At 71.9% G+C, this 55,613-nt stretch carries 55 protein-coding genes (1 of these 55 cut by a window edge); 22 read left to right on the forward strand and 33 right to left on the reverse strand.

Annotation, left to right across the window (positions count from 1 at the left end):
- The 21 genes from repSA to K7396_RS21615 all read right to left on the reverse strand — a co-directional run.
- Positions 1-831, reverse strand: partial view of a replication initiator protein RepSA gene (gene repSA, locus K7396_RS21510; RefSeq protein ID WP_086717558.1) — the 5' portion only. Its footprint begins 570 nt before the window's first position; 831 of the gene's 1,401 nt are visible here — the first part of the coding sequence; its start codon is at positions 829-831; its stop codon lies off the left edge, out of view.
- A 199-nt stretch (positions 832-1,030) separates the two neighbouring features.
- Positions 1,031-1,222: a hypothetical protein gene (locus tag K7396_RS21520; RefSeq protein ID WP_086717557.1), complete on the reverse strand. Its 192-nt coding sequence runs from the start codon at positions 1,220-1,222 to the stop codon at positions 1,031-1,033.
- Positions 1,223-1,314: 92 nt separating this feature from the next.
- A complete protein-coding gene (locus K7396_RS21525; protein ID WP_107421176.1) occupies positions 1,315-1,632 on the reverse strand; it encodes a SpdD protein in 318 nt (105 codons plus the stop codon).
- A 15-nt stretch (positions 1,633-1,647) separates the two neighbouring features.
- Positions 1,648-1,836: a mobile element transfer protein gene (locus K7396_RS21530; protein ID WP_086717556.1), complete on the reverse strand. Its 189-nt coding sequence runs from the start codon at positions 1,834-1,836 to the stop codon at positions 1,648-1,650.
- A 3-nt stretch (positions 1,837-1,839) separates the two neighbouring features.
- Positions 1,840-2,019, reverse strand: a complete 180-nt coding sequence (locus K7396_RS21535) for a hypothetical protein (protein WP_086717555.1) — start codon at positions 2,017-2,019, stop codon at positions 1,840-1,842.
- 15 nt (positions 2,020-2,034) lie between these two features.
- The gene (locus K7396_RS21540) at positions 2,035-2,757 is read right to left on the reverse strand and encodes a DUF2637 domain-containing protein (RefSeq protein WP_086717554.1); all 723 of its coding nucleotides are present in this window, start codon (positions 2,755-2,757) and stop codon (positions 2,035-2,037) included.
- 84 nt (positions 2,758-2,841) lie between these two features.
- Positions 2,842-4,185 carry an FtsK/SpoIIIE domain-containing protein gene (locus K7396_RS21545; protein WP_086717564.1) on the reverse strand — a complete coding sequence of 448 codons (1,344 nt, stop codon included), beginning with the start codon at positions 4,183-4,185 and terminating at the stop codon, positions 2,842-2,844.
- Positions 4,186-4,187: 2 nt separating this feature from the next.
- Complete coding sequence (locus tag K7396_RS21550) at positions 4,188-4,517, reverse strand: SCO3933 family regulatory protein (RefSeq protein ID WP_086717563.1); 330 nt, start codon at positions 4,515-4,517, stop codon at positions 4,188-4,190.
- Positions 4,518-4,689: 172 nt separating this feature from the next.
- Positions 4,690-5,454 (reverse strand): GntR family transcriptional regulator, encoded by a 765-nt coding sequence (locus K7396_RS21555; RefSeq protein ID WP_086717562.1) that lies wholly within the window; start codon positions 5,452-5,454, stop codon positions 4,690-4,692.
- 54 nt (positions 5,455-5,508) lie between these two features.
- Entirely contained in the window at positions 5,509-5,925 is a 417-nt protein-coding gene (locus K7396_RS21560) for a TIGR03668 family PPOX class F420-dependent oxidoreductase (protein ID WP_086717561.1), read from the reverse strand.
- A gap of 80 nt (positions 5,926-6,005) precedes the next feature.
- Positions 6,006-6,770, reverse strand: a complete 765-nt coding sequence (locus K7396_RS21565) for a nuclease-related domain-containing protein (RefSeq protein ID WP_223660152.1) — start codon at positions 6,768-6,770, stop codon at positions 6,006-6,008.
- A 1,235-nt stretch (positions 6,771-8,005) separates the two neighbouring features.
- Positions 8,006-8,908, reverse strand: coding sequence for a DUF5677 domain-containing protein (locus K7396_RS21570; protein WP_143589084.1), 903 nt, complete (start codon positions 8,906-8,908; stop codon positions 8,006-8,008).
- A 1,064-nt stretch (positions 8,909-9,972) separates the two neighbouring features.
- On the reverse strand, positions 9,973-10,812 hold the full coding sequence (locus K7396_RS21575; RefSeq protein WP_086721950.1) for an alpha/beta fold hydrolase: 840 nt from the start codon (positions 10,810-10,812) through the stop codon (positions 9,973-9,975).
- On the reverse strand, positions 10,809-11,237 hold the full coding sequence (locus K7396_RS21580; RefSeq protein ID WP_086721951.1) for a helix-turn-helix domain-containing protein: 429 nt from the start codon (positions 11,235-11,237) through the stop codon (positions 10,809-10,811). The genes K7396_RS21575 and K7396_RS21580 overlap by 4 nt, the downstream gene beginning before the upstream one ends.
- An 89-nt stretch (positions 11,238-11,326) precedes the next feature.
- Complete coding sequence (locus K7396_RS21585) at positions 11,327-11,875, reverse strand: M23 family metallopeptidase (RefSeq protein WP_152104898.1); 549 nt, start codon at positions 11,873-11,875, stop codon at positions 11,327-11,329.
- 246 nt (positions 11,876-12,121) lie between these two features.
- Positions 12,122-13,381 carry a glycosyltransferase gene (locus K7396_RS21590; protein ID WP_152104897.1) on the reverse strand — a complete coding sequence of 420 codons (1,260 nt, stop codon included), beginning with the start codon at positions 13,379-13,381 and terminating at the stop codon, positions 12,122-12,124.
- A 217-nt stretch (positions 13,382-13,598) separates the two neighbouring features.
- The gene (locus K7396_RS21595) at positions 13,599-14,387 is read right to left on the reverse strand and encodes a MerR family transcriptional regulator (protein WP_086721474.1); all 789 of its coding nucleotides are present in this window, start codon (positions 14,385-14,387) and stop codon (positions 13,599-13,601) included.
- Between the two features lie 206 nt (positions 14,388-14,593).
- A complete protein-coding gene (locus tag K7396_RS21600) occupies positions 14,594-14,989 on the reverse strand; it encodes a GntR family transcriptional regulator (RefSeq protein ID WP_086721473.1) in 396 nt (131 codons plus the stop codon).
- Between the two features lie 169 nt (positions 14,990-15,158).
- Positions 15,159-16,169, reverse strand: a complete 1,011-nt coding sequence (locus K7396_RS21605; RefSeq protein ID WP_086721472.1) for an ABC transporter permease subunit — start codon at positions 16,167-16,169, stop codon at positions 15,159-15,161.
- On the reverse strand, positions 16,166-17,095 hold the full coding sequence (locus K7396_RS21610) for an ABC transporter ATP-binding protein (protein ID WP_086721471.1): 930 nt from the start codon (positions 17,093-17,095) through the stop codon (positions 16,166-16,168). Before K7396_RS21610 ends, K7396_RS21605 begins: the two co-directional genes overlap by 4 nt.
- Positions 17,096-17,231: 136 nt before the next feature.
- Positions 17,232-17,717: a GNAT family N-acetyltransferase gene (locus tag K7396_RS21615; protein ID WP_086721470.1), complete on the reverse strand. Its 486-nt coding sequence runs from the start codon at positions 17,715-17,717 to the stop codon at positions 17,232-17,234.
- A gap of 66 nt (positions 17,718-17,783) precedes the next feature.
- Here K7396_RS21615 and K7396_RS21620 point away from each other — a divergent pair, with 66 nt between their 5' ends.
- Complete coding sequence (locus K7396_RS21620; RefSeq protein WP_086721469.1) at positions 17,784-18,587, forward strand: exodeoxyribonuclease III; 804 nt, start codon at positions 17,784-17,786, stop codon at positions 18,585-18,587.
- Here the strand turns inward: K7396_RS21620 and K7396_RS21625 are convergent.
- From K7396_RS21625 to K7396_RS21635, 3 genes are all read right to left on the reverse strand, one after another.
- The gene (locus tag K7396_RS21625) at positions 18,575-18,859 is read right to left on the reverse strand and encodes a hypothetical protein (RefSeq protein WP_223660153.1); all 285 of its coding nucleotides are present in this window, start codon (positions 18,857-18,859) and stop codon (positions 18,575-18,577) included. The genes K7396_RS21620 and K7396_RS21625 overlap by 13 nt on opposite strands.
- A gap of 311 nt (positions 18,860-19,170) precedes the next feature.
- Complete coding sequence (locus tag K7396_RS21630) at positions 19,171-20,412, reverse strand: helix-turn-helix transcriptional regulator (RefSeq protein WP_086721468.1); 1,242 nt, start codon at positions 20,410-20,412, stop codon at positions 19,171-19,173.
- Positions 20,413-20,580: 168 nt separating this feature from the next.
- Positions 20,581-21,387, reverse strand: a complete 807-nt coding sequence (locus K7396_RS21635; protein WP_373866955.1) for a MerR family transcriptional regulator — start codon at positions 21,385-21,387, stop codon at positions 20,581-20,583.
- 210 nt (positions 21,388-21,597) lie between these two features.
- On the opposite strand from K7396_RS21635, the gene K7396_RS21640 reads away from it, so the two are divergent.
- From K7396_RS21640 to K7396_RS21655, 4 genes are all read left to right on the forward strand, one after another.
- The gene (locus K7396_RS21640; protein ID WP_086718861.1) at positions 21,598-23,127 is read left to right on the forward strand and encodes a flavin-containing monooxygenase; all 1,530 of its coding nucleotides are present in this window, start codon (positions 21,598-21,600) and stop codon (positions 23,125-23,127) included.
- Positions 23,124-24,125, forward strand: a complete 1,002-nt coding sequence (locus tag K7396_RS21645) for an alpha/beta fold hydrolase (protein ID WP_086718859.1) — start codon at positions 23,124-23,126, stop codon at positions 24,123-24,125. Before K7396_RS21640 ends, K7396_RS21645 begins: the two co-directional genes overlap by 4 nt.
- The gene (locus K7396_RS21650; protein ID WP_086718857.1) at positions 24,122-25,003 is read left to right on the forward strand and encodes an SDR family oxidoreductase; all 882 of its coding nucleotides are present in this window, start codon (positions 24,122-24,124) and stop codon (positions 25,001-25,003) included. The genes K7396_RS21645 and K7396_RS21650 overlap by 4 nt, the downstream gene beginning before the upstream one ends.
- Before the next feature lie 196 nt (positions 25,004-25,199).
- A complete protein-coding gene (locus tag K7396_RS21655) occupies positions 25,200-25,451 on the forward strand; it encodes a hypothetical protein (protein WP_086718855.1) in 252 nt (83 codons plus the stop codon).
- 168 nt (positions 25,452-25,619) lie between these two features.
- On the opposite strand, the gene K7396_RS21660 is transcribed toward K7396_RS21655, so the two are convergent.
- Positions 25,620-28,973: a S41 family peptidase gene (locus K7396_RS21660; protein WP_086718863.1), complete on the reverse strand. Its 3,354-nt coding sequence runs from the start codon at positions 28,971-28,973 to the stop codon at positions 25,620-25,622.
- A 565-nt stretch (positions 28,974-29,538) separates the two neighbouring features.
- On the opposite strand from K7396_RS21660, the gene K7396_RS21665 reads away from it, so the two are divergent.
- A complete protein-coding gene (locus tag K7396_RS21665; protein ID WP_158101143.1) occupies positions 29,539-30,774 on the forward strand; it encodes an SGNH/GDSL hydrolase family protein in 1,236 nt (411 codons plus the stop codon).
- 114 nt (positions 30,775-30,888) lie between these two features.
- On the opposite strand, the gene K7396_RS21670 is transcribed toward K7396_RS21665, so the two are convergent.
- The 3 genes from K7396_RS21670 to K7396_RS21680 form a co-directional block, all read right to left on the reverse strand.
- On the reverse strand, positions 30,889-31,479 hold the full coding sequence (locus tag K7396_RS21670) for a hypothetical protein (RefSeq protein ID WP_223660154.1): 591 nt from the start codon (positions 31,477-31,479) through the stop codon (positions 30,889-30,891).
- A gap of 392 nt (positions 31,480-31,871) precedes the next feature.
- Positions 31,872-32,102, reverse strand: a complete 231-nt coding sequence (locus tag K7396_RS21675) for a DUF397 domain-containing protein (protein ID WP_086718852.1) — start codon at positions 32,100-32,102, stop codon at positions 31,872-31,874.
- Positions 32,095-32,997 (reverse strand): helix-turn-helix domain-containing protein, encoded by a 903-nt coding sequence (locus tag K7396_RS21680; protein WP_223660155.1) that lies wholly within the window; start codon positions 32,995-32,997, stop codon positions 32,095-32,097. Before K7396_RS21680 ends, K7396_RS21675 begins: the two co-directional genes overlap by 8 nt.
- A 310-nt stretch (positions 32,998-33,307) precedes the next feature.
- On the opposite strand from K7396_RS21680, the gene K7396_RS21685 reads away from it, so the two are divergent.
- The 10 genes from K7396_RS21685 (at position 33,308) to K7396_RS21730 (ending at position 43,882) form a co-directional block, all read left to right on the forward strand.
- Positions 33,308-33,490, forward strand: a complete 183-nt coding sequence (locus K7396_RS21685) for a hypothetical protein (RefSeq protein WP_158101142.1) — start codon at positions 33,308-33,310, stop codon at positions 33,488-33,490.
- Positions 33,487-34,143 (forward strand): ATP-binding protein, encoded by a 657-nt coding sequence (locus tag K7396_RS21690; protein WP_158101141.1) that lies wholly within the window; start codon positions 33,487-33,489, stop codon positions 34,141-34,143. Before K7396_RS21685 ends, K7396_RS21690 begins: the two co-directional genes overlap by 4 nt.
- A 141-nt stretch (positions 34,144-34,284) precedes the next feature.
- Positions 34,285-34,860, forward strand: a complete 576-nt coding sequence (locus K7396_RS21695) for a TetR/AcrR family transcriptional regulator (RefSeq protein ID WP_086718848.1) — start codon at positions 34,285-34,287, stop codon at positions 34,858-34,860.
- A gap of 116 nt (positions 34,861-34,976) precedes the next feature.
- Positions 34,977-37,238, forward strand: a complete 2,262-nt coding sequence (locus tag K7396_RS21700) for an MMPL family transporter (protein ID WP_086718847.1) — start codon at positions 34,977-34,979, stop codon at positions 37,236-37,238.
- Positions 37,239-37,583: 345 nt separating this feature from the next.
- Positions 37,584-38,702, forward strand: a complete 1,119-nt coding sequence (locus K7396_RS21705) for an energy-coupling factor ABC transporter permease (protein WP_152104895.1) — start codon at positions 37,584-37,586, stop codon at positions 38,700-38,702.
- A 1-nt stretch (position 38,703) separates the two neighbouring features.
- Positions 38,704-39,465 carry a cobalt ECF transporter T component CbiQ gene (gene cbiQ, locus K7396_RS21710; RefSeq protein WP_086716824.1) on the forward strand — a complete coding sequence of 254 codons (762 nt, stop codon included), beginning with the start codon at positions 38,704-38,706 and terminating at the stop codon, positions 39,463-39,465.
- A complete protein-coding gene (locus K7396_RS21715; RefSeq protein ID WP_223660156.1) occupies positions 39,453-40,226 on the forward strand; it encodes an energy-coupling factor ABC transporter ATP-binding protein in 774 nt (257 codons plus the stop codon). Before cbiQ ends, K7396_RS21715 begins: the two co-directional genes overlap by 13 nt.
- A gap of 123 nt (positions 40,227-40,349) precedes the next feature.
- Complete coding sequence (locus tag K7396_RS21720; RefSeq protein WP_086716822.1) at positions 40,350-41,558, forward strand: serine hydrolase domain-containing protein; 1,209 nt, start codon at positions 40,350-40,352, stop codon at positions 41,556-41,558.
- Positions 41,559-42,008: 450 nt separating this feature from the next.
- Entirely contained in the window at positions 42,009-42,791 is a 783-nt protein-coding gene (locus K7396_RS21725) for an SDR family NAD(P)-dependent oxidoreductase (protein WP_152104894.1), read from the forward strand.
- Between the two features lie 140 nt (positions 42,792-42,931).
- Positions 42,932-43,882 (forward strand): epimerase, encoded by a 951-nt coding sequence (locus K7396_RS21730; RefSeq protein WP_086721213.1) that lies wholly within the window; start codon positions 42,932-42,934, stop codon positions 43,880-43,882.
- A gap of 19 nt (positions 43,883-43,901) precedes the next feature.
- Here K7396_RS21730 and K7396_RS21735 read toward each other — a convergent pair whose 3' ends face one another.
- The 4 genes from K7396_RS21735 to K7396_RS21750 all read right to left on the reverse strand — a co-directional run bounded on the left by K7396_RS21735 (position 43,902) and on the right by K7396_RS21750 (position 48,927).
- Entirely contained in the window at positions 43,902-44,753 is an 852-nt protein-coding gene (locus tag K7396_RS21735) for an EamA family transporter (protein WP_086721214.1), read from the reverse strand.
- Positions 44,750-45,265, reverse strand: a complete 516-nt coding sequence (locus K7396_RS21740) for a YbaK/EbsC family protein (RefSeq protein WP_223660157.1) — start codon at positions 45,263-45,265, stop codon at positions 44,750-44,752. The genes K7396_RS21735 and K7396_RS21740 overlap by 4 nt, the downstream gene beginning before the upstream one ends.
- Positions 45,266-45,354: 89 nt before the next feature.
- Positions 45,355-47,007, reverse strand: a complete 1,653-nt coding sequence (locus K7396_RS21745) for a penicillin-binding transpeptidase domain-containing protein (protein ID WP_086721216.1) — start codon at positions 47,005-47,007, stop codon at positions 45,355-45,357.
- Positions 47,008-47,196: 189 nt separating this feature from the next.
- Positions 47,197-48,927: a dolichyl-phosphate-mannose--protein mannosyltransferase gene (locus K7396_RS21750; protein WP_174886971.1), complete on the reverse strand. Its 1,731-nt coding sequence runs from the start codon at positions 48,925-48,927 to the stop codon at positions 47,197-47,199.
- Positions 48,928-49,024: 97 nt separating this feature from the next.
- Here K7396_RS21750 and rsmI point away from each other — a divergent pair, with 97 nt between their 5' ends.
- From rsmI to K7396_RS21780, 6 genes are all read left to right on the forward strand, one after another.
- Positions 49,025-49,912, forward strand: a complete 888-nt coding sequence (gene rsmI / locus K7396_RS21755) for a 16S rRNA (cytidine(1402)-2'-O)-methyltransferase (RefSeq protein WP_086721218.1) — start codon at positions 49,025-49,027, stop codon at positions 49,910-49,912.
- A gap of 238 nt (positions 49,913-50,150) precedes the next feature.
- Positions 50,151-50,594 (forward strand): hypothetical protein, encoded by a 444-nt coding sequence (locus K7396_RS21760; protein ID WP_086721219.1) that lies wholly within the window; start codon positions 50,151-50,153, stop codon positions 50,592-50,594.
- A 33-nt stretch (positions 50,595-50,627) separates the two neighbouring features.
- On the forward strand, positions 50,628-51,503 hold the full coding sequence (locus K7396_RS21765) for a TatD family hydrolase (RefSeq protein WP_152104893.1): 876 nt from the start codon (positions 50,628-50,630) through the stop codon (positions 51,501-51,503).
- Positions 51,504-51,694: 191 nt separating this feature from the next.
- Positions 51,695-52,849, forward strand: coding sequence for a resuscitation-promoting factor (locus tag K7396_RS21770; RefSeq protein ID WP_152104892.1), 1,155 nt, complete (start codon positions 51,695-51,697; stop codon positions 52,847-52,849).
- Positions 52,850-52,871: 22 nt separating this feature from the next.
- Positions 52,872-53,786 (forward strand): 16S rRNA (adenine(1518)-N(6)/adenine(1519)-N(6))-dimethyltransferase RsmA, encoded by a 915-nt coding sequence (rsmA, locus tag K7396_RS21775; RefSeq protein ID WP_086719550.1) that lies wholly within the window; start codon positions 52,872-52,874, stop codon positions 53,784-53,786.
- Complete coding sequence (locus tag K7396_RS21780) at positions 53,783-54,694, forward strand: 4-(cytidine 5'-diphospho)-2-C-methyl-D-erythritol kinase (RefSeq protein WP_223660158.1); 912 nt, start codon at positions 53,783-53,785, stop codon at positions 54,692-54,694. Before rsmA ends, K7396_RS21780 begins: the two co-directional genes overlap by 4 nt.
- Before the next feature lie 15 nt (positions 54,695-54,709).
- On the opposite strand, the gene K7396_RS21785 is transcribed toward K7396_RS21780, so the two are convergent.
- Positions 54,710-55,531: an aminoglycoside phosphotransferase gene (locus K7396_RS21785; RefSeq protein WP_086719548.1), complete on the reverse strand. Its 822-nt coding sequence runs from the start codon at positions 55,529-55,531 to the stop codon at positions 54,710-54,712.
- Between the last annotated feature and the right edge of the window lie 82 nt (positions 55,532-55,613).

Consider the following 55,613-nt stretch of genomic DNA (forward strand, 5'->3'; position numbering starts at 1 on the left):
CAGAGTGCGGGCGGGCTGGTCGCCGACCGCGGGAAGGGTTACTTCGGCCCGTGCGGCGGCGGCGCGTAAGGCGTCGGTGAGCAGGTCGAGCGTCGCCCAGGACGGTGGTTCGGTGTCGGGACCCTCGGGCCCGTCGAAGCGGATGACGGCGTGGAAGTGGATGGCGCCGCGCTTCTGGTACTCGGCGACCTTGCCGTACGAGACGCGGAGTTGTTGGCGCAGGGCGCGTTGGGTGATGCCGGCCCGCTTGGCCAGCTCGCGCGGGAGGTAGATCGTCACGTAGCGCCAGAGGTGGCCTGCGTGGTTGTTCCACAGGACGGCGCCAGCGTAGTCGTAGGTTTCGGGGTCGAGCGCAGTGCCCAACTCGGCTGCTTCTTCGCTGTGGTGGGTGCCGCAGCGGCAGGGGCGGTGGCCGGGGCGGTTGTGGACGGGGCCGAAGGAGGGGGCAGTGAGGGTGGCGAAGACCCGCGGATGGTCCCGGACCGTGGTGGGGGTGCCTTTGGCCTCGTCGCCGGTCAGTCCGGCGCGGATGAGGTGGTAGGTGTCGCCGGCGTAGGTCCAGGCGCAGGAGGGGCAGCGGGAGGCGCGACGGTTGCCGCAGGCCACCCGGAGCCGCCCGCCGGGTTCGGTGTCGGTGGAGTAGGCGTGCAGGACGGTGCCGGTCGTGCGGTCGACGGTCTTCGTGGCCCCGGTGAGATGGATTGGGTCGGAGCAGCCGCCTGTGCGGCGGATCTGTTCTTCCCAGCGGTCGAAGCCGGGGGACCCGGTCACCCGGAGGAGATCCCCCAGGGTGGTCGGGTCCAGGCCCGCCAGGGTGGCGGCGTCACTCACGCGGATTCCTTTCGCCCGGAGCAGGCGGATCGGTGATCGGTCCAAGCGGCGACGAGTTCACGGGCCTGGTCATCCCCCTGAGCCTGGCGGGTCTTGCCACAGCCGCAGGCGTAGGAGGCGGTAGCCGGGCGGTAGGGGGAGGGCTTGGAGACGTGGACGCCGGGGCTGGCCGGCGTCGGGGTCAGGTCAGCCATGGTGATCACCGGCCCGAAGACGTCGCGGTGACGGCAGAGTGACGGGGCACGGTGCCGGTGCCCTGGCAGGTGCGGCAGGTGACGGTGAGGGTCTTACGCGTTCCGTCGGGGTTGGTCTGGCCGGTGGTGATGGCGACGGACGGGAAGTCGTCGCAGTCAGGACAGCGGCGACTGCGGGCAGGGGTGATCTCGGGCATGATGAGGAGTCCCTTTCGGGTCGGAGGATCTTGAAGGGGTCAGGCGCCCGGGGCGGCGGAAGTTTGGCGACCGAGGCCGCCCCGGGGGCCGCTCAGCGACCGGTCTGGTGGCTGTTCAGCAGCGAGCGGATGACGAGGGCGCAGACCGTCACGGAGACGGCTGTGATGGCAACGGCCAGGAGCATGGAGACCAGGACCGTGCCGACGACCAGGACCACCGCGGTCCCTCCCCCCACAGCGGCGACGAGCGTGCCGGGGGTGAGCTGTACCGAGGGCCGAGCGGTCGGAGCGGGCGTTGGAGTCTGGGACGGCGGAGCCGGGGTGACGGTGACCAGCTCATGCGCGGGCGAGACTCCCTGGCCCCTCACGATCGAGGCGGTGTCGGGGGCCGGGTACTTGGGCGTAAGCATCGCGGTGTCCTCCTGTCAGGGGTTGCAGTGGTGGGTGCGGGCGGCGAGTTCAGCGGCGGAGCGGTCGCGGTAGTCGGCGGAGAATCCACAGCCGGGGGCGGTGCAAGCGGCGGTGTGCTTGGTGCGTCCGTGGCCGTCGTAGTGGGAGCCGACCTGGACGGGGCCGATGCGGATCACGTCGTAGAAGCGGTTCGGGCGCGGCATCTATTAGCCCTCCCGGCCGACGAAGTCGTCGTTGTGGTCAGCAAGCCACTGCTGGATCTCGGGGTGTTCGTCGTCGGTGGCCTGGTTGATCGCAGACTCTCCGAGGCGCATGGCCTCAACGAGCTGATTGGCGCGGGTGAGTTCGGCGGCGCGTTCCAGCGCAGCGCGAGTGGAAGGGCGCATGAGCAGATCTCCTTGTCAGGTGAGTTGGGCGGTGATGGCGTCAGCCAGGAGGGGCGGGATGCCGAGGCGGGCGCGTAGGGTGTCGCGGTCGATCGGTGAGCCGGTGGTTGTCTGGTGGGTGTCGGCGATCTTCCTGGCGTGATCGAGCAGCGCCGGAGGAACCGCGGGAACCGAAGGGGCGGCAGGCTCAAATGCCGGAGCAACCGGTGCGGGCTCGGCAGGCAGCGCGGCGTCGGCCACCGCGGGCGCTGATTCCGGTGCGGCCGGAGCCGCGGGCGGGAGCGGTGCCGAAGCGGTCTCGGGTGTGCGGTCCAGCCTGGTCTCATCGACGGGGGTGTCGGCGGGTTCGGCTTCTGCCGGCGTTGTGGTGGGTGTGTGGGCGAGGAGGGTGCCGCCAAGGAAGGCCAGCGCGGGCCATCCAGCGACGAGGATGCGTAGCCAGGCCGGCACGGCGTTCAGGTCGAGGAGCCCGGCGGTGGCGATGTTCGCCCCCAGGGACGCGGCCAGCGCAATGACGAACCAGGTCCAAGCAGCACGTGCTGCCTGGTCGTTGGCGCGCAGGGAGCGAAGGCGGCGCCAGGCTGCGACGAAGAGAAGGTCGACGCTGACGGGGTAGGCCCAGGCTTTCCAGCCGTGCTGGCCGGCGGCTTCGGCGATGTCGTGGAGGTGGGCAAAGGACAGGGCACCGGCGATCACGGCCTGAACGAGCACGGCATCCAGGCGCAGTTTCGATCGCATCGCAGTACCTCCTTCCTGGTTTGGGCATGGCGGTGCCAGGGACGTGGCGTGAGGCGGTCAGGCCGACCGTGTGGGGTAGGGGCGTTATTCGACGACGGGCCGGGGCTTGATCAGCGAGGGCGCATCGTCCATCGACGGCTCGATGGGTGCGACCGGCCGGAACGGGGCCAGTGCGGGAAGGCCCGGCGTCAGGTGGGCGTAGGCGCGGCAGACCGCCGCAGCGTCCGCGGGCGAGGTCTCGGGGGTGCGGATGCGGGACCAGCCGCCGGAGGTGTCACCGGCGATCGCGACACCGGGCCGGTCCGCCTGAATCGTCGTGGCCGCGAACACTGCGTCGGGGGCGATGTCGCCCAGCCCCATCTCGGCGGTCTGCTTGTCATTGACCCGGTGGACGACCCGGCCGGTGAGCTGGGCACGGAGCATGGTGGCGCCCTTGCCGAGCTCAGAGCCGAAGCGCTGCCCGCAGACCTCCAGGTACATGCCGACCGCGCGCGCCATTTGCGCCAGCCGCACCATCTGCATCACCATCCGGTCCCGGCGTTCCTCGTCCTTCTTCGCGGCGACGAGGAACAGCTCGGCGACCTCGTCGACGAGGACCACCAGCGGTACTGGCCGTACGGCCGCGGGCAGGGCCCACAGGTCCGAGACATGATGCTCACTGAGCAGGTCGAAACGGTGCTCCATCTCCTCGACCAGCACGCCCAGTACCTGTGCCGCGCTTTCCGGCGTGGTCGCCAGCGCGGAGAGACGGGGGGCGTAAGAGCTGTGTTCCACCCCTCGCTTGCAGTCGATACCGATCAGGCCCACCGGGAGCTTGGCCAGGCCGGCGACGAGGTTGCGCTGATACATCGACTTGCCCGACTGATTCGCCCCCAGCGTCAGGCTGTGCGGGACCTGCCGGTAGTCGCGTGAGAAGACGGTGCCGTCATCGCGCAGTGCGACGGGGACGACCATGTCGGCAGCCTTGGCCCGCCGCGGCATCCGTACGCGCCCCAGCACGTCGTAGCCGGTCATCCGCAGCTCCACTACACCCGGCTTGGTCTCCACCACGCTGACGGAGTGGACACCCCACGCGTGCCGCAGTCGCTCGGAGGCCGCCGCCACATCCGCCGGTTCGAGGCCGGCCGGAAGGCGGAGGGAGACCCGCAGTCCGGTCGAAGTGCCCCGCACCCGGCGGACCTTCGGCGGGACCGGCTGCACCTCGCGACGGGCGACGTTGCGCGCCATGAACGCCCGCAGACGCGACGGCTGCACCGTCAGCCCACACACATCCATCGTCGAGCGGTACGTCACCGTGAACCGGCCCCAGGTGACCGGCAGACCCACCAGCGACCAGTAAACCCGCGGCGCACGGCCCTTCGCGTAACCGAGGCCACCCACGCCCGCTAAGGCGCCAGTCGCTTCGAGCACCGTGGTCAGGTCCGACATGGTCAGACCCCAGCCGTGATCGCGACCGCGCGGAACGAGATCCCGTGCCGCTTCTGCCCGTTGAACTCGTTCTCCCAGTCCCGAGCCTTCAGACCCACCACCGACACCGGAGTCCCCGGCGCCAGGCCCTCCGGGATACCGGTCTCCGGGACGGTCACCTGGTACAGGTTGCCCTCCCCGTCGTCGGAGATCAGCAGGCCCACCGTGGACAGACCCGCACCGGTCTCCCGGTCCACGGCCCGCTCACCGGTCTGCTTGTTCACGAGCTTCGGAGTCGGGGCGGTCGCGACGAACACCACAGCGGTCGAAGTGTCGATCTTGAACGAAGGCATGGGATCTCTCCTCATTTGGAGGGGCTGCGGCCGCCGAGCGCCGAACGTCGCCCCGTACGGAACAGCTTGTATAACCAAGCTGAGATGACCGTACGTCAGCTCACTTGGGTATACAAGTGGCTGGGTGCAGAAAAAAGGGGCCCAGAAGGCCCCCTGACGCTGAATCAGCTGGTCACGGCACGTCAATCACGTACCGAAAAACATGGCGATCGCAGGGGATGCGCGAGTCGAGGACTTCCACGATCGATCCATCCGCCACATGCGCAGCACGCCATACCCGAGCCAGCGGCACACCCGGAGGCATGCTCAGATCCTCGATCTCGTCGGGTGTCGGCATGCGAACGTCCAGGTCTTCAACGAACTGCGTGATCCTTTGCCCCACCGGACCGTTCGGATCCTCAACAAGGGCGCTCACGCCGCCGCGGATGCGGCGTGGTTCGGCGACCGCAGTACCCGCGAACAGCGCTGCCGGGTAGTAGCCGTCGCATAGCTGCATGGGCTCGTCGTCGACGAGGAACAGCCGCCGGCGAACGACCACTTCCTCCCCTTCGGTGAGCCCCAGGCGTTCCGCTACCTCTTGCGGTGCCGGCTGCAGTTCAACGCTCAGGATCCGCTGCTCGGGTCGGGCGCCCTGCGCGGCAACCTCCGCGTTGAAATTGCTCTTGCCCGTATTTCGCCGGTCTCGGAAGTTGGCCCCGGTCGACAGCATCTGCACGCGGGGGCGTGGTCGCACGATGGCACGGGCGCCCTGGCTGCTAACGACCAGCCCCTCAGCCTTCAGGAGGGCGATGCCCTTACGGACCGTAGGGCGAGTGGTCTGGTACTGCTTCGCGAGCGTGTTTTCGGAGGGGATCGGCTCCCCTGGTGGAAGGTCGCCCGCCGTGATCTGGTCTCGCAGGTCGTTCGCGATCTGCACGAACACATTCGGCTGAGCCATCGGGTCACCTCTACTTGATTACACAAGCGAGAGTACGACACCGGCATGCCGCAGTCACTCGAAGGACCACCCAGACCATCGTGTTACCCGGATCGCTACAACCGGACCCTGCGGCGGCTGCTCCCGGTACTGCACGTACTTGGATTGCAAGAGGGTGATGGGATGACCACGTCGTGAATCGTCCTCGATCACCTCCGCGTGGCCGTCAGCGCGTACCCACCAGAGGTGGGACCAGTCGTCGTCATATTGGTCGACGAGGGCGGCGACGCGGTCGTTTTCCCGGATGTTGCGCAGACGCCGCAGATCCCTGGTGCTCTTGGGCTTGTGATCCACCGCGAAGTAGAGCGCGTCACCTTCCGCGGCGAAGGTGACGGGAACGAGATGTGGCGTGCCGGATGCACTGGCCGTGGCCAGCCGGGCAACCGGCGAAGCCACGAACCTTTGGCGTGCGTCTTCAGGGCCCAGGTTCATGGCGTGACCGTACCCGCAGGGCCCTTCTTGATGCTGGTTGGCAGTTACTCGCCGCGTCAGTGGAAGAACCGTTGAACCGTTCAAGCTTCGATCCACGTGCGTCGATCGCGCGCGGCTATGTAGATCAGCTCGATTTCTTCAGGCGTGAGTGCTCCACTCAGCGGACCGAGGGCCGCGACCTCCTTGCCGCGGATGACACGCACATCATGCAACGTCGGCACCACGTCAACCCGCTTTGCCCCAACGAAGACGAGCGCCGGCTGGACCTCGACAGCGAAACCACATCTACGAGTGATCGCCCGGCCAGCGCGCAGTGCCTCATGCCGAGCCTTCCGGACGTATGGGCGAGCCTGGCCGTGGTTCACCTTCACCGAGTCGTCCCCAACCCAGACGCTGGCGTCACGGTGGTGCTTGGTGTTGATCGAGAACACCCCACCGGGGCCGATAAGCAGGTGGTCAATATCGACCTCTCGCGGCAGCGGGATGGAGTGCAGGACCCGCCAGCCGGACCTGGTGAGACGCGCAAGCTCACGTCCAATGTCGCGCTCTCCGGCCAAGCCCTTTCGCCAGGAATCAGCTTCGGTCTTCCTTCGTAGCAAACGCGCCACGATCAGTGCGAAGCGGCCGGGCGACACCTCCGCCAACTTCTGACGGAGTGCTTGCCCAGGCTGATTGAGCGCGAGGTCATCTGCGGCCGTCATCGGTGAAGGAGCTGGCTTCTGGGTGGCAGGGAGATAGATGGCGAGCGCCTGTCGGGCAGCAGCCTCATGCTCTGGCAGAAAGACCGTGACGATGCCGGATTTGCGATCCAACCAGGCGACGGTCGTGCCGTCCGGCAGGCTCACGTAGACCCGATCATGTCCGTATCGCTTCCACGCAGACACGCGTAAGTCACTCAAGCTCCGACCCCCAAGATGTCAGGCAGTGTCGACACTATGAGAGCAGCCCAGCGTGGCCCGAGGAAGCCGTACCACTGCTCGCTATGCCCCTCTGAGTCTCCGCTGCTTGACCCCTTTCCAAGAGCGGACCTCCCGCGGTAGCCACAAGCCCGTCGCATGGCAGAGCTGTTACAGGTTTCTCTACCTCATCAAGCCCCGCCCTTCGGCCGGGGAAGGGGGCAGGGAGGTGGGGGAGGAAGAGCACTCCGGGGGCTCTCGCGGGTGGTGCCGTTTCCTTGCCGGGTCTCCGGATGCCGATCGCGCGGTATCAGCCCGTTGAGTCCGTGGAGTGCCGATCGGGGCCAGCAGCAAGCGTGTACCTCGTTGGTCAGCTTCTCGCGGCTCGGTCCCGCGGGAGGGCCTACGGCTTGTGGCTCTGGCCTTGTGGGTGCTCGTGCCTCCGGCATCCGGCGCGCAGGCCAACGGCTTGACAGCCGCCGCTACGAATCACACCCCACCGGCCCGCCAAGCGGGCCGGCGCGGGCTCGGGGACTGGGGGCGACGCTCCTGCCTTCGGCCCGCTCCGCCCCCGCCCCCGGCCCCGCGCCACCACAGTTGCCACGGGGTGATCCGCTAGACGCTTTGTCCCGCCCAAAGCAGCGCCGGACCGGGCAGACACCCCACCGGCCAACGCCACCACCGACGCCACCCGCCAGCCCGGCCGCAGTCACCCACCATCAGGACGAGCTGAGCAGCCACGAAGGCGCCCGTGCTCAGAGGCAGGTCCAGGCGGGGAGCCCCGAGGGCGGCGAGCAAGTGCGAAGAAGTAGGTGGTGAGGTGGGGCGGAAGCGGTGAGCGGTTTACATGGCGGGCGCACTGCCGACCGTGCCATAGGTCTTGGTTACGTCGACAAGAGCTGGCTACGGGAGGAGTGGGGTCAGGGAGGCCGAGCGCTCCGGGCATCCAGGCCGGCATGAGCGAATCGCCGTACCGCCACCGTCGCGGATGCGAGCGCGTAAGCGGACCGAGCCCTGATGCGCGGCTGAGGGGGAGCAATCTGCTGCCGCGATGTGGCTCAGCCCGTCATGGGCGCTCCGCTAACTAACCCACCGTCGTTGTGTCAGGCCAAGGGCAGGGCTGGTCACCTAAGGGCCGCCCCTAAATGGTGTCCACCAGCTTCGCCAGGCATGTCCAGTAGCTGTCAATCGGCGATCGGAATTCCTTTACCTCCTGTGAAGGCCTTTGTGATTCCGAGCCATTTGCTGCACTCTCCCAAATCTGGTTGAGGCACGTTTGGAAGCTGCTGCCACAAATGCAAAAAAAGAATGATCGCCATACTCAGCGTCTGCATTCCTTTAAGTCCCGAGCCTGTAATTAATTGAGGAAGTTCGGGCGGCACCCCCTTCACCTCCGCAAGCGCCTCAGCGACGATCTCCTCCTCGTAGCGAAGGAATAGATCTGTTGCGAGCACCCCGGGTGCCCCATGTGTCTGCTCCGACCAGGTCGAGAACAGCAACTCATACTGCGGCACCCGCATCGGGTCTGGTGACGACTCGGCTAGGGCACGGGTCGTCTTCCCACTCCAGCTTGTTCGCCAGCGTACCGTCCCATCAGCTCGCGGTGCCATCCTGAAATCAGTGCAACGGTCGAGAAAATCCTTAACGCTCAGCTCCCATGGAGACCCCGAAGGGCGCCCCCGCGTCTTCTCGAACTCGATGCGGCGTGACTCTGCAAGGAAGTACTGGAGTAGGCCAAAGTTACTGTAAATTCTCTGCGCTTCTCGGCGATCGGCGAACGATCCCAAGTGCTCCATGTTCACAAGCAACTCAAACAACTGGCGCGCAACGGGGGTGGCATATTCCCAGTGGCCCGCATCGACCAGGAGTTGAGCAGACTTCAAGCCTTTGATTCCGCGCCGAAGGACGTACCCATCAAGATGAATTGCGGTGTTATCCGCATCGGCCGCCGCATCGGCAGCCTGCTCTGCAACGGCAGTTATCTCGGCCACGACATCGAAGAGGGGACGCTTCCTCGGATCCTGACTGCCGCCTGCCCGCTTCGAGCTGCCAGCATCGGCGACGTTGCGCTCCTCACTGCTAGCCATTTCCGTACCTTAGCTGCGCCCTTGAGGGCTTGACAGCCGATTTGTTACTTCGGGCGCCCAAGACGAAGAGCTGAGGTGTCTGTCGCTCAACTCAGCCGCTCGCCATGCGGGCGGCCATTCACGCAGCCCAGGAAGCGCCGCACTCTCAACAGAAGGTCATCGTGCCCGGTGCGGGGAGGCACGGCGAAGGCCGGGCAGTCGCGGTAGGCGGACAAAGCGACGGTTCCTGAACCTACGGTGACGTTGCCGCCACGACAGCCCTCAAGACCGGTGCACGGCGTGTAGGGCACCGACGCCGGCTCGGCACTCAGGAGACTACGGCGCGGTGATGTCAAGCTCCATCTTGTTGCCGGATCAAGATCCGCAGCACTGTACGGGCTGCTCTTCTGCGGTGCGGACTCTTGGCAAATACTGCGGTCAAGGCGAGCGCCACGAGGAGGCTGACGTACGCCAGGCCGGTGATGGCTACCACCACAACACCGATTGGGAGAACGGAGAAAGGCATAGCAAGCAGCACGCGAACGAGGGTCGGTCGCGCCTGTCCTTCCATGCCCGGCAAGGTGTCACGGGAACCTGCCCCGACCTGGCAGGTGGCAAAAAACGCTCGGCTGCGATCGAACGCTCTCCCAGGGCCCACGCTCTCACCTAGGTTGCCAAACATGAGGGAGGACACGCAGTCTCGCCGATTGCCGTGCAGCGAGAACACGAGCCCGCAGCGAGGTGGGGAGGTTCGCCGGTGTCAGGGAACCGGGGCAATACAGCAGCGGAGTACAGCAACCACAGTGACTGCTGCCGCCCTCCAACGCACCCGAGCAGCCGGGTCGTCAGGCCAGCAGACCTCACCAACCACCCTGCCGGTAGTTCGCAACGAGGGGGTCAGGGGTTCGAATCCCCTCAGGTCCACAGCGTGTCAAAGCCCCCACCGGGGAAATCCGGTGGGGGCTTTTTCGTGTGGTGGGGCAGGCGGCGGGGGCTGGGGTGAAGTGGTGGGCGGGGTGGGGTCGGTGGGGGACGGCCCGGGGAACTCGGGGATCGGGACGGCCGGTTCGTCGTCGCGGTGTGGGTCAGGGGTGGAGGAAGGTCAGGACGGAGTCGGTCTGGCCGAGGAGGGCGTGGCCGGCGTCGGGGAGGAGGCGCACGGTGGCGTGGGGGAGGCAGTGGCGGATGCGGCGGGCGGTTTCGGTGGAGTCGAACATGACGTCGCGGCGGCCGGCCGTCACCAGGACGGGCATGGTCAGGCGGCGCAGCGCGCTGTCGGGGAAGACGGGCAGCCGCTCGGTGCGCGGGTTGAAGTGGGAGAAGGTCAGCAGCACCTGGTCGAGGACCGGCCGGGCCTCCGGTGTGTGCAGGCCGGTGGCGGCGCGGACCGACCGGCGGGCGCCCCAGCGGCCGAAGGGGCGCAGCAGCAGGGCCTTGAACAGCCAGCCGGTCTTCTGCTTCCCGACTCCGCCGGGGCACAGCAGGGCCAGGCGGGTCACCCGTTCCGGGTGGCGGGTGGTGTAGTCCAGCGCCAGCCAGCCGCCGAGGGACATCCCGACGATCGCGGTGCGGGTGATCCCGAGGCCCGCCAGGACGTCGTCCAGCCACCGGGCGTGGGCGTCGGAGGCCAACGGCGGGCGGGACGGCGCGCTCAGGCCCGGCTCGCCGATGAGGTCGAGGGCGTAGGTGCGCAGGTGCCGCGACCAGGTGGCGATGTCGTCCCGCCAGTTCGTCGCGTTCGCTCCGGAGCCGTGCAGCAGCAGGACGGGCGGGGCGTCCGGGGGGCCGGAGACGACGACGAAGGTCTCGCCCTCACGGGTCGGCACCCGCACCTGCTCGGCGGGGACCGGCCAGTCGCGCAGCTGCTCCTGGTAGCGACGGCGGAGCTCGTGCGCGCCGGCCTCGGACTTGTAGAGCGCGCTCATGAGGTGAGCACCCCCTCCAGGTAGTCGAACAGCCGGGCGGTGTCGGCCAGCCCGCCCAGGACGATGACCTTCATCCGCGACCGCTCGGCGTCGTAGGCCGTCTCGATCCGCAGGGGATCGTCCCCCGGGCCGCGGTGGGCGGCCGCGCCCATCAGGAGGGTGGTCACGCGGTGGGCCGTCGCGGCGCCGACCGCCTCGATCTCCACGATGCTCGACACCTCGGTGTGCCGGGGGCGCCCGGCCGGGTCGCCGGGGGCGCTCGCCGGGCGGCCGGTGAACGCTTCGAGGTCCTCGTGCGCGATCCGGTACTGCTTGCCGATGCGGACCGCGGGGAGCCGGCCGTCCCGTACGTAGTTGCGGATGGTGCGGACGTGCAGACCCAGCCGCTCGGCGACCTGTTCCACGGAGTAGAAGCTGTCTTCCATGGAATTACCCTATCTTCCCGCGTGGTGCGCTGAATAGGGAAGTTTGCGGAAAGTTGGGGAAGGGTGGGGCAGGGGGCAGGGGCAGGGGGTCAGCGGGTGAAGGTGCGGGAGGTGAGGCGGATGCCGTGTCTGGCGAGGTAGGTGAGGGGGTTGATGTCCGAGCCGTAGCGGCGGTTCCTGCGCACCTCGAAGTGGAGGTGGGGGCCGGTGACGCGGCCGGTGGCGCCGCTGTAGCCGAGGCGGGTGCGGGCGCGGACCTTCTGGCCGGGGCGGACGGTGATGCGCGAGAGGTGGCCGAAGAGGACGTAGCGGCCGTCCGTCATCCGGATCGTCACGGCCTTGCCGTAGGCGCCCGACCTGCGGGCGAGGACGACGGTGCCGGAGCCCACGGAGCGGACCCGGGTGCCGGAGCGGACGGCGAGGTCGATGCCGGTGTGGTGGCCGGCGCGCCAGGCGCCGCGGGCGCCGTAGGGGGAGCTGATGCGGAAGTGGGAGGGCGTGGGGTGGGCCCAGGTGCCGGCGGGGGCGGCGTGGGCCTCCTGGGGCACCGTCAGGGGGAGGGCGGAGCCCATGGCCGCCGTGGCTATGGCGTGGAGCAGCAGTCTGCGCAGCGGGGGGCGTTGGCGGAAGGTGGTCATAGTTGAAGGCCACGCCTTGTGACGGGTGGTCGCATCCCGGGGCGGGCCACCGGGCGGCCGAACGGGTGGCCGGACGGGGGGCGGTTCGGCCCGGTGGGTGAGTCTTGTCGGGGTGGGCGCCCGAGGGGGGATGGGGGCGGTGCGGGGTGTCGGTCGGGTGAGGGGCACGGGGGCCGCAGGGCCCTGGACCTGCGGGGGTGACGGCCCGGGCGTAGCCGGCCTGCCGTCCTGAAGGGGCCGGGCGGCTCAGCCCCGTAGGCGTTCGACGGCCTTGAGGACCGCGCCGGTGCCGTCCTCGGTGGCGAGGCGGTGGGCGGCCCCGGCGGCGTGGCGGCGGCGTTCGGGGGCGGCGGTGGCCTGGGTGAGGGCGTGGGCCAGGCGGTCGGCGGACAGCTCGGGGAAGGGGATCGGGGCGGTGGCCGCGCCCAGGGCGGCCAGGCGGTGGGCCCAGAAGGGCTGGTCGGCGGTGACCGGGACCGGGACGGTGGGGACGCCCGCGCGCAGGCCCGCGGCGGCGGTGCCCGCGCCGCAGTGGTGCACCACGGCGGCCGTCCGGGGGAAGAGCAGGGCGTGCGGGACGTCGCCGATGGTGAGGACGTCGGCGTGGCCGCCCGTGTGGCGGGTGGTCAGCCCGGCCCAGCCGGACTGCAGGATGCCGCGGAGCCCGGCCCGGCGCAGGGCGCGTACCGCGAGGTCGCCGAGGCGCTCGCCGTCGCCGGCCGCCATGCTGCCGAAGCCGAGGAAGACCGGGGGCGGGCCGGCGGCGAGGAAGTCCTCGACAACGGGCGGGAGTTGGGCCTCCGGCGCGTGCCAGGGCCACCAGTTCCCGACCACCTCCAGGCCGGGGCGCCAGTCCGCGGGGCGGGGCACCAGGACCTCGCTGAAGCCGTGCAGGACCGGCCGGCCGGCGGCTTCGGCGCGGCGGCGGACGGCGCGGGGGGTGGCCGGCGGCAGGCCGAGGCGGGTCCGGAGGGCGGCCGTCGCGCCGGCGTAGAGGCGGTCGATGACGCGGAGCGAGAGGCGGCCGGCGGCGCGGTTGCCCCAGCGGCCCAGTGAGCGGCCGCCGCCGACGACCGGGGCGAAGTCGCCGGTCGGGGCGCCGGGCACCAGCGGCAGGTCCAGGGACGGGATGTCCAGCGCCTCGGCGAGGTGGTGGCCGAGCGGCGCGGTGGTGGCGGAGAGCAGGAGGAGGGCGGTGTCGTCGTGGGCGGCGTCGGCGATCCCGCCGCCGAGTTCCTCGATGAAGGCGGCGGCCCGGCGCAGGAGGGCGCGCCTGCTGCCGGGGCCGGCGGGCCGCGCCGGGCCGGCGGGGTCGGGGCGGTGGGCGCGGGGGTCGGCCGGCAGCGGGCGGAACTCCAGGCCGGCGGCGCGTACGAGGCCGGCGTAGGTGTCGTGGGTGGCGAGGACGACCTCGTGGCCGGCCGCGCGGAGCCGGGCGCCCACGCCGGTGTACGGGGCGACGTCGCCGTACGACCCGGCGGCGGTGATGAGGATCTTCTCGGGCATGGGGCGGTCCGCCTTCCGGGCAGGGGATGCGGGGGTGGATGGGGCGTCGGCCTCAGGGGGCCGGGGGAGGGAGGTCTTGGGTGGCTTCGGGCGTCGCTGTTGGGGGCCTCGGGGCGGCGTCGGGCAGACCCCGTACGGCTCCTGCGGACCCCGTACGGCCCCTGCGGACCCGGGGCGGTCCGGTGCGGCCTGGGGCGGGCCCTGGGCTGAGCCCGCGTCAGTCCCCGTGGGCCGAGGCGGCGTGGCGTACGGCGTTGGCGTGGATGGCCGTGTGCAGGTACGGGGCGAGGCCGGGGCGTTGTTCGGTGGCCGGGACGATCAGGGCGAAGGCGCGGGGGTCGGTGACGAAGCCGTCGGCGATCCGGCCGTGCACGTCGGTGGGGCAGGGGGTGAACCAGCGGGCGAGGTGCTGGCGGTGCTCCTCGGCGAGGTCCATGGCGCGTGTGCCGTCCGCGGGCTCCTCGGCGTCGAAGGCGGCGGTGAGCCGACGGCGCCACGCGGCGGCCTCGGCCATGATCGCGGCCCAGTCCTCCTTGGAGTGCGCGGCGGCCCGTGCCATCGAGTGCCGGTAGCTCTCGCGGTGCTGCCACTTCAGGTGGGCCTGGGTGGCGTAGGTGAGGTCGAAGGTCACCTCGCCGAAGACCTCGAACCGCTCCTCGGGGGTCAGCTCCACGCCGGTCTGCTGGACCTCCATGGCGTGTTCGGCGACCTCGACCAGCCGTTGCAGGGCGGCGATCTGGTCGGTGAGGAGGCGGTGGCGGGCGCGGAGCTGGTCGAGGGCGTTGGCCTGCGGGTCCGCCAGGATGGTGGCGATCTCGTCGAGGGGGAAGCCGAGTTCCCGGTAGAAGAGGATCTGCTGCAGCCGGGCGAGGTCGGCGTCGCTGTAGAGGCGGTAGCCGGCGGGGCTGCGGTCGCCGGGGGAGAGCAGTCCGGCCTCGTCGTAGTGGTGCAGGGTGCGCACCGTGATGCCCGCGAAGCGGGAGACCTGCCCGACCGAGTAGCTCATCGCAGTGCCCTTCGTCCCGTGGTGTCCGGCCGGCCCGCCCTTCCGGAGGGTGTCACCGGTGGCGGGGCGGCCGTTCTCCAGGCTGGGGCCTGACGTGGCGTGAGGGTCAAGCGCGGCGCGGTGCGGTACGGGCGGTGGGAGCGAGGCGGGGCGAGCAGCCGGGGACCCGCCCCGTCCGGCTCACCCGCCCGGCTCACCCGCCCGGCTCACCCGTCCGGGTACCGGTCCTGCAGCACCGAGTTCACCAGCGCCTGGACGTCCTCGCGGTCCAGGCCCTCCGTGCGGGCCCGGTCCATCCAGGAGCGCAGCTCCTCGCGCAGCAGGGCGTCCGCCGCGGACTCGGGGCGGGCGAGGGTGCGGCTGACGAAGGTGCCGAGGCCGGGGCGGGGTTCGACCAGGCCCTCGCGCTCCAGTTCGCGGTACGCCTTGAGGGTCGTATTGGGGTTGACCTTGGTCGAGGCGGCGACCTGCGCGGCGGTCGGCAGGCGGTCGCCCTCCACCAGGATGCCCAACCGCAGTGCCTGCTGGACCTGTTGGACGATCTGGAGGTAGGTGGCGACGCCGCTGCGGCGGTCGATGCGGAACTCGACGGCGCTCACCACCTCTCTGCTTCTTCCGCCGGTGCCGACCGGCGTGCCGCCGGGACCGTGCTGCCCGACCGCTTGATGATCGGGCTGGTCCTGCCGGGTGTCAAAGCGCCGCCCGGGGTGTTCCCCGTACGGGAGGTACCCGGGGGCCGGCGCCCGTGCCGCCCGCCGCGCTCCGCCCCGTTCAGAGCGGCCGCCGCTGTGCCCGCCACACCACGCAGCCGAGGACCACGGCCGTCAGCGCCAGCAGGATCCCCGCGCCCAGCCACTGCATTCCCGCCATCTGCCCGTAGTCGAAGTACTGGGTCACCCGGTTGACGATGCCCAGCCTGGCCCGGCAGGCCCCGGAGTCACCGCCGACGCAGGTGCCGAAGCCGTAGAGCCTGCCGTCCGCGGTGGACACCCAGTCGTCGATCCGTACGGAGCCGGCCGGCAGCCGGGGGCCGTCGCCGTTGTACGGGTAGCTGACGCTGCGCAGCGTGCCCAGGACGGGGCGCACCTTCTCGTCCCAGACCAGGGCGAAGGCGGCGGTGAACACGAAGGTGGCCGCCATCGCCGCGGTCACCCGCCGGATCAGCACGCCGAGGGCGATGCCGCAGGCGGCCAGGAACAGGGTCTTGGCGACCGGGACCGGCCCGGTGGTGTCGAAGGCGCCGCTCTGCAGCCAGTCGCCGTCGCCGACCAGGGCGTGGGCCGGTGTCCACAGCCAGGTGAAGGCGGCCGACAGCAGGGCGGAGCACGCCGCGACCAGGGCCAGCGGCAGGCCGAGGGTGGCGGCGATCCAGCGGCCGCGGCTCGCCGACTGCGTGGTGACCAGCTTGACCGTGCCGCGCTCCTGCTCGCCCGCGATCAGCGGCGCGCCGAGGAAGATCCCGGCGAGCACCGGCAGCAGCTCCAGGATCTGGATGTCGTTCTTGAACATCGCGCCGAAGCTGTTCTGGAAGTCCGTGGCGACCCGCCCGCCGGCCGGTGCCGAGGCGCCGTGGGCGTGCAGGAAGTCCATCAGGCCGAGGCGCTGGTAGGCGAAGGTGGCGCAGCCCGCGACGGTGATCAGCAGGGCGGCGCGCAGCAGGGCGCGGTGCCGGTGCCAGACCAGCCAGGGCAGGCCGTGCAGCAGGCCGCGGCGGACGGCGGGCGCCGGGGCGGCGTCGTCCGCCGTCCCGGCCGGTGCGCCGGTGGCGCGGGTCCGGGTCACGCGGCGGCCTCCCGCGGGCCGTCGATCCGGGCCTCGTCCGCGATCAGGGTGGGGGCCTCGGGTGAGCGCAGGTAGGCCAGCAGGACCTCCTCCAGGCTCGGGGACAGCGTTTCCCAGGTGTCGCCGAGGGGGCCGTGCGGCCGGACCAGGGCGCTGAACTGCCGCCCGCTGACCCGGGATTCGACCACGGTGTGCCGCTGGAGCAGCTCCGCCGGCACCCCGCCGTCGCCGTCGGCCACGCCCGTCACCAGCAGGTGCGCGGGCACCAGCTCCTCGGTCTGGCCGGCCATCCGCAGCCGGCCTTCGGCGAGGACGAGGAGGTAGTCGCACATGACCTCCATCTCGGCGAGCATGTGGGACGACATCAGGACCGTCGTGCCGTGCTCGGCGGCCTCGGCCATCAGCAGCCCGGACAGCTCGTGCCGGGCGAGCGGGTCGAGGTCGGACATCGGCTCGTCGAGCAGCAGCAGCTCGGGCCGCTTGCCGAAGGCGAGGGCGAAGGCGACGCGGGTGCGCTGGCCGCCCGACAGGGTGCCGATCCGCGCGTCGAACGGCACGTTCCCCGACCGGACGATCCGCTCGGCCAGCGGCTGGTCCCAGCGCGGGTTGAGCTCGCGGCCCAGACGCAGCGTCTCGGCGACGGTGAAGCGCGGGTAGAGGGGCTTGTCCTGGGCGAGGAAGGCGACCCGCTGGAGGACGGCCGGGTCGGAGACCGGGACGCCGAACAGCTTCAGCGTGCCGGTGGTCGGCTGCACCAGCCGGGTCGCGGTGCCCAGGAACGTGCTCTTGCCCGCGCCGTTGGGGCCGACGAGGGCGCAGATGTGGCCGGCGGGGAGCCGGAAGGAGCAGTCCCGCAGCGCCCAGCCGCGCCGGTACCGCTTCCCCAGTCCTTCGGCCTCGATGGCCCACGGGCTCGGGTCGCTCACCCGGATCCCCCCCTTTAGCTAGTTGATTAGTGGAATGAGTATGGGGAGCAGCCGGGAGGCGTGTCAACAAAGGACCGCGGGGGCGGTGGGCGAGAGGCGGCCGCGCCGGCCGGGCCGCGGGGCGCCGAAGGCCCCCTCAGCCGGCCGTGACCAGCGACTTCGCCATGCACCGGCTGTCGTCGTAGGTCCGGTACAGGCCGAACTTCTTGACCATCACATAGCCGCTGGAGGCGTACAGCTCCAGCGCCTCGGGCTGCTTGGTGCCGGTCTCCAGCACCATGCGGGAGCGTCCCGCGGCCCGCGCGTCCGCTTCCAGGGCGGCCAGGATCCGCCGGGCCAGGCCCCGCCCGCGCGCCTCCGGGAGCACGAACATCCGCTTGATCTCGGCGTCGCCCACCGAGTACCCCTCGGCCGCGTCCTCCTGCCGCCGCCAGCCGCCGGTGGCCAGCGGGCGGCCGCCGTCGTAGGCGATCAGGTACGCGCCGTGCGGCGGGGTGAACATCTCCGGGGAGAGCGGGGTGATGTCGCCGTCGTCGCCGTAGCGCCGGGCGTACTCCTGCTGCACCAGCGCGTCGAGGGCGACCGCGTCGGGGTGGTCATAGCGGGACGGGCGTATCTCCATTCCAGAAAGCGTACGGGCGAGCGGGCGCGCGGCGCGATCAGGTTCCGGGATGGGTATCGTGCCCGGATGCTCACCGTGACCACCGTGAATGTGAACGGCCTGCGGGCCGCCGCCAAGAAGGGCTTCGTGCCGTGGCTGGCGGAGACCGAGGCCGACGTGCTGTGCCTGCAGGAGGTGCGGGCCGAGACCGCCCAGCTCCCCGACGAGGTGCGCGAGCCCGCGGGGTGGCACACCGTGCACGCCCCGGCGGCGGCCAAGGGCCGGGCCGGGGTCTCGCTCTGCACCCGGCGCGAGCCCGAGCGGGTCCGGGTGGGCTTCGGGTCGGCGGAGTTCGACGACAGCGGGCGCTACGTCGAGGCGGACCTGCCCGGCGTGACCGTCGCCAGCCTCTACCTGCCCTCCGGCGAGGTCGGCACCGAGCGGCAGGACGAGAAGGAACGCTTCCTGGCGGAGTTCCTGCCCTACCTCACCGGCCTGCGCGAGCGGGCCGCGGCGGACGGCCGCGAGGTGGTCGTCTGCGGCGACTGGAACATCGCCCACCAGGAGGCCGACCTCAAGAACTGGAAGGCCAACCGGAAGAAGTCCGGCTTCCTCCCGGAGGAGCGGGCCTGGCTGACCGATGTCCTCGACGAGCACCGCGGCGGCTACGTGGACGTCGTCCGCAGCCTGCACCCGGACACCGAGGGCCCGTACTCGTGGTGGTCCTACCGCGGCCGCGCCTTCGACAACGACGCGGGCTGGCGCATCGACTACCAGATGGCCACCCCCGGCCTCGCCCGCCGCGCCCTGAAGTCCTGGGTGGAACGCGCGACGTCCTACGACCAGCGCTGGAGCGACCACGCGCCGGTGACGGTGGTCTACGGGGACTGAGCGGGGGTGACGGGTCGCGCGGGGTGCGCCGGCGGGGCGGGGCGCTCCTCGGCGGCCGCGTGCTCCTCGCTGTCCGGCACGGGCAGGCGCATCCCACGCGACTCGGCGACCCGCAGCGCGTCGACCAGGCACTCGGCGAGGCGGATCCCGGCGTACCGCACCTCGGCGTGCGGAGACAGCGGGTCGCTCAGCAGTCTGCGCGCCTCCCCGAGCACGTCCTCGCCCATGGAGAGCTGTACCTCCTCCATCTCGTCGGCCAGCCCGGAAAGCATGCTCGATCCGCTGTCGGTGCTGAGATAGCAGGCATTCCCGGCCTCCGACGTCCAGGGCAGTAAGCGGGGCATGCGTCCGGTCGGGCCGGTGGCAGGGCCCGTCTCCTTCTGTCCGTCGGCGCCTGTTCCGCGCATGGCTTCGGTCCCCTTCGTCCGTGATCGGTAAGGGGACCGTAGGAGCGCCCGGCGGGAGAACCCACACGCGCGGAGCGGTAGTTCAGCGGGCGGGTCGACCGGACTACCACGCTCCGTGGTAGCTCAGGGCTGTCCCGTCACCCCTGGCGGGCGCACGACGGATTACGGGACAGTCCTCAGCCGGCGATGCCCAGGTGGGCGGCCATACTCCGCATGTCCTTTGTCAGCGTGCGCTTACGGGTCCGGAGAATGCCCTGCATCACGCGCCGCGCCATGGGCTGATGCGTCAGCCACACGTCAGCGGTGTCCCGGAGGTGGACCAGTTCGTCCATGGCGTCCTGATGGGAGCCCACGAGGAGATGGGCGTGCGCCACGTCCAGCCTGTGGCGCCCCCAGTTGTTGCTGCTCAGCCGCCCCACGTTCGTCGTCGCCCTGCTGCTCAGGGGGCCCTCGTCCGCGCGCCGGAGGACACCGCGTGCGTCGCCGGTCAGCGCCAGGTCCTCCACGGCCTTCGCCTCGGCCGTGACAGGCCCGAAGCTGCCCCAGTGCGAGGGGAAGCGGGTGTGTTCCCGGTCCAGTGCTCCACCGGCGGTGGCGGCCATCCGGCGCGCGTGCTTCGCCACGTCGGGCCGGTTGTTCCGGCACGCGGCGGCAGCGACCCGCAGCCACAGTTCGCCCCAGACGGCGAGCTGCGCGGGCTTCGCCTCCGACATCCGCGGTTCGACCTCCGCCGCGGTCCGCGCCGCCAGCTGCTCGCTCTCGTCGAAGCGGTCCTGGCGCAGGAGCAGCCAGCACAGTCCCACGACTCCCGTCGCCGCCAGCTGGGTCTTTCCGGTCTCGCGGGCGAGCCGTATCGCTTCGGCCAGTGCGTAGTACGCCATGTCGTACTGCCGGACCTGCGTCAGGTACTTGCCGGTGAGCAGGAGCGCGTGCGCCTGCGCGATCATCGCGTGTCGCTTCTCTTCCCCCTCCAGGGCGGACACCGCGGCCTCGGAGCCGAGGAGGAGCGGGGGGAGGCGCTTGGCGACAGCGTCGTACCGGTCCGCCTGGTAGAGCGCGTGACCGTCCTGAACGCCCTGCCGGATCACTGATGGTGCCTCGGCTTCACCGGGCTCCGACAGGGGGGCGGACAGCCCCAGAGGCGGCATGAGGGCGCGCCTCAGTTCAGCGAGGTTCCGGCGGTTCACTTCGTCCTGCAGGCCGACCACGGACCTCGGCGCCTCGCTGGCGAACAGCGCGGAGGTGGTGACTCCCAGCGCGCCGGCCAGGGCGGCCATGGTGTCCATGCTGACGTGCCCGCCCTGTTCCGCCTTGCGTACGGTGCTCAGCGAGAGGCCCGCCGCTTCGGCCAGCCCTTCTTGATTCAGTCCAGCGGTCCGGCGGTACTTCCTGACGTTGTCGGCCAAGCCTGTGGACATCGGCACTCACCTCGCCACCAGCGTATGCCCGTTGCGTCCCTGCGTGGCGCGATCGGGAACCGCTGAACGCCGGCCGAACCACGGACGCGAAAGACTTGCTGACCGGGCATCAACTGCGGTGTAGGCACCGCGCCGTGGGGCGCGGCCGCGCCCACCCCGTGCCCGCCGTCACTCGCCTTTTGTGTCCTGTTCCGGGAGCCACCGTGCCAGTTCCGCGCGGACGCGGCGGTCCATGGCCATGGAGAGTTCGGCTTCGACGACGCCCTTGGTGAGGGGGCGGAGTTTTTCGATGGTCTCGGCGATGCGGGTGACCTCGTGGGGGGCGGGGGGCTCGGCGGTGGCGGGGCGGGTGAGGACGTCGGGCAGGATGTGGGCGCGGATGAGGGTGGCGAAGAGGTCGGCGAGGGCGTCGGCGTGGGCGCGTACCTGGCGGCCGGCTTCGAGGACGGCGGCCAGCGGGACGCCCCGGTCGACGAGTTCGGTGGAGGCGTCCAGCAGGCGGCGGCTGATGTGGACGAACTCGTCGCCGTCGACGGCGAGGTAGCCGATGTCCAGGGACGCGGTGAGGTTCTCGGCGTTGATGTCCTCGCTGAAGTGGTCGGCGAGTTCCTCGGGGGTGAGGCGGACCGGGGTCTCCTCGGACCAGGGCGGGACGAGGGGGTGCTCCAGGCCGAGCAGTTCGCCCACGTCGCGGCCGGTGTCGAAGGCCGAGAGGAGTTCCGCGATGCCGCCGAGGGTGTGGCCGCGGTCCAGGAGGGCGCCGATGGTGCGCAGGCGGGCCAGGTGGTGCTCGTTGTACCAGGCGATCCGGCCCTCGCGGCGCGGCGGCGGGATGAGCTTGCGCTCGCGGTAGAAGCGCAGCGTACGGACGGTGATGCCGGCTTCCCGGGCCAGCTCGGGCATGCGGAATTCGCGGGCCGGGGCGGGGGCGTCGGGTGCCGTGCGCGCGTCCTGGGGGTTCTCGTTCGCTGCCACGGGTTCAGCCTATGCCGGGGGTACGGCGCCGGGCCGGTGGGCAACTGGCGGTAACTTCCTGCCGCCCGACCCCTACCGCTCGGTATGCCGCTGCCCTTACGCTCCCATTGCGCCAGTGATTACTGGCGTGATTGACGAGGGCGGCCGTGGCGCCGGATGTCACGGCATCGAAGATGGCAGGGAACGACGTCGGACTCGGGAGGCGGCGGGATGGCCGAGCGCGAGCGCAGGCATGTGCGGGTTGCGGTGATCGGATCGGGATTCGGTGGGCTGGGCGCGGCCGTCCGGCTGCGACGCGAGGGGATCACCGACTTCGTGATCCTGGAGCGGGCCGGTGCGGTGGGCGGCACCTGGCGGGACAACACCTATCCGGGATGCGCGTGCGATGTGCCCTCGCACCTGTACTCCTTCTCTTTCGCGCCCAACCCGGAGTGGCCGCGCAACTTCTCCGGGCAGCCGCACATCCGCGCCTACCTGGAGCGGATCGCCGACACCTTCGGGCTGCGCGAGCACCTGCGCTTCCACGCAGAGGTGCTCGGCATGCGCTGGGACGCGCAGGCGCTGCACTGGGAGGTGGAGACCGCCGACGGGCAGCTGACCGCGGACGTCGTGGTGTCCGCGACCGGCCCGCTGTCGGACCCCAAGATCCCGGCGATCCCGGGCCTGGACACCTTCCCCGGCACGGTCGCGCACTCCGCCCGCTGGGACCACGACACCGACCTGCGCGGCAAGCGCGTCGCCATGATCGGCACCGGCGCCTCGGCGATCCAGATCGTGCCGGCCCTCCAGCCGGACGTGGCGCGGCTGACCCTCTTCCAGCGCACCCCGCCCTGGGTGCTGCCGCGCGCCGACCGCAGGATCACCGCGGCCGAGCAGTGGCTGCACAGCACGTTCCCCGCGACCCGGGCCGCGCGCCGCGGACTGCTCTGGGGCATCAGGGAGATGCAGGTCAGCGCCTTCACCAAGCGCCCCGACCAGCTGGGTCTGGTCGAGTTCCTGGCCAGGAAGCACCTGAAGAAGGCCGTCAAGGACCCGGGGCTGCGGGCCGCGCTGACCCCCGGCTACCGCATCGGCTGCAAGCGGATCCTGCTCTCCAACACGTACTACCCGGCGCTGGCGCGGCCCAATGTGGACGTGGTCACCGCGGGCCTGAAGGAGGTGCGCGGCAGCACCCTGGTGGCGGCCGACGGGACCGAGGCGGAGGCCGACGCGATCGTCTTCGGCACCGGCTTCCATGTGACGGACATGCCGATCGCGCGGCGGGTGACCGGCGCCCACGGCACGACGCTCGCCGAGGAGTGGAAGGACGGCATGGCCGCGCTGCGCGGCGCCACCGCGGCCGGCTTCCCCAACTTCCTCACCATCATCGGGCCCAACACCGGCCTCGGGAACAGCTCGATGATCCTGATGATCGAGGCGCAGCTGAACTACCTGGCCGACTACCTGCGCCAGCTGGACGTCCTCGGCGGGAAGATCGCACTCGACGCCCGGCCCTCCGCCGTACAGCAGTGGAACCACACGATCCAGGAGCGGATGACGCGCACGGTGTGGAGCCGCGGCGGCTGCGACAGCTGGTACCTGGACGCCAACGGCCGCAACACCACCGTCTGGCCGGGTACCACCTCGGGGTTCAAGAAGGCCACCTTGCAGGTCGACCTCGCGGAGTACGAGGTGCTGCGGCCGCCGGCCGGCCCGCCCGCGGACCGGACCGCCCCGCCGCGCACGGAGGTGGCCGCATGAGCCGCCGCCCCGGACACGTCACCACCGGCCCCTACGCCCCGCCGGTGCCGCACACCACGCTGCCCGTCACCTCGGCCGACGGCGCCCGGCTGTACGCCGAGGTGCACGGCCCCAAGGACGCGCCGGCCGTCGTCCTGTCGCACGGCTGGACCTGCTCGACCGCCTTCTGGGCGCCGGTCGTCCGCGAGCTGGCCGCCGACCACCGGGTGGTGCTCTACGACCAGCGCGGCCACGGCCGCAGCCCCGCCGCCCGCCCGGCCGGCCACGGCACCCCCGCGCTCGCCGACGACCTGGTCGCCGTACTGGAGGCGACCCTGCGGCCGGGCGAGCGCGCCGTGGTGGGCGGCCACTCCATGGGCGGCATGACGATCATGGCCGCCGCCGAGCGGCCGCAGCTGCGCGAGCGGGCCGCCGCCGCGCTGCTGTGCAGCACCGGAAGCGCCGATCTGGCCGCCGAATCACGGGTGTTCCCGCTGCGCAGCCCACAGGGCAGGCGCCTGGCGCACCGGCTGCTGCTGCACGCGCGGGCACCGCTCGGCCCCGTGTCGCCGCTCACGAAGAGCGCCCTGCGGTACGCCACCATGGGCCCCGGCGCCACCGCCGAGCAGATCGAGGTCTGCGCGCGCATCGTGCACGCCTGCCCGCCCGGGGTGCGGGCCCGCTGGGGCAGGGTGCTGTCCGGCCTCGAACTGACCGGCGGAGCCGCCAGGTTGGCGCTGCCGACCGTCGTGGTGGCGGGCACCGCCGACCGGCTCACCCCGCTCGTGCACGCTCGCCGGCTGGCCTCCGTCCTGCCCGACTGCCGCGGCCTGACCGAGCTGCCGGGCCTGGGTCACATGACGCCGGTCGAGGATCCCGCGGCGGTCGCCGGCCGGCTGCGCGCCCTCGTCGAGGACCACCTGCGGTCGGACGGCGCCGGGGACGGGAGCGGCGCCGGAGAGGTCGCGGTGGCCCAAGTCCCCCGTTCCGCACGGCAGAAGAAGGAGGAGACGGCATGAGGGCGAGCAGGAACCTGGCGGGACAGGTCGTCGTCGTCACCGGAGGGGCCCGCGGCGTCGGCGCGCTGCTGGCCAGGAAGCTGTCGGCGCGCGGGGCGACGCTGGCGCTGGTCGGCCTGGAGCCGGACGAGCTGCGGGGCGTGGCCGCCTCGCTGCACGGTCCGGCCCACCACTGGCACGCCGATGTCACCGACCACGAGGCGATGACCCGGGTCGCCGGTGAGGTCAAGGACCGCTTCGGGAAGGTCGATGTGGTCGTCGCCAACGCCGGGGTGGCGACCGGCGGCCCGTTCGCCGACTCCGACCCGGTGGCCTGGCGGCGGGTCATCGAGGTCAACCTCATAGGCGGCGCGGTCACCGGCCGCGCCTTCCTCCCCGCCCTCACGGCCTCCCGGGGCTACTTCCTGCAGATCGCCTCGCTGGCCGCGATCACCCCGGCGCCGATGATGACCGCCTACTGCGCCTCCAAGTCGGGCGTCGAGGCGTTCGCGCACAGCCTGCGCGCCGAGGTCGGCCACAAGGGCGTACGGGTCGGGGTCGGCTACCTCAGCTGGACCGACACCGACATGGTGCGCGGCGCCGACCAGGACGCCGTCATGCGCGAGCTGCGCTCCCGGCTGCCGTGGCCGTCGAACCGGACCTATCCGCTGGGGCCCGCCGTCGACCGGATCGTGGCGGGTGTCGAGCGCCGCTCGGCGCACGTCTACGGCCAGTGGTGGCTGCGCGGGATGCAGTCGCTGCGCGGGTATCTGCCCTCGCTCGTCGGGACGGTGGGCCAGCGGGAGATGCGGCGCTTCGGGGACCGGCTGGACGGCATGCGGGTCGGCCTGGTGGGGGCCGGCGGGGAGGCGGACGAGAAGGCGCGGGCGGACCGGTGACCCGGGCGGGACCCGTCCCGCCAACTGCCCTGCCGGCCGCACCGCGAGGTCCCGAAGGCCGCTCCCGCGCACACGGGGAGCGGCCTTCGGCCCTTACGGAGCGTAGTCGAACGTGATCGAAATGCGAGCAATGTCCGGGCGTGTCACGCTGAACGGGGCCCAACCCCCCCTATACACCCCACTAGGAGTGAACAGCATGGGCATCAAGGACCAGTTCCAGGACAAGGCCAACGAGCTCAAGAACCAGGCGCAGAACGCCCGGAGCGACGCTCGCGAGCAGGGTCACGACCGCGGCCAGCGCGACCACGAGCGCGGCGGCCAGCGCCAGGACCAGGACCGCCGTCAGGGCGGCCAGGAGCGTGGCGCCCAGCCGCGCGAGCGCGGCCAGCAGGGCCGTCAGCCCGCTCAGGACGCGATGGACGCCGCCGAGGGCCGCTTCCAGAGCTGAACAGGCTCGTCCTGAACCTCACGTACGGCGGCGTACGCGCCGTACGTGACGGGGCGCACCCGGTCGACCGGGTGCGCCCCACCGCCGTGTCGGCCGGCGATGTCGCGAAGTGAGCGGAGCATGTGAGCGGAGCAAGGGCGGACGCCGCTCGCAGAAGCCCGCGGCCGGTCAGGCGCCTGCCGCCTCCGAGGTGCCCTCGTCCCGCGGCGGGAGCGGGGGCCGCCGGCGGTCCGGCACGTCCGAGAGGTCCGGGGGGTTCGCCGCCGGATGGCGCTCCAGCAGCTCCAGCACCGTGCGCACCGCGACGCCCAGTTGGGGGTGCCGGCCCTCGGCCCAGTGCAGCGGGGAGCGCAGTGCCTCGATGTCGACCTCGACGCCGTGGTTCTCCACGCCCCAGCCGTAGAGCCGGAACCACGCGGCGTTCATCGGCACGGTGATCGCGGTGCCGTCGGCGAGCCGGTGCCGGCCGGTCATCCCGACCACCCCGCCCCAGGTGCGCATGCCCACCACCGGCCCGATGCCCAGCAGCTTGAAGGCCGCGGTGATCATGTCGCCGTCGGACGAGGTCATCTCGTCGGCGACCGCCACGACCGGGCCGCGCGGGGCGTTGGAGGTGTACGAGACGGGCTCGGCGTCGCGGGTCAGGTCCCAGCCCATGATCGTGCGGGTCAGCTTCTCGATCACCAGCTCGGAGATGTTGCCGCCCGCGTTGCCCCGGACGTCCACGATCAGCGCGGGCCGGGAGACCTCCATCCGCAGGTCGCGGTTGAACTGCGCCCAGCCGGAGCCGCCCATGTCGGGGATGTGCAGATAGCCGCACCGGCCGCCGCTCAACTCCCGCACCACGGCGCGGCGTTTGGCCACCCAGTCCTGGTAGCGCAGCGGCCGCTCGTCGACCAGCGGGACCACCGCGACCCGGCGCGGCACTCCCTCGCCCTCCGGCGGGGCGAAGGTCAGCTCCACGGTCGTGCCGCCGGCCGCGGCCAGCAGCGGATACGGGCCGGCCACCGGGTCCACCGGGCGGCCGTCGACATGGGTGAGCGCCGCCCCCTCGCGGATGCCCGTGCCGGCCAGCGGGGAGCGGGCCCGGGAGTCCGAGGACTCGCCGGGCAGGATCCGGGTGACCACCCAACGCCCGTCGCGGCACACCAGGTTGGCGCCCAGCAGGCCCATGGCGCGCTGGTAGTGCGGCGGGCCCTCGTTGCGCCGGGCGCCCGTGACGTAGGCGTGCGAGGTGCCCAGCTCGCCCATCACCTCGCGCAGCAGGTCGGCGAACTCGTCGGGGGAGGCGACCCGTTCCAGCAGCGGCCGGTACTGCGCCAGCACCCCGTCCCAGTCGATGCCGCACATCCGCGGGTCCCAGAAGTACGCCCGGGCGATCCGGCCCGCCTCGTCGAACGCCTGGCGCCACTCGGCCACCGGATCGACGTCGTGCAGGATGCGCCGCAGGTCCAGGAAGACCGTCGAGTCGCTGTCCGGCGTCTCGGTCGCGGGCACCGCGCGCAGCTCGCCCTCGTCGTTGACGACCAGCCGGGTGCCGTCGCCGCTGAGCGCGAACCCGTCCAGCGAGCTGGTGAGTTCGGTGCGCCGCGCCTTGGTCAGGTCGAAGTGCTCCAGGGTCGGCCGGCCCGAGGTGTCGGCCGGGTTGGCGAAGGTCTCGCCCAGCGCGCCGGAGATCGGCCAGCGCAGCCAGACCAGCCCGCCGCCGCTGACCGGCGCCAGCGAGGAGTACTTGGACGCCGCCACCGGGAACGGCGTGACGCGGTTCTCCAGCCCCTCCACCTCGACCAGCACCGTCCCCTCGTCGGAGGGCGGAGGGATCTCGTCCGGGTCCAGTCCGCCCGCCGCGGGCCGTCCCTCGGGGGACAGCGCGAAGGGGGAGGGGGTCGCCGACGACAGCGGGACGAGGTAGGGGCGGCAGCCCAGCGGGAACGACAGGTCGCCGGTGTGCACGTCGTAGACCGGGTCGAAGCCGCGCCAGGACAGGAACGACAGGTAGCGGCCGTCGCGGGTGAACACCGGCTGCTCGTCCTCGAACCGGCCGTTGGTGACGTCCACGATGTGCCGGTCGGCGAGCCGGGCCATCTTGATCTGCCGCAGAGTGCGGCCGATGCCGGGGTGCGACCAGGTCAGCCAGCGCGAGTCGGGGGAGAACGCCAGGTCGCGGACCGGCCCGTTGGCGGAGTGGATCAGCTCGGTGACGCCGGCGGCGCGCTCGTCCTCGTCGGCTCCCTCCTCCGGCCGGGCGGTGTCCACCAGCAGCAGCCGGCCGTCGTGCGCGGCCACCGCCACCCGTTCGCCGTCCGGTGCGGAGGTCATCTCGTGGACCCGGCCCAGCTCACCGGCGGCCAGCCGGCGCGGTGCGCCCGGCGCGCCGGCCCGCGGCAGGTTGGTGATCTCGATGGCGTCCTCGCCCTCGGCGTCGGTGAGGTACGCGATCCGGCCGGTGGAGCCCAGCATGACGGGCAGCCGGACGCGGACGCCCGGGGTGTCGTGGAGGGTGCGGGCCGGGCCGTCGCGGTGGGTGAGCCAGTACAGGCTGCCGCGGACGCCGACCGCGCTGGCCCGCCCGGTGGTGTCCACCGCGAGCCCGGTGACGTGCGACGCGGCCGGGACCTGGTAGGTCCGCCGGCCGGCCCGCGGGCCGCCCAGGCGCACGGTCAGCCTGCGCGGTACGGCGTCCGGGCCCAGGTCGTCGATCAGCCAGAGGTCGCCGGCGCACTGGTAGACGATGCGCGCGCCGTCGCTGGCGGCGTGCCGGGCGTAGAAGTCGGTGTGGTCGGTGTGCCGGCGCAGATCGGTGCTGTCGGGCAGGCAGGAGTAGACGTTGCCGATGCCCTCGTGGTCGGAGAGGAAGGCGATCCGGCCGCCGACGAACATCACCGAGTCGAGGTGCCCGTACAGGTCCGGCAGCAGCCGGGTGCCGTGCAGCCACATCCGGCCCATCGCGCCGCCCCGGTAGCGCTTCCAGGAGGCGGGCTCGTGCGGCGGCTTCCCGCTGAGCAGCAGGGTGCGGCGCTCCCCTTCGAGGTCGGCGACCGCGATGTCGGAGACCGGCCCCCAGGGCAGTTGGCCGCCGGGGCTGCCGTCGGTGGGCACGCTGTAGGCCCACGAGTAGTACGAGAACGGCTGGCCGTGCGAGGAGACCGCGAGGACGTGCGCCTGGCCCTCGTGGTCGGGCGGCGTCCAGCCGCAGACCCGGGCGTCGGTGCTGCCCCAGTACGTCAGCCGGCGGGCCGGGCCGCCGTCGACCGGCGCGAGGTGGACCTCCGGGTCGAGGCTGCGCCAGGTGGTGAAGGCGATGTGGGTGCCGTCGGGGGAGAAGCGGGGGTGGCCGACGCGGGTGCGGTCGACGGTCAGCCGCCAGGCGCGGCCGGGCTCCCGGCCCTCGGGGGCGAGCGGGGCGATCCACAGGTCGTCCTCGGCGGCGAAGCAGAGCAGGTCGCCGTGGAGGTGCGGATAGCGCAGATAGGCGCTGTCGGACGCCCCCGGCGAGCCCGTGGCGGTCGGCTCCCGATGCAGCCGCCCACGGGCCTTGGCGGGGTCCGACTCCGGGCGCGGCCCGACGTCCTCGGGTGCATCGCTCACCCAACCATCGTTCCGGGACGGGGGAGCGGGGGCAAGTCGGCCTGTGTGAGGTGCGCACGGGTTCTCAAGTCGGACATCGGGGTGATGGCGAAATTCCGCGGGCAGATACGCGCCACCTGTTCCGTCTGTCGCAGCGCTGTTGTCGGCTGCCGGGCCGACGTTTTCGCTGGACAGTTGCCGTCCGACTGGCCCGTGGTGGCGCCGTCGGTCATCTGTCGGGTTTTCGGGGAGCCGGAAAAGGCCCGTCGGCCGCCAGGACCGGATCATTGAATAATTGATTCCGCGCCACGCTTTTTCAGTTCCACATTACGAAAATCTGGCCCGAAACTCTGCTCTCCGCGTCAATATGGCGGCGTACCGTGGATCCGCCGCTCGGGCTCGTTGCCGGAGAAGGCACCTACGGATGCAGGGGGAAGCCGTGCAGGATGCTATGAGATCTGGCCGTCGAAAGAATTCTCGCCTCGCATTGTGCATCCATCGGAAAGCCCTTGCGGTAACGGTGGTCGCTGCACTCCTGCCGGTCTGCCTGGCGGCATCGTCGGTCGATTCGGCAGCGACATCGATCGGGGCCGGCGGCCCCAGGGCAAAGCCCACGGCAATCGTATCGCTCGGCGACAGCTTCATCTCGGGAGAGGGGGGAAGGTGGCAAGGCAACGTCGATATGGCGTACAGCCAGACGGACAGCATGTTCGGAACGGACCGGGCCACCGTATGCGACTCCGGTGGCTGCCGGAAAGATCCGAACCGGGTGTATGTGGACGGGTCGTACCTGGATCCGACGACCGGAAAGGAGAACGGCTGCCACAGATCCGATGTCGCGGAGATCATCGAGTCGAACATTTCCGTGGACCGCAAGTTCAATCTTGCCTGCTCAGGTGCAGTGACCGGCAATATCCTGCCCGCGGCGGCAGGCGGCACGTCCTTCAAAGGGGAGTGGCCCCAGGCGGACCAGCTGCGAGACCTCGCAAGAACATACGACATCAAGCTGGTTCAGATCTCCATCAGCGGAAATGATCTCGGATTCAGCGACATCATCAGGAGTTGCATCACGAGATTTCTCTCCAATCCGGTCGGGCAGTACTGCTGGAAAGTCTACGACTGGGACCTCAAGGAAAAATTGAAGAGAGAAGTGCCGGACAAGGTAAAAAATGTGATTGACCAGGTTCGCAGGGTGATGCGGGAGACGGGGCACCCGGAAGGCTCTTACGCATTGGCGATGCAGTCGTACCCGTCGCCGGTTCCCCTGTCCTCCAGCTACCGCTACTCACAGGGCGTGAGCTTCTCCTCCAGCCGCTACAGTCCAGGCGGATGCCCCTTCTACAACGAGGACACCAATTGGGCGCGCATGGACGTGGTGAAGGGCATCGCCGACATGCTGGAGGGCGTCGCGGCGGAGAAGAACGTCCACTATCTGGATCTCCAGTGGGCCTTCGACGGTCATGAGGTCTGCGCCAAGGGGGTTCGTCATGCCAGGGCCGGTGACACGCCGGCCAGTCCCATTCCCAGCAGGGACGCGGAGTGGATGCGCTTTCTGTCCGCGGGGATTTCTCACGCACAGGGGCAGGTGGAGGAATCCTTCCACCCGAACTCCTATGGCCAGAAGGTGCTGGGAAAGTGCCTGAAGGATTTCTACGACCTGACGAGCCCCACGGGACGCCGCATCGAGTACACGTGTCTGAACAGCCGGGGCCAAGGAGTGGAGGGCATGCATCTGAAGCCCCTGAGCCGGTCTTGATCCCTCGTAGTGGCGGTCTGCCGGTTTACCCGGCAGACCGTTTCTTGGCTGCTCACCCTGTGGTGGCGGTTTTGCTGCCGCAGATGACCGCAGGCAGCGAAAACCACAGCTGATCTACCCCAGGGAGACCCTGGCGTACTGGTAGTAGGTCTGACCGTTCTCGTCTCCGTTGTGCTGCCGGCCCACCATGACTTCTTCCGGGCCTGCCTTCGAGTGGCTGGAGCTTTCCCGCTGGCCTGCGGTCCAGCGGTAGGAGGTCAGGTGTACATTCCGCCCCTGCCAGGTCATCGAGGCGGTCGCATACCGCGTCTGACCGTTCTCGTCCCCGCTGTGCTGCCGGCCGGACAGTGCCTTATCGGGCGGCGGAGCGGAGAAGAACGATCCGCTCTCCCTTTGGGAACTGCTCCAGGTCGGCCCGCTCACCTGGACGAGTTCGTCGTGGATGAGGATGAATCCGCAGTAGTACGTGGTGTTGCCGTTCTCGTCACCACTGTGCGCCCGGCCGATCAGGACCTGATATGCCGGGCACTCGACGGGAGTTCCGGCCGACTCTCGCACCGTTCTGGTGTAGCCGTCGATGACGACGACGTCCGCCCTCGGGGCGGCGCTCGCTTCAGTGGCCGATACGGTGCCGAGCCCCACGGACAGGAGGCCGGCGCTCGCGAGCGCCGAGGCGCGTCTGCTGATTCGCGATAACTGACTCACGGGTTTCCTTTCACATGCGTCGTACGCGATGTGTGCCGTGGCAGGTTATTTCCTGGGATGGGGAACAGTCAGCAGACAGATTCCAGCCATAGCGGCCTGTACAGCCCGCCCTTTTACCCTATAAACATTCCACTGGAGTTCCTGAATGCGTGGGCATCGGGCACGTCCGAGCGGGTCCGGGGTGGCTTGCTCCCACACGGCCTTCGACGGCGTCGGCCCGGCTGCATCGGGTCGCCATGGCGGAGCTGGAGTAACGACTTGGCTGCGCTTCGGCCCGAGGCGGCCACCGCACATCGAGGTACGGAACCCGGTCCTCACGCGGCGAAGGGGGCCTCCCGCCGACGGGAGACCCCCTTCGTCACGAGCCGTCTGTCTCAGCTCTTACTGATGCGTCACACCAAGCGGCCGTCGGCCGAGGCGCCCCGGACTTCGTCGATGAACGCCGTGAAGGCTGCCGCCGGGAATGCCAGCGTGGGCCCGTCCGGGGCCTTGGAGTCGCGGATGGCGACCCGGGTCCCGGCATGTGCGACTTCCAGGCACGCGTTGCCTTCGCCGCCGCTGTGGCTGCTCTTGAACCAAGTGGGAGCCGGTACTTCTATGCCGGACAGTGGGCGATCAGTCATGAGACAGCTCCTGTCGTACTTTGGTCAGCAGACGCAACGACGCCGAGGTGTCGGCTGCTTGTGAGCGAAGGTAGTCGAAGGTGAGCTTATAGCCGGACACGTCTTCGGCTTCATCGAGATAGAGCCCGCGTCGACGCATCTCGATGTAGACCACGGCCATGGAGTTGAGCGGGTTTCGTTCATCGTTCCTGCCGAGGATGACGAAGTCGCCGGCTCCGGCTGCATGGGCTCCGGCTTTGAAAGGCAGGATCTGGATCTCGATCGTGGGGCTCTGTGCCATCTCGTAGAGGTGGTCCAACTGCTGAGCCATCACACCTGAGTTGCCGACCGTACGGCGGATCACGGCTTCATCCAACACAGCCCACACGTGCAGCGGAGGCTCCCGTCGAAGGATGCCCTGGCGCTGAATCCGGGCGTCCACCATCTGCTCGATCACATCGTTCGGGCTGCGCACCTCGCGCGCCTGATGGATGGCGAGGGCGTACTCCCGCGTCTGCAGCAGGCCAGGGATGACGGTGTTGGCGCAGAGGTGCTCGTACTCCGCTTCGTGCTCGAAGGACACCAGCGGGTCCATCCACTCAGGCACCGCGCTGTTCCCGACCCACCAGCCGTCGGTCTGGGTCCGCGCGACTCGGACCAGGGCTTCGCATTCGCTTGCAGAGGCCTCACAGGCATCGGCGATCGCCTTCACCGTGGCCCACCGGATCCTGGCGCGGTCCTGCCACATCTCGTAACGGCTCACTGTCGCCTTGCTGACCCCAGCCCGCTCGGCGACCTGTGTTTGAGTCAAACCGCATCGCTCGCGCAACGAGATCAAGCCACGGGCGATCTGCATGCGCCCTGCCGGTCCTGTGAGTGTCGCGGTCATCCCCGCCTCTTCCTTCTCGCTCGCCATTCACTGTCACGCTCGGCGACGGCCCAACACGGCGAGCGTACGCAGGCATTGGCCGACACGGGCACCCTCGGATTGCTCGTCACCCACATTGATGAACTCCACTTGTGAGTCGGCTATCCATTGGAATCCAATGGCAGTCTTCTTGCGATGTATCGATGCTGACTCTGCAAAGGGAGTTGAGGTCATGCACCGCCAGTACGCGCACGTCATCAACCGACTGCGGTCTCTGATCGCCCCACCTGGCCGACACCGTGCCGGAGCGCTGAGCCATCTTTCCCGCCCGGCCCGCGCTGCCCGGTCGACAGCCGTTGTGACGGCGTCCCGCCGCCCCGGCCCCTACGCCACCGACACCCCCATCGACGGCCGGGCAACGGCCATGATCCGCCCCTACCTGCTCGCCCACGAGCAGTGGCGCGAGCGACGGCATCGGCGACAGCTCCGCACGCCTCGGGGCACCGCATGCGGCATGCCCGACATGGAGGTGGCGCGGTGAATGCCGATGACACTTCGCTGCGGCGGCTGCCCTGGGTGGGGGAGGATGGCCGGCCCGGCTATCTGTCCACGGACGGCACCGGCCCGGTGTCCCGCCTCGTCAACCGGCTGGAGGCAATGCGGCCCGGCGGGGCAAGTGGGCCGCCCGACCAGACGCCCGACGTGTTCGCCGACTTCGGGCGGGATCCGGAACCTGAACTCGGTTCTCCGGACGGTCGGTTAACGGATGCCCTCTGGGGCGCGTTGAAGCAGTCGTCCACCCCGCTCCAGGCGTTGGGCCTGTGGTCGCTCCCCGGTGGGGACCTTTCCTCCGCGTGCGCCGCCCGTCATTACGTCCGGACCATGGCGTGCTGGTGGGATGTGGCCCCGGAGCAGGTGGAAGCGCTGGAGCTGATCGCCGGGGAGCTCGTCGGCAACGCGCTGAAGTACAGCGACAGCCGCCTCATTGCCGTCGCGCTCTCGCGTACCGCCCGGACCGCGTGCATCGGTGTGAGCGACGAGGGGCACGGCTGTGTGGCCGAGCCGGTGAGGCCGGGGCCTGAGCAGGAAGGCGGGTGCGGACTGCTGATCGTGGAGGCGCTGGCCGATCGCTGGGGGCGGCGGAAGCTGGAGGGCGGCTTCGCCGTCCGGGCCGAGATGGTCCTCAAGCGTTGAGGCCCTCGGTGACGCAGACCACAAGCGAATCGGTTCCGTTTCGCTCGATCCGGCGGTAGCTTCGAAGTGTACGAAACCGTTTCGTTCGCTTCCGCCGGTAGGGTGGCCGCGTCCGAACGGCCCGACCGAGAGGTATCTGTCATGGGACGCAGCCGGCTGACCCCCGAGCGGGAGACCGAGCTCTTCAACGCCGTGCTCGATCTGCTGCGCGAAGTCGGCTACGACGCACTGACCATGGACGCCGTCGCCGCCCGGACCCGCTCCAGCAAGGCCACCCTCTACCGCCAGTGGCAGGGCAAGCCGCAGCTGGTGGCCCGGGCGCTGCGGCACTGCAAGCCGGTCAGCACCGCGGACGTCGACACCGGCAGCCTGCGCGGCGACTTCGCCGAACTGGTGCGCCGGGCCGACGACGAGGGACAGGTGGAGAAGGACGCGGCCCTGATGCGGGGCCTGGGGATGGCCATCCACGGCAACCCCGATCTGCACCAGGCCCTGCGTGAAGTCCTCCTCGACCCCGAGGTGACCGGGCTGAACGCGATGCTGACGCGGGCCATCGACCGCGGCGAGATCGCGGCCGACTGCCCCGCCCTCGCCTTCGCCCCGCACATGCTCGTCGGCGCGCTCATCGCCCGGCAGCTCATCGAGGACCGCAGCGCCGACGCCGCGTTCCTCGCCTCCTACCTCGACGCCGTGGTCCTCCCCGCCCTCGGCGTCTGACCCCGCCCGCCCGACTTCCCTCCAACCGAGTCCTCGTACCCGGCGCGCCGCTCTCGTCGCCGGGGCGATGACGCACGCCTTCGCACACCCCTCACCCGACGGGAGCACCCGGTCTCGTGGCCACTTTCCTCTACCAACTCGGACGCTTCGCCTTCCGGCGGCGTCGCTTCGTCGCCCTGATATGGATCGCCCTGCTGGCCGTCGCCGGCGTCGGGGCGGCCACCGCCGCCGCGCCCGCCGAGGACTCCCTCGCCATCCCCGGCACCGAGGCCCAGCGCGCCTTCGACCTCCTCGACCAGCGCTTCCCCGGCACCAACGCCGACGGCGCCACGGCCCGGGTGGTCTTCCGGGCCCCCGCCGGCGAGACGATGAAGGACCCGGCGAACAAGGCGGCCGTGGAACGCACCGTCCACGCCCTGCGGTCGGGCTCCTCGCAGGTCGACCGGGTCGCCGACCCGTACACCGCCAGGGCCCTGAGCAAGGACGGCCGTACCGCCTACGCCCAGGTCTCCTACAAGGTCACCGGCTTCGAGCTGACCGACGCCTCCAAGGACGCCCTGGAGGACGCGGCGAAGGAGGGCCGGGAGGCCGGACTGACCGTCGAGACCGGCGGCAACGCCCTGCAGGCCATCCCCGAGACCGGCGCCACCGAGGTCATCGGCATCGCGATCTCCGCGGTGGTCCTCGTCATCACCTTCGGCGCGCTGATCGCGGCCGGACTGCCGCTGGTGACCGCGCTGATCGGCGTCGGCATCGGCGTCTCCACCATCACCGCACTGAGCAGCACGCTCGACCTCTCCACCACCACCTCGACGCTGGCCACCATGATCGGCCTCGCCGTCGGCATCGACTACGCCCTGTTCATCGTCTCCCGCTACCGCGCCGAGATCACCGAGGGCAGCGAGCGCGAGGAGGCCGCCGGACGCGCGGTGGGCACCGCCGGCTCCGCGGTCGTCTTCGCCGGGCTGACCGTGGTGATCGCGCTGGTCGGCCTCGCCGTCGTCAACATCCCGATGCTGACGAAGATGGGCCTGGCCGCGGCCGGCACCGTCGTCATCGCCGTCCTGATCGCGCTCACCCTCATCCCGGCGCTGCTGGGCTTCGCGGGCAAGCGGGTGCTGCCCCGCAAGGCACGCAAGGACCGGGAGAGCCGGGAGAGCGCCCCGGCCGGCGAGCCGCACGGCCGGCCCGCCGCCGCCGAGCGCCCCAACATGGGCACCCGCTGGGCGCGGTTCGTGCTGCGCCGCCCGGTCACCGTGCTCCTCGCGGCCGTGGTCGCCCTCGGTGCCGTCGCCGTCCCCGCGGCCTCGCTGGAGCTGGGCCTGCCGGACGACGGCTCGCAGCCCACCGACACCACCCAGCGCAAGGCGTACGACCTGCTGACGGACAGCTTCGGCGCCGGCTTCAACGGCCCGCTGATGCTGGTCGTCGACGGCCGCGGCGTCCACGCCGGGCAGAGCACCAGATCCGCCGCCGCGCGGGTGGCGAAGGAGGTCGGCGCGCTGGACGACGTCGCCGTCCTCACCCCGCCCACCTTCAACAAGGCCGGCGACACCGCGATGCTGACCGTCGTCCCGAAGTCCAAGCCCAGCAGCGGCGCCACCGAGGACCTGGTGCACGACATCCGGTCCAAGTCGACCGGCATCGCCCAGGACACCGGGGCGAAGACCCTGGTCACCGGCACCACCGCGATGAACGTCGACGTCTCGCAGAAGCTCGACGACGCACTGCTGCCCTACCTGGCGCTGGTCGTCGGCCTGGCCTTCCTGCTGTTGATGGTGGTCTTCCGCTCGGTGCTCGTCCCGCTCAAGGCGGCACTCGGCTTCCTGCTGTCGGTGGTGGCGGCGCTCGGAGCAGTCGTCGCGGTCTTCCAGTGGGGCTGGCTGGGCGATGTGTTCGGCGTCGAGCAGACCGGACCGATCATGAGCATGATGCCGATCTTCATGGTGGGCGTGGTCTTCGGCCTGGCGATGGACTACGAGGTCTTCCTCGTCACGCGGATGCGCGAGGCGTTCGTCCACGGCGAGCGACCGGGGGAGGCCGTGGTCACCGGCTTCCGGCACGGGGCGCGGGTGGTCACCGCCGCCGCGGTCATCATGATCAGCGTCTTCGCCGGCTTCATCGGCTCCACCGACGCGATGATCAAGATGATCGGCTTCGGCCTCGCCGTCGCCGTCCTCTTCGACGCCTTCCTCGTCCGGATGGCCGTGGTCCCCGCGGTCCTGGCCCTGCTGGGCCGCTCCGCCTGGTGGCTGCCCGGCTGGCTGCAGAAGACCCTGCCGAACGTCGACGTCGAGGGAGAGGGCCTGCGCAAGCGGCTCGCCGCCGACGCCGCCGGCCCGGACGCGAGCGCCGCCCGCGCACCGGAGCGCGTCTGACCGACCGCCACCGCACCGGCCGCCCGGCCGGTGCGCCCAGACCTCCGGGAGCCGCTGTGAGCGGCGCGGTTCCCGGAGCCGGCGCCGGCCCGTGGGGACGGGGAGCGGCGCACCCGAAGGCCCGGCGACGGCTTCCCGTGGGGACGGGGACCGTCGCCGGGCCGCGCGCCCGCATACGGCGCGCTCCGCCCCTTCGCCCCCATGCGCCCCCCGGGGCCGGAGGTGCGAGGGGGACCCGCCTTTACGGTCGCCGCGGCCGTTCCGCATCATGGGCGCTCTTGCAAGTTATTTGCAGGGAGCCCCACCATTGGCGGGTCGCAGAGCCTGAAGCGGAGAAAACCTGAGATGCACGTACCCGACGGATTCATCAACGCGCCGGTGTCGGTGGCGGCCGGTGCGGTCGCCGCCGCCGCGGTCGCGGTCAGCCTGCGCGGCGCCCGGCGCGAGCTGGCGGGTGCGGGCACGGGCGGCGCCGCGGGCGCGGAGCGGACGGCGCCGCTGGCCGGACTGGTCGCCGCGTTCATCTTCGCCGTGCAGATGCTGAACTTCCCGGTCGCCGCCGGCACCAGCGGGCACCTGCTGGGCGGCGCGCTGGCGGCGATACTCGTCGGCCCGTACACCGGCGTGCTCTGCGTCTCCGTCGTGCTGCTCATGCAGGGCGTGCTCTTCGCCGACGGCGGGCTGACCGCGCTCGGCGTCAACATCACCGACATGGCGATCGTGACGACCGTGGTCGCCTACGGCCTGTTCCGCGGGCTGGTGAAGGTGCTGCCCCGGCGGCGCCGCTCGATCACCGTGGCCTCCTTCGCCGCCGCGCTGATCTCGGTCCCGGCGGCCGCGGTGGCCTTCACCGCCATGTACGCGCTCGGCGGCACCGCGGACGTGCCGATCGGCAAGGTCTTCACCGCCATGGTGGGCGTCCACGTCCTCATCGGCATCGGCGAGGCCGCGATCACCGCCCTGACCGTCGGCGCCGTGATCGCCGTGCGCCCCGACCTGGTGTACGGCGCACGCGGCCTGGCCAAGCCCCTGGAGCTGCGCACCTCGCCGCTCGCCGCCCCCGCCGACGAGCCCGCCCCGGCCGCCGCCCCCGCCGCCCCGGCCCCCGCCGCACCCCGGCGCTCCGCCCGCCGCGTCTGGCTCGCCGGACTCGCCGCCGCCCTGGTGTGCGCGGGCGGCATCAGCTACTACGCCTCCGCCAGCCCCGACGGCCTGGAGAAGGTCGCCCACGACCAGGGCATCGACGCCAAGACCCGCGACCACGCCGCCAAGGACTCCCCGCTCGCCGACTACAGCGTCAAGGACATCACCAACCCGCGCCTGGCCGGCGGCCTCGCCGGGATCATCGGCGTCGGCGCGACGCTCGCCGTGGGCACGGGCGTGTTCGTCGTCCTGCGCCGCCGCCGCAGCGAAGGCGCCGGGCAGCAGGAAACGGACGGCCGGCGCCCGTCCGAGAGCGCCTGACATGGGCGCCGGCCACGCCCACAAGCTCTACCGGCACGGGCACTCACCGGTCCACGCCCTGCCGGCGCACTGCAAGATCGCCGCGGTCTTCTGCTTCGTCCTCGTCGTCGTCTCCACCCCGCGCGAGGCCGTCTGGGCCTTCGGGCTCTACGCGCTGCTGATCGCGGCTGCCGCCGCGGCCGCCCGGATCCCGGCCGGCTTCCTGCTCAAGCGGCTGCTGATCGAGGTGCCGTTCGTCGCCTTCGCCCTGCTGATGCCGTTCGTCGCCGAGGGCCCGCGCACCGAGGTCCTCGGGATGAGCCTGAGCGCGTCCGGGCTGTGGGGCGCCTGGAACATCCTCGCCAAGGGCACGCTGGGCGTCGCCGCGTCCGTGCTGCTCGCCGCCACCACCGAACTGCGCGAACTCCTGCTGGGCCTGCAGCGCCTGCGGATGCCGCCGCTGCTCGTCCAGATCGCCTCCTTCATGATCCGCTACGGCGATGTGATCACCGACGAGATGCGGCGGATGCGGATCGCCCGGCTCTCCCGCGGCTTCGAGGCACGCGGCGTCCGCCACTGGGGCGTGCTCGCCAAGTCGGCCGGCGCGCTGTTCATCCGCTCCTACGAGCGCGGCGAGCGGGTCCACCTCGCCATGGTCAGCCGCGGCTACACCGGCACCATGCCCCAGCTCGCCGAGACCACCGCCACCCGCACACAATGGACCCGCGCGGCCGCCCTCCCCCTCGCCGCGCTCGCCGTCTGCCTCCTGGGATGGACCCTTTGAGCACCACCGCACCCGCCCCCTCCCTCGCCGTCTCCCGGCTCGCCTACGCCTACCCCGACGGCCACCAGGCGCTGTTCGGCGTCGACCTGACCGTCGGCCGCGGCGAGCGGGTCGCGCTGCTCGGGCCCAACGGCGCCGGCAAGACCACCCTCGTCCTGCACCTCAACGGCATCCTCGAAGCGGGCGCCGGCACCGTCGAGATCGCCGGCCTCCCCGTCGGCAAGGAACACCTCGCGGAGATCCGCCGCCGGGTCGGCATCGTCTTCCAGGACCCCGACGACCAGCTGTTCATGCCCACCGTCCGCGAGGACGTCGCCTTCGGGCCCGCCTCCGCGGGACTGCGCGGCGACGCCCTGGACGAACGGGTCACCGAAGCGCTCACCCGGGTCGGCATGGCCGACTTCGCCGACCGGCCGCCGCACCACCTCTCCTTCGGGCAGCGCCGCCGGGTCGCCGTCGCGACGGTGCTGGCGATGCGGCCGGAGATCCTCGTCCTCGACGAGCCGTCCTCCAACCTCGACCCGGCCTCCCGCCGCGAACTCGCCGACATCCTGCGCTCGTTGGACGTCACCGTCCTGATGGTCACCCACGACCTGCCCTACGCGCTGGAGCTGTGCCCGCGGTCCGTGGTGCTCTCCGGCGGCGTGATCGTCGCCGACGGCACCACCCAGCAGCTGCTGTGCGACGAGGAACTGATGCGCACCCACCGGCTGGAACTCCCCTTCGGCTTCGACCCGCGCTCGGTCGACATCCCGCTGTGACCCGCCGCTGAGGCGTCACCGCCGCCCCCGCGACCGGCCCGTGTGACGAACACCACGGGCCGCTGTCCTGGTCATCAGCACTGATCCGCGCGTTGCACCATGGATGGGTCACGAAAGCGACGGATGAGCGGGAAGCAGGAATCAGTGGTGGACGTCCAGGGCACGGTCGAGGACGGCTTCGAGCCGGTCCGGGACGCCTTCATGGCCAACTTCGCCCGGCGCGGCGAGCGCGGCGCGGCCGTCGCCGTCTACCGGCACGGGCACAAGGTCGTCGACCTGTGGGGCGGCACCAGGGACGGCGACGCCGGCAAGCACGCGGCGGGCGCCGCCCGCTGGGAGGCCGGCACCGCCCAGGTGATCCGCTCCGCCACCAAAGGCATCGCCGCGCTCGTCCCGCTGCTGCTGCACCAGCGCGGACAGCTCGACCTCGACGCGCCCGTCGGCACCTACTGGCCGGAGTTCAAGGCCGCCGGCAAGGAACGCGTCCTCGTCCGCCACCTGCTCTCGCACCGCGCCGGACTCCCCGCCCTGGACACCCCGCTCACCCCCGGCCAGGCCATCGACGGCGTCAGCGGCCCCGCCGCACTCGCCGCCCAGGCACCCCTGTGGGAACCCGGCACCGACCACGGCTACCACGCGCAGACCTACAGCTGGCTCATCGGCGAACTGGTGCTGCGGGTCACCGGCCGCACCCTCGGCAGCTGGATCGCCGAGGAGATAGCCGGGCCGCTCGGCCTCGACCTGTGGATCGGCCTGCCCGGGGCCGAGCAGTCCCGCGTCGGCCGGCTGGCCCCCGTCGAGCCGCCCGCCCGGCCCGCCGCGGCCGGCCTGCGGGTGCGCCCCAAGCAGACCGTCGCCGACGCGTACGCCGACCCGGACTCGCTCACCAGCCGCGCCTTCGCCGCGATCACCCCGGCGCCCGACGAGAACGACCCCGCCTACCGTGCCGCCGAACTGCCCGCCTCCGGCGGCATCGCCACCGCCCGCTCGCTGGCCCGCTGCTACGCCGCGCTCATCGGCCCCGTCGACGGCCGCCCCCGGCTCTTCGCACCCGCCACCCTCACCCTCGCCCGCACCGAGGAGTCCGCCGGCCTCGACCGCACCCTCCTCGTCCACACCCGCTTCGGCCTGGGCTTCATGCTCCACGGCCCCGCCTCACCACTCCTGGCCCCCGGCTCCTTCGGCCACCCCGGCCGCGGCGGCGCCCTCGCCTGCGCGGACCCCGAAACGGGGCTCGCGTTCGGGTACGTCACGAATGGGATGCAGCGGAATGTGATGGCGGACCCTCGGGCGCAAGCGCTGTTGCGCGCGGTTTCCCACGTTGCCGGGTGATCCGCCGTTTTTCTTTCTGTTGTTCTTTCCCGCCTTCGGCGGGGGCGGGGTGGGTTGTGTGGGGTGGGGCCCCATGTTTGTGGTGGGTGGCGGGTTCGGGGCCGGAGGGGTGGGTTGTCGGACGTAAAGCGAAGCAGTCCGACAACCCACCCCTCCGGCCCCGAACCCTCCCGCCGTTTGTGGGGCCCCACCCCGGTGGGGGTGCAGCAAAACAAAAGACCAGTAGCTCGGCCCGCACCACGATGCGGGCCGGGCTACTGGCTTTTGAAGACCTTCACCCCCACCCCCGGAGGCCCGCCACCGGCACCCACCACGCAGCAGAAGCGGCCCCCGCCCAACCCTCACCACCCCCGCCGGAGGCGACACGGCGCCGCGGAAAACACCCCACGGCCACCCCCAACGCGGCACACTGCAACAGACGCGGACCACCCGACACCGGGGGACGAACAAATGCATCGCTTCGAGGGCTACAGCGCACTGATCACCGGCGCGGGGCGGGGAATCGGAGCGGCCACCGCGTACCGGCTGGCCGCGGAGGGAGCCCGGGTGCTGGTCACGGACCTCGACGCCGCCCGCGCCGAGCGAGTGGCGGCCGGCATCGAGGAGGCCGGCGGAACCGCCGGGGCGATGCCGTGCGACGTGGGGGACCGCGCGGCCGTGGACGCGGCCGTGGCCCGCGCGGTGGAGCGGTTCGGGGGACTGGACGTGCTGGTCAACAACGCCTACCGGTGCCATCCGGACACCCCGTTGTTCGAGGACGAGCCGGAGGAGGACTGGGCGGCGGACCTCGATGTCACGCTCGGCGGCGCGTTCCGGTGCGCGCGGGCCGCGCTGCCCCATCTGGCGGCGGCCGGCGGGCGCGGCGCGATCGTCAACATCGGGTCCGTCAACGGCATCCAGGATTTCGGCAATCACGCCTACAGCGCGGCCAAGGCGGGCCTGGCGAGCCTGACCCGTACGCTCTCCGGCCGGTGTGCGCCGCGCGGCGTACGGGTCAACCTGGTCGCCCCGGGGACCGTCGACACCCCCAGCTGGGCGGGGCACGAGGAGCGGCTGCGGCGGGCGGCGGCCGCGTACCCGCTGGGGCGGGTCGGGCGGCCGGAGGACGTCGCGGCGGCGGTGGCCTATCTGGCGTCGTCGGATGCCGCGTGGGTGACGGGGGTCACGCTGCCGGTGGACGGCGGGGTGCTGGTCGCCAACGGGGAGCTGGTCCGGGCGCTGCGGGGGGAGTGAGGGCGGCGCGGCGGCATCCGACGGGGGAACGCAGGCACCGCCGCCGCAAGGGTCCGCCCCACGGCCGCGAGGGAACGGCCGGTCCGGTACCCGAAGTGCACAAGGTGCACGAAGTGCAAAACGCAGGGAGGGGAAGTCTGATGAAGATCGTGATACCCGGCGGGACCGGTCAGGTGGGCGGGATCCTGAACCGTGCGCTGAGCGCGGCGGGGCACGAGGTCGTGGTGCTGACCCGGCGTCCGGTGCGGGACGGGGAGGTGCGGTGGGACGGGGCGACGCGGGGGGCCTGGGAGGCGGCGGTCGACGGCAGCGATGTCGTGATCAACCTGGCCGGGCGGAGCGTCAGTTGCCGCTATACCCCGGACAACCTCCGGGAGATGATGGCTTCGCGGGTGGACTCCGCCCGCGTCGTGGGGGAGGCGATCGCGGCCGCCGCCCGGCCGCCCCGGGTCTGGCTGCAGATGAGCACCGCCACCGTCTACGCCCACCGCTTCGACGCCCCGAACGACGAGGCGACGGGTGTGGTCGGGGGCGCGGAAGCCGGTGTTCCGGGCTACTGGGCGTACAGCGTCGAGATCGCCAGGGCCTGGGAGCGGGCGCAGGAGGAGGCCGCGACGCCCAAGACCCGTAAGGTCGCGCTGCGCTCCGCCATGGTGATGAGCCCCGACCGCGGCGGCGTGTTCGACGTGCTGCTGTGGCTGGCGCGGCTGGGGCTCGGTGGCCCGGTCGCGGGCGGGGCGCAGTACGTGTCCTGGATCCATGACCGTGACGTCGTCCGCGCCGTCGAGTTCCTGATCGGGAGCGACCTGTGCGGGCCGGTGAATCTCGCCGCGCCCGCCCCGCTGCCGCAGCGCGCGTTCATGCGGGCGCTGCGGGCCGCCTGGGGTGTCCCGGTGGGCCTGCCGGCCACGAAGTGGATGGCCGAGCTGGGCGCGTTCGCGCTGCGCTCCGACACCGAACTGCTGCTCAAGAGCCGGCGGGTGGTGCCCGGCCGGCTGCTCGACGCGGGTTTCGCCTTCGGGTACGACGAGTGGCGGGGGGCCGCGGACGACCTGGTGCGGCGGGTGCGCGCGGCACGGGCCGGCACCTGAGCCGTCCGCGGCGGCCCGCTCAGCCCGTGTGCAGCATCAGGCCGATGCCGATGACCATCAGGCCGGCCGCGGCGATCCGGGGGACGCCGAAGCGTTCCTTGAAGAAGACGGCGCCGATGGCGGCGCCGACGATGATGGACGACTCGCGCAGGGCGGCGATGGGGGCGAGGGGCGCGCGGGTCTGCGCCCACAGGACCAGGCCGTAGGCGAAGACGGAGAGCACGCCGCCGGCCAGGCCGCGCAGCGCGATGGGGCGCAGCTCGGTCAGGAGCCGGCGGCGCCGGGTGGCGAGCGCGTAGGCGGGGATGACGATGCCTTCGAGGATCATCAGCCAGGCGATGTAGCCGAGGGAGGTGCCGGAGGCGCGGACGCCGAGGCCGTCGACGGTGGTGTAGGAGGCGATGGCCAGGCCGGTGGCGAGGGCGGCGACCAGGGCCGGCCAGTGCGGCTTGGTGCCCGAGCCGCGGATGCCCCAGAGGGCGACGCCGACCAGCCCGGCGGAGGCCAGGGCGACGCCGGCCAGGGCCCAGGCGTCGGGGACCTCGTGGACGAAGACGGCGGCCAGGACCGTGACGACCAGCGGCGCGGTGCCACGGGCGATGGGGTACATCTGGCCGAACTCGCCCAGCCGGAAGGACTGCATGAGCAGCGCCTGGTAGACGATGTGCAGCACCGCGGAGGCCAGCAGGAAGGGCCAGGCGCCGGCGGCGGGCAGCGGGGTGACGGCGGCCATGGCGAGGCCGCAGAGCGCGCCGCCGCCGCCGACCAGGGTGAAGGCCAGGAGCTGGTCGCGGATGCCGTGGGCGATGGCGTTCCAGCTGGCGTGGGTGACGGCGGCGAGCAGGACGGCCGCGACGACGAGCGGGGTCACGCGGTGCGCTCGCGCACGTCGGCGATCGTGGCCCCGGCGTGCTCGATCAGGGCCGCGGGGGCGAGCGGGAAGACGGTGTGCGGGGTGCCGGCGGCGGCCCAGACGGTCTCGTGCGCGAGCAGTCCGCGGTCGGCCAGGACGCGGGTGCGGGTGCGGTGCCCGAAGGGCGGTACGCCGCCGATGGCGTAGCCGGTGGTCTCGCGGACGAGGGCGGCGTCGGCGCGGCCGACTGCGGTGGCGCCCAGCTCGGCCCGTACCCGCTCCAGGTCCACGCGGGCGGAGCCGTCCACCAGGACCAGGACCGGCTCGCGGTCCGCGGTGAAGATCAGCGACTTGACGATCTGGCCGAGGTCGCAGCCGACGGCCGCGGCCGCCTCGGCGGCGGTGCGGGTGGCCTCGGGAAAGCCGCGGACCTCGACGGCCAGTCCCAGTGCGGTGAGCGCTTCGGCGAAGCGGGGGTGAGCCGTTGCGTGGGTGCTTTCCGGGGTGGTGCCGGACCGGGAATCGCTCATGGCCCGCACGCTAGCGAAAGCTGTACGGGCCATGCGAACACAATCCGCTCGATGAGACGAGGGGCACCCCGGCGGGCGCCCCCGCCCCGTCAGCCGGCGGTGAGGATGGCGCGGACCACCGGGCCCGCGTTGGAGCCGCCGTGGCCGCTCGCCGGGACGACGGCCGCCGCGGCGAGGTCGTCGCGGTAGGCGGAGAACCAGGCGTTGGGCTTCTTCTGGTTGTCGACCTCGGCGGAGCCGGTCTTGGCGCCGATGTCACCGCTGACCCCGGCCATCGCCTCGGCGGCCGTACCGGAGGTCGCCGTCAGCTTCATCAGCGACTTCAGGCCGCTGAGGGTGGACGGCTTCATCGTGCGGGCGGCCTTGGCGAGCGTGCGGTGGTCCAGCTGCGGCGAGACGATGTACGGCTGGTGGAAGGAGCCGGCCCGGACCGTCGCGGAGAGCGAGGCGACGTTGAGCGGGTTCATCCGCACCCCGCCCTGGCCGATCAGCGAGGCCGCCATCTGCGCGTCGTGCTGCACGGGCACCGCGCCGTCGAAGGTGGGGATGCCGGTCTGCCAGTTCAGGCCGATGCCGAAGACGTCCCGGGCCTCATTGGTGAGGTCGTCGTCCTTGAGGTCCTTGGCGTGCGAGATGAAGGCGTTGTTGCAGGACGCGGCGAAGCTCTGGGCGAACGTGCCGTCCTTGATCTCGGACTTGTTGAGGTTCTGGAACTTCCAGCCGCCCACGGTCACGTACTTGGGGCAGGGGTTCTTCTTGCCGGGCGAGGTCAGGCCCTTGTCCATCAGCAGCGCCGAGGTGACGATCTTCATGGTCGAGCCGGGGGCGAGCGACCCCTGGGTGGCCATGTTGAAGCCCTTTTCCGGGGAGTTGGCGAGCGCCAGGATCTCGCCGGTGCTGGGCTTGACCGCGGCCGCCGAGGCGGACTTCTTGCCCTTGACCGCCCGCTCGGCCGCCGCCTGCAGCTTGGCGTCGAGCGTGGTCTTGAGCGTGCCCGGGGTGCCCTTGGACAGCACCTTCAGGGTCTTGTCGGGCAACTGGTCGGCGGGCTTCGCGCTCTTGGCGCGGTGGATGAACAGCTCCACGCCCGGCTTGCCGTCGGTCTTGTCGCCGTACTTGTCGCGCAGGCTGTCCAGCACCCCGGCCAGCGCCGGATGCGCCTCGGGCGTGAGCGCCGCGCCGTTGCGGTCCACGGCCTTGATCGGCGGCGCCTCGGCCTCGCCCGTCTGCAGCTGGTCGCCCTTGGCGAGCCCCGGGTGCAGCATCGCGGGCTGCCAGGCGATCCGCGGCTTGCCGGTGTCCTTGTCGCGCTCCACGGTCGTGGCGGTGCGGTACGAGTAGGCCGCCTTGGTGCCCTTGTAGTCGATCTGCGCGGCGACGCCGTAGGGCACCTTGTCGCCCGACGGCGTGCCCGGCGTCAGCGCCACCTTCGAGAACCGCGCCTGCTTGGCGAGTGACTCCAGGGCGGCCTTGCACTTCACCGGGTCGTCCGTCAGAGCGGCCGCCTTGCCCGCGTCGCCGGACTGCCAGGCGGTCAGGAAGCCCTGTGTCGTCGTGCGGACTTCCTTGGCCGACAGGGGGCCGGTCTTCACCCCGGGCTTGCCGCCGCCGTCCTTGGCGTCCGCCGACCTGACCTCCTGCGGGGACCCGTCCGAGCCGCCGAACAGCGTGAAGCCGCCCACGACTCCCGCCACCAGGGCAACAGATCCGCCGATCAGCCCGTACTTCACCTCGCGGCGCATGCCACCGATTCCCTCCCGGAGTTCTCGTCCTTGAATACGCACACAAGAACGTGCCACGCACTCTAAGGGACACGGGAGGGCCGCGAGTCTCGATCAGGGCACGGTACGGTGACGCGCTGTTGTAGAGCTGTTACAGAGTTGTCGAACTCCGCCCGGCCGCCCCCGAGCTGGCGCCCGGCCGTCCGTCCGCTACACCCAGGTGTCGAACCACATCCGGTGGTGCCAGGCCGACTTGGGGATCGGCATACCCGTGTAGAGCGGGTAGAAGTAGATGAAATTCCACACGATCAGGAGCACCAGGACACCGGCGCCGACCGCGCCGATCGTGCGGCGGCGCTCCGTCGAGCCCGGCGGGCCGATGATCGCGCCGATCAGCATCGCCAGCGCCAGGCACAGGAAGGGGACGAACACCACCGCGTAGAAGAGGAAGATGGTCCGCTCCTGGTAGAGGAACCACGGCAGGTAGCCGGCCGCGACCCCGCAGGCGATCGCCCCGGCCCGCCAGTCCCGCTGGAACAGCCAGCGGTAGAGGACGTAGAGCAGCGCGAAGCAGGCCGCCCACCACAGCAGCGGGGTGCCCAGCGCCAGCACCTCGCGGGCGCAGCCCTCGGCCGCCGTGCAGCCGTCCTGGCCGGCCTTGGGGTCCTCGTAGAAGTACGAGACCGGGCGGCCCAGGACCAGCCAGCTCCACGGGTTGGACTGGTAGGTGTGCGGGGTGGTCAGTCCGGTGTGGAAGGCGTAGACCTCGGTCTGGTAGTGCCACAGGCTGCGCAGCCAGTCCGGCAGCCAGGTCCAGTGGCCCGTCCGGCCGTCCGGCGTGGTCGCCCAGTCGCGGTAGTAGCCGCCCTTGGTGGCGATCCAGCCCGACCACGACGCGAGGTAGGCGGCGAGCGCGACGACGACGGTGGACCCGAAGGCGGGCAGGACGTCGCGGCGCAGCGCCGAGCGGAACGGGCGCCGGGCGCCCGCCGTGCGGCGCGCCCCGACGTCCCACAGCACCGCCATCAGCGCGAAGGCCGCGAGGTAGTAGAGGCCGTTCCACTTCGTCGCCGCGGACAGGCCCAGGCACAGCCCGGCCGCGATCCGCCAGGGGCGCGGGCCCAGCCGCAGCCGGTCGCCGACCTCCCCGTCCGGGTGCGCCACCCCGGCGGAGTCCAGCGGCAGCGCCGCCGCCAGCCGGGCCCGGGTGCGGTCCCGGTCCACCAGCAGGCAGCCGAACGCCGCCACCACCCAGAACATCACCAGCAGGTCCAGCAGCGCGGTCCGGCTCATCACGAAGTGCAGGCCGTCGACCGCCAGCAGGGTGCCCGCCAGGCAGCCCAGCGCCGTCGACCGCAGCAGCCGGCGGCCGATACGGCACACCAGCAGCACCGACAGGGTGCCGAGCAGCGCCACCGTGAACCGCCAGCCGAAGGGGTCCATCCCGAACGCCCACTCGCCGACCGCGATCAGCCACTTGCCCATCGGCGGATGGACGACGTACGAGTGCTCCGGCGAGAGCAGCAGCTGCGGCGGATGCCCGACCAGCGCGTCATTGGCGTTCTTGGCCCAGGTGCCCTCGTAGCCGTACTGCAGCAGCGACCAGGCGTCCTTGGGGTAGTACGTCTCGTCGAATATCACCTTCCGCGGGCTGCCCAGGTTCCAGAACCGCAGCACCCCCGCGAACAGCGCCACCAGCAGCGGGCCGGCCCAGCCCGACCAGCGCGCCAGCCGGGCCGCCGCGTCCGGGCCCGCGCCGAACACCGCCCACAGGCGGCCGCCCGGCTCGGGGAACGCGGGCACCAGCCGCGCGCGGACATCGCCCCGCGGCCGGACGGGGTATCCGAAGCGGCGCAGCCGCCGCTGCCACACGGGGGGCCGCTCGGACAGCTCCGGGGCGTGCTGCGCGGTGGCGTCGGTCGCGGTGGTGTCACTCGTCACCGGGCCATCGTAGGGAAGCACGCTGTGGACCGGCGGGGAGCGCCACCGGGCGATACCGGCGGATCGGGGCGCGGCGGCGGGCTGGGAGGATGGGAGCGTGACTGGAACGCTGGTACTCGCAGGAACGCCCATCGGGGACATCACGGACGCGCCGCCGCGGCTCGCCGCCGAGCTGGCCGCCGCCGATGTGATCGCCGCCGAGGACACCCGGCGGCTGCGCCGGCTGACCCAGGCGCTCCAGGTCCAGCCCACCGGGCGGATCGTGTCGTACTTCGAGGGCAACGAGGCGGCCCGGACGCCCGAGCTGGCCGACGCGCTGGCCGGCGGGGCCCGGGTGCTGCTGGTCACCGACGCGGGCATGCCCTCCGTCTCCGACCCCGGCTACCGCCTGGTCGCCGCGGCCGTCGAGCGGGACATCAAGGTCACCGCCGTGCCGGGCCCCAGCGCGGTGCTCACCGCCCTGGCCCTCTCCGGTCTTCCGGTGGACCGCTTCTGCTTCGAGGGCTTCCCGCCGCGCAAGGCCGGCGAGCGGCTCTCCCGGCTGCGCGAGGTCGCCGGCGAGCGGCGCACCCTCGTCTACTTCGAGGCGCCGCACCGCCTGGACGACACCCTCGCCGCGATGGCCGAGGTCTTCGGCGCCGACCGGCGCGCCGCGGTGTGCCGCGAGCTGACCAAGACGTACGAGGAGGTCAAGCGGGGGCCGCTGGGCGAGCTGGTGCCCTGGGCCGCCGAGGGGGTGCGCGGCGAGATCACCATCGTCGTCGAGGGCGCCCCGCAGAGCGGGCCGCAGGACCTGGACGCCGACGAGCTGGTGCGCCGGGTGCGGGTCCGCGAGGAGGCGGGGGAGCGCCGCAAGGAGGCCATCGCCGCGGTCGCCGCGGACGCCGGGCTGCCCAAGCGTGAGGTCTTCGACGCGGTGGTCGCCGCCAAGAACGCCGAGAAGGACCCGGCGAAGAAGGCCGCGAAGGGCCCCGCCGGGGATTGAGGACGGCCCCGCCGGGGATTGATGCGCGGCGCCGGGCGAAAAGCGACCCTTCAGAAGGTAAATGGCTGACCGGAAAGGTAAAGCGCAGGTCGGCGCGTTGAGGTGATTTTCCTACCGTCGGCCAAATCTGGGCCAATAGCGTCGGCGATGGGCTGCATTCTCCGCCTCGGAGGCGTCCACTGGACGAGGGACGAACGGTTCCCGAAGACCTTGTCCAGCGGACAAGAGGAGCGCGCACATGAGCGAGATCGCGAAGACCACCGGCGGTTCGACCACCAGCGAGGACCACCCCATCGCCCGTCCCGACGCCGCCGCGCACGAGGCATACGCCTTCGCCTGCATGCGGTGCGGGCACGGCTGGGAGCAGGCGTACGAGATAGTCCACCAGGTCGACGGCAAGGGCGAGACCCACGTCGTCTACTACGCGGACGGCGAGCGGGTCCCGTCCCCGCTGACCTGCCCCACCTGCCTGAACTGCGGCAGCAACGTCGTGCGCATCATGCGCTCCGGCCAGGTCTCGATGGTCTCCGACGCGATCGCGAGCATGCACCAGCGCCAGCACGGCAGCGAGCGGAAGAAGGAACCGGCCGCCGACGCCGGACCGGACCGCGCCGAGGACTCCGGACGCCACCACTGGCACCTCTCCGACCTGCTGCACCCCTTCCAGCACCACCGCAGGTGAGGCCCGTGCCACGGCCCTCGTAGGATCGCGGCCATGGCACCGCAGGACAAGAACACCCCGCCGCCGCTGCCCGAACCGCTTCGGGTGGCGGTCGCGGATTCCCACACCCATCTCGACATGCAGGACGGCACCGTCGAGGAGGCGCTCGCCAAGGCCGCCTCCGTCGGGGTGACCACCGTGGTGCAGGTGGGCTGCGACCTGGCCGGATCCCGCTGGGCCGCCGAGACCGCGGCCGCCCACGACGCCGTGCACGCCACGGTCGCCCTGCACCCCAACGAGGCGCCCCGCATCGTGCTGGGCGACCCCGACGGGTGGTCGCGGCAGGGGGCCAGGGAGCCCGGCGGCGACGCCGCGCTGGACGCCGCCCTCGCCGAGATCGACCGGCTCGCCGGCCTGCCGCAGGTCCGCGGCGTCGGCGAGACCGGCCTCGACCACTTCCGCACCGGCCCCGAGGGCATGGCCGCCCAGGAGCGCTCCTTCCGCGCCCACATCGAGATCGCCAAGCGGCACGGCAAGGCCCTGGTCATCCACGACCGCGAGGCGCACGACGACGTGCTGCGCATCCTGCGCGAGGAGGGCGCCCCCGAACGGGTCGTCTTCCACTGCTTCTCCGGCGACGCCGCGATGGCCGAGGTCTGCGCCGCGGCCGGCTACTTCCTGTCCTTCGCCGGCAACGTCACCTTCAAGAACGCCCAGCCGCTGCGCGAAGCCCTCGCCGTCGCCCCGCCCGAGCTGGTCCTCGTCGAGACCGACGCCCCGTTCCTCACCCCCGCCCCGTACCGCGGACGGGCCAACGCCCCGTACCTCGTTCCGGTCACGCTCCGGGCGATGGCCGATGTCAAGAAGATGACCGAGGACGACCTGGCCACCGCCGTCGCCGCCAACACGGCGCGTGCCTTCGGGTACTGAACGGACCACCGCCGCGCCCCGGCCCGCGGGGCACCGCTCCCCGCCCGGCCCCCGGCCGCCCTCCGGCGCCGCCGGGGGCCCGCGCCGTCCCCCGATGTGACCACTTTCCGTATCGGACCGAGTTGGGAGAGTCACCGCCGCTCCGCTACATTCCGGCCGTCAACCGCACCCCGTGGCCCGTGGAGCGTGCCGTGAGTCCATCGTCGAGCAGCCACCGCGCCGCGCGCGGCCGCCGCAGACGCCGCGCCGAACGCCCCGACGCGCTGCGCCGCCTCCTGCCCCGGGCCCTGGTCGTCGTCTTCCTGGCCGGCGGCACCACCGCCTTCGTCGCGCACGACAAGGCGGTCCGGCTCACCGTCGACGGCACCCCGCGCACCCTGCACACCTTCGCCGGGGACGTCGGTGAACTGCTGGCCGACGAGCACCTCACCGTCGGCACCCACGACCTCGTCGCGCCCGCCCCCGGCACCGGGCTCAGCAGCGGCGACGAGGTCGTCGTCCGGCACGGCCGCCCGGTCGTCCTGACCATCGACGGGCAGCGCCGCCGGGTGTGGACCACCGCGGACACCGTCGACGGCGCCCTCCACCAGCTCGGCGTCCGGGCCGAGGGCGCCGTCCTGTCGGCCTCCCGCTCCCGGCGCATCGAGCAGCACGGCATGGAGCTGGCGGTACGCACCGAACGCTCGGTGGTCATCGTCGCCGACGGCCGGGAACACCGGGTCCGCACCAACGCCGCCACCGTCCGCGAGGCGCTGGCCGAGGCGGGGCTCGCGCTGCGCGACCAGGACACCACCTCGGTGCCGCCGGACAGCTTCCCGCACGAGGGCCAGACCCTCTCCGTGATGAGGATCACCGGCTCCAGGGAGGTCCGCGAGGAGCCCCTGCCGTTCCGTACGATCCTGCGCGCCGACCCGCGTCTGGCCCGCGGCGTCCAGTCGGTCGTCCAGCAGGGCCGCCCCGGCGTGCGGCGGGTCACCTACCGGGTGCGCACCGTCAACGGCGTCCGGCAGAAACCGAAGCGGCTGCACAGCAAGGTCGTGCACGCGCCCCGTCCGCGGATCGTGCACCTCGGCACCATGGCGCTGCCGGCCTCCGTCCGCGGCGCCGACCACCTCGCCTGGCACGCGCTCGCCCAGTGCGAGGCCCGCGGCCGGCCGGACGCCGTCGACGCGTCGGGCACCTACGGCGGGCTCTACCAGTTCGACGTCCCCACCTGGCGGGCCCTCGGCGGCCGCGGCCGCCCGCAGGACGCCTCTCCCCGGGAACAGACCTTCCGGGCCAAGAAGCTCTACATCAGAAGGGGGGCGAGCCCGTGGCCGGTCTGCGGCCGTAAGCTTCACGGGTGAACGAGCGCACCGAGGCTGTGGCATGACCAAGAGCACCACCGACGATTCCGGCCCCCTGCTGGGCGCCGCCGACATCCGCGAGCTGGCCGCCGCGCTGGGCGTCCGCCCCACCAAGCAGCGCGGCCAGAACTTCGTGATCGACGCCAACACCGTCCGCCGGATCGTGCGGACCGCCGGCGTCCGGCCCGACGATGTCGTCGTCGAGATCGGTCCGGGCCTCGGCTCGCTGACCCTCGGGCTGCTGGAGGCCGCCGACCGGGTCACCGCCGTGGAGATCGACGAGGTGCTGGCGGCCGCGCTGCCCGCCACGGTCGCGGCCCGGCTGCCCGAGCGCGCCGGCCGCTTCGCGCTGGTGCACAGCGACGCCATGCACGTCACCGAGCTGCCCGGCCCCGCGCCCACCGCGCTCGTCGCCAACCTGCCCTACAACGTGGCCGTCCCCGTGCTGCTGCACATGCTCGCGACCTTCCCCACCATCGACCGCACTCTGGTCATGGTCCAGTCCGAGGTCGCCGACCGCCTCGCCGCCCGCCCCGGCAACAAGGTCTACGGCGTGCCCTCGGTCAAGGCCAACTGGTACGCCGAGGTCAAGCGGGCCGGCGCCATCGGCCGCAACGTCTTCTGGCCCGCCCCCAACGTCGACTCCGGCCTGGTCTCCCTCGTCCGCCGCGACCGGCCCATCGAGACCACGGCGAGCCGCGACGAGGTCTTCGCCGTCGTCGACGCGGCCTTCGCCCAGCGCCGCAAGACCCTGCGCGCCGCGCTGTCCGGCTGGGCCGGCTCGGCCGCCGCCGCGGAGGCAGCGCTGGTCGCCGCGGGCGTCTCGCCGCAGGCGCGCGGCGAGGCGCTGACCGTCGAGGAGTTCGCGCGGATCGCCGAGCACAAGCAGCCGGGCGGGACGCCCGGCATCCGTCAGTCAGGGGGAGCCACCGCATGACCGCCACGACCGCCGCCCCGGTCACCGTCCGGGTGCCGGCCAAGGTCAACGTCCAGCTGGCCGTGGGCGCCGCCCGCGCGGACGGCTTCCACGACCTGGCGAACGTCTTCCTCGCCGTCGGCCTGTACGACGAGGTCACCGCCACCCCCGCCGACACCCTGCGGATCACGGCCGAGGGCCATGACGTCGACCAGATCCCGCTGGACCGGACGAACCTCGCGGCCCGCGCCGCCGAACTCCTCGCCGCCCGGCACGGCATCGAGCCGCGCGTCCACCTCCACATCACCAAGGACATCCCCGTCGCGGGCGGCATGGCCGGCGGCAGCGCCGACGCCGCCGGCGCCCTCCTGGCCTGCGACGCCCTCTGGTCGACGGGCGCCACGCGCGAGGAACTCCTCTCCCTCTGCGCCGAGTTGGGCAGCGACGTCCCGTTCAGCCTGGTCGGCGGCGCGGCCCTGGGCCGCGGCCGCGGCGAACTGCTGACCCCGCTCCCCGTCGGCGGCACCTTCCACTGGGTCTTCGCGGTCACCGACGGTGGCCTGTCCACCCCCGCCGTCTACCGCGAGTTCGACCGCCTGACCGCGGGCACGAACGTGCCGGAGCCCGAGGCGACCTCGGAACTCCTGTCCGCCCTGGAATCCGGCGACCCCACCGCCCTCGCCGCCACCCTCGCCAACGACCTCCAGCCCGCGGCCCTCTCCCTGCGCCCCTCCCTGACCGCGACCCTGGAGGCAGGCACCACCGCCGGCGCCCTGGCCGCCCTGGTCTCCGGCTCCGGCCCGACCACCGCCTTCCTGGCCAAGGACCCGGAAGCGGCAGAGAAGATCGCGTCCGAGCTGCTGGCGTCGGGGACCTGCCGCCAGGTCCGGGTGGCGGATTCGCCGGCCGTGGGGGCGCGGGTTCTGTAGCGCCGGGAGCCCGCTTCAGGCGGCCCTGCGGTGGTGGTGCCAACTGGCTGCGGCAGCCGCCAGGCGGAGGGTCCACGGGTCGGGGTCGGCGGTGGCGATCTCGTCCCAGAGGTTGCGATTGGCAGTGGCGAAGGCGGTGATGCCCTCCGCCGGTGCGGTGTGCCAAGCGGGCATCTCCGCGGCCTGGTGTTCCGCCGAGGCTGGGGTGTGCCCGGCGGCGATGAGCCAGATGACCCAGTAGCCGGCGTCGAGCCAGGCGGCTCCTCGCGTGGCCCAGGCCCAGTCGACGAGCCGCGCCCGATCACCGTGTGGGGCATGGTCGTTGACGAGCACGTTGGCGTGGTTCAGGTCGGTGTGCAGGAGGTGGCCTCCGGCGAAGAAGCGGAGGTCGTCGGGGCGGGCGGCGTAGAGCTCCAGACGTTGCTCGGCGTGCCGCAGGTCGACGTCCGGGCAGGGGGTCTCGGCGAGGCGGCGCAGGAGGGCGGCGACTTCGCGGAGGTCGGGGGAGCCGGGCGCGTAGTCGGCGTGGTGGCCGTCCAGGGCCTCGAACCCGAGGAGATCCCATCCGGCGGCCTCGACGCGCCAGCGGAGCGCGGGAGCGACCCCGGTGAGAAAGGGGGCGGTGGCTGCTTCTCGGCGCTGGGTCCAGGCGCGGGGATGGTCGGTGCGCAGGCCCTTGATGTGCCACGTCCCGGCGGCGGAGGTGACACGCGCGGCGATCTCGCTGTTGAAGCCCTCGGTGGCCTCCACGACCGTGGACAGAGGGCCGGTGTGGTGCTCGACGGCGGCGCGGGCGGCAGCGGGCAGCCGGTCGAGGCCGATGCGGGTAGTCGCCATGGACCTCACTCTTCCACGGCGGAGCGGCGGCGTAACGGTGCAGTGGCGCGGGGGCCTCGGACGCAAGAACGCCCTGAAGCCC

The sequence above is a fragment of the Streptomyces angustmyceticus genome (assembly GCF_019933235.1).
Classification (GTDB): domain Bacteria; phylum Actinomycetota; class Actinomycetes; order Streptomycetales; family Streptomycetaceae; genus Streptomyces; species Streptomyces angustmyceticus.

What these genes read in the sequence shown, in the direction of transcription:
- K7396_RS21520 (WP_086717557.1), bottom strand. Translation starts at nt 1,222, where the DNA reads ATGCCCGAGATCACCCCTGCCCGCAGTCGCCGCTGTCCTGACTGCGAC.
- K7396_RS21525 (WP_107421176.1), bottom strand. Translation starts at nt 1,632, where the DNA reads ATGCTTACGCCCAAGTACCCGGCCCCCGACACCGCCTCGATCGTGAGG.
- K7396_RS21530 (WP_086717556.1), bottom strand. Translation starts at nt 1,836, where the DNA reads ATGCCGCGCCCGAACCGCTTCTACGACGTGATCCGCATCGGCCCCGTC.
- K7396_RS21535 (WP_086717555.1), bottom strand. Translation starts at nt 2,019, where the DNA reads ATGCGCCCTTCCACTCGCGCTGCGCTGGAACGCGCCGCCGAACTCACC.
- K7396_RS21540 (WP_086717554.1), bottom strand. Translation starts at nt 2,757, where the DNA reads ATGCGATCGAAACTGCGCCTGGATGCCGTGCTCGTTCAGGCCGTGATC.
- K7396_RS21545 (WP_086717564.1), bottom strand. Translation starts at nt 4,185, where the DNA reads ATGTCGGACCTGACCACGGTGCTCGAAGCGACTGGCGCCTTAGCGGGC.
- K7396_RS21550 (WP_086717563.1), bottom strand. Translation starts at nt 4,517, where the DNA reads ATGCCTTCGTTCAAGATCGACACTTCGACCGCTGTGGTGTTCGTCGCG.
- K7396_RS21555 (WP_086717562.1), bottom strand. Translation starts at nt 5,454, where the DNA reads ATGGCTCAGCCGAATGTGTTCGTGCAGATCGCGAACGACCTGCGAGAC.
- K7396_RS21560 (WP_086717561.1), bottom strand. Translation starts at nt 5,925, where the DNA reads ATGAACCTGGGCCCTGAAGACGCACGCCAAAGGTTCGTGGCTTCGCCG.
- K7396_RS21570 (WP_143589084.1), bottom strand. Translation starts at nt 8,908, where the DNA reads ATGGCTAGCAGTGAGGAGCGCAACGTCGCCGATGCTGGCAGCTCGAAG.
- K7396_RS21575 (WP_086721950.1), bottom strand. Translation starts at nt 10,812, where the DNA reads ATGAGCGCGCTCTACAAGTCCGAGGCCGGCGCGCACGAGCTCCGCCGT.
- K7396_RS21580 (WP_086721951.1), bottom strand. Translation starts at nt 11,237, where the DNA reads ATGGAAGACAGCTTCTACTCCGTGGAACAGGTCGCCGAGCGGCTGGGT.
- K7396_RS21585 (WP_152104898.1), bottom strand. Translation starts at nt 11,875, where the DNA reads ATGACCACCTTCCGCCAACGCCCCCCGCTGCGCAGACTGCTGCTCCAC.
- K7396_RS21590 (WP_152104897.1), bottom strand. Translation starts at nt 13,381, where the DNA reads ATGCCCGAGAAGATCCTCATCACCGCCGCCGGGTCGTACGGCGACGTC.
- K7396_RS21595 (WP_086721474.1), bottom strand. Translation starts at nt 14,387, where the DNA reads ATGAGCTACTCGGTCGGGCAGGTCTCCCGCTTCGCGGGCATCACGGTG.
- K7396_RS21615 (WP_086721470.1), bottom strand. Translation starts at nt 17,717, where the DNA reads ATGGAGATACGCCCGTCCCGCTATGACCACCCCGACGCGGTCGCCCTC.
- K7396_RS21620 (WP_086721469.1), top strand. Translation starts at nt 17,784, where the DNA reads ATGCTCACCGTGACCACCGTGAATGTGAACGGCCTGCGGGCCGCCGCC.
- K7396_RS21625 (WP_223660153.1), bottom strand. Translation starts at nt 18,859, where the DNA reads ATGCTTTCCGGGCTGGCCGACGAGATGGAGGAGGTACAGCTCTCCATG.
- K7396_RS21630 (WP_086721468.1), bottom strand. Translation starts at nt 20,412, where the DNA reads ATGTCCACAGGCTTGGCCGACAACGTCAGGAAGTACCGCCGGACCGCT.
- K7396_RS21640 (WP_086718861.1), top strand. Translation starts at nt 21,598, where the DNA reads ATGGCCGAGCGCGAGCGCAGGCATGTGCGGGTTGCGGTGATCGGATCG.
- K7396_RS21645 (WP_086718859.1), top strand. Translation starts at nt 23,124, where the DNA reads ATGAGCCGCCGCCCCGGACACGTCACCACCGGCCCCTACGCCCCGCCG.
- K7396_RS21650 (WP_086718857.1), top strand. Translation starts at nt 24,122, where the DNA reads ATGAGGGCGAGCAGGAACCTGGCGGGACAGGTCGTCGTCGTCACCGGA.
- K7396_RS21655 (WP_086718855.1), top strand. Translation starts at nt 25,200, where the DNA reads ATGGGCATCAAGGACCAGTTCCAGGACAAGGCCAACGAGCTCAAGAAC.
- K7396_RS21675 (WP_086718852.1), bottom strand. Translation starts at nt 32,102, where the DNA reads ATGACTGATCGCCCACTGTCCGGCATAGAAGTACCGGCTCCCACTTGG.
- K7396_RS21680 (WP_223660155.1), bottom strand. Translation starts at nt 32,997, where the DNA reads ATGGCGAGCGAGAAGGAAGAGGCGGGGATGACCGCGACACTCACAGGA.
- K7396_RS21695 (WP_086718848.1), top strand. Translation starts at nt 34,285, where the DNA reads ATGGGACGCAGCCGGCTGACCCCCGAGCGGGAGACCGAGCTCTTCAAC.
- K7396_RS21705 (WP_152104895.1), top strand. Translation starts at nt 37,584, where the DNA reads ATGCACGTACCCGACGGATTCATCAACGCGCCGGTGTCGGTGGCGGCC.
- cbiQ (WP_086716824.1), top strand. Translation starts at nt 38,704, where the DNA reads ATGGGCGCCGGCCACGCCCACAAGCTCTACCGGCACGGGCACTCACCG.
- K7396_RS21715 (WP_223660156.1), top strand. Translation starts at nt 39,453, where the DNA reads ATGGACCCTTTGAGCACCACCGCACCCGCCCCCTCCCTCGCCGTCTCC.
- K7396_RS21720 (WP_086716822.1), top strand. Translation starts at nt 40,350, where the DNA reads ATGAGCGGGAAGCAGGAATCAGTGGTGGACGTCCAGGGCACGGTCGAG.
- K7396_RS21725 (WP_152104894.1), top strand. Translation starts at nt 42,009, where the DNA reads ATGCATCGCTTCGAGGGCTACAGCGCACTGATCACCGGCGCGGGGCGG.
- K7396_RS21730 (WP_086721213.1), top strand. Translation starts at nt 42,932, where the DNA reads ATGAAGATCGTGATACCCGGCGGGACCGGTCAGGTGGGCGGGATCCTG.
- K7396_RS21740 (WP_223660157.1), bottom strand. Translation starts at nt 45,265, where the DNA reads ATGAGCGATTCCCGGTCCGGCACCACCCCGGAAAGCACCCACGCAACG.
- K7396_RS21745 (WP_086721216.1), bottom strand. Translation starts at nt 47,007, where the DNA reads ATGCGCCGCGAGGTGAAGTACGGGCTGATCGGCGGATCTGTTGCCCTG.
- K7396_RS21760 (WP_086721219.1), top strand. Translation starts at nt 50,151, where the DNA reads ATGAGCGAGATCGCGAAGACCACCGGCGGTTCGACCACCAGCGAGGAC.
- K7396_RS21765 (WP_152104893.1), top strand. Translation starts at nt 50,628, where the DNA reads ATGGCACCGCAGGACAAGAACACCCCGCCGCCGCTGCCCGAACCGCTT.
- rsmA (WP_086719550.1), top strand. Translation starts at nt 52,872, where the DNA reads ATGACCAAGAGCACCACCGACGATTCCGGCCCCCTGCTGGGCGCCGCC.
- K7396_RS21780 (WP_223660158.1), top strand. Translation starts at nt 53,783, where the DNA reads ATGACCGCCACGACCGCCGCCCCGGTCACCGTCCGGGTGCCGGCCAAG.
- K7396_RS21785 (WP_086719548.1), bottom strand. Translation starts at nt 55,531, where the DNA reads ATGGCGACTACCCGCATCGGCCTCGACCGGCTGCCCGCTGCCGCCCGC.